This window comes from Paramaledivibacter caminithermalis DSM 15212 (assembly GCF_900142245.1).
Classification (GTDB): domain Bacteria; phylum Bacillota; class Clostridia; order Peptostreptococcales; family Caminicellaceae; genus Paramaledivibacter; species Paramaledivibacter caminithermalis.
In genome coordinates this window covers 1-57,671 of the sequence record NZ_FRAG01000016.1, presented here as the reverse complement: position 1 = coordinate 57,671, position 57,671 = coordinate 1, and the positions used below count along the sequence as shown (strand labels likewise).

The following is a 57,671-nucleotide window of genomic DNA, read 5'->3' as shown; positions in this document are numbered from 1 at the left end:
GATCGTATGCAAGGTATCAAGGCTTCAGAAATTCGTGAATTATTAAAGCTTACAGTAAGACCAGAGGTTATATCCTTTGCAGGAGGATTACCTGCACCAGAAGTATTTCCAGTAGAAGAAATGAAGAAGGTATCATTGAAGGTTTTAGAAGAAAAAGGGCAGCAAGCACTTCAGTATAGTCCTACTGAAGGATTTCCACCTCTAAGGGAAAAAATTGCTCAAAGAATGAGCCGTGTAGGTATTGAGGTAACTGCAAATAATATTTTAATTACAAATGGTTCACAACAAGGACTCGACTTTAGTGGTAAAATATTTTTAAACCCAGATGATGCTGTTATTGTTGAAAGTCCAAGTTACCTAGGAGCAATAAATGCTTTTAAAGCATATCAATGCAAATTTATTGAAGTACCTACCGATGATAATGGTATGCTAATGGATGAGCTAGAGGAAGCTCTTAAAAACAATAAAAATGCAAAAATGATATATGTGATTCCTGACTTTCAAAATCCGTCAGGTAGAACATGGTCATTGGAAAGACGCAAGAAATTAGTTGAATTAGCAAATAAATATGACTTGCCTATTATAGAAGATAACCCATATGGAGAATTAAGATTTGAAGGAGAAAGAATTCCTGCAATAAAGTCTATGGATACTGAGGGTAGAGTGGTTTTTCTTGGAACATTTTCCAAAACTTTTTCTCCTGGTCTAAGAATAGGATGGGTATGTGCAAGCGATGAAATATTAAATAAGTATATTTTAGTTAAGCAGGGTGCAGATCTTCAGAGTAACTCTATGTCACAAAGAGAACTTGATGCTTTCTTAGAAATTTATGATTTAGATGAGCATATAGAAAAAATAAAAAAATTATATAGGGGTCGACGTAATCTTATGTTCAATACAATGAAGGAGTTTTTCCCACCAGAAGTAAAACATACTTATCCAGAGGGAGGTTTATTTACTTGGGTAGTATTGCCAAAGCATATTAATGCAAGAGAGCTTTTGAAAAAAGCCCTTGAAAGAAACGTTGCTTTCGTGCCAGGAGGTGCATTCTTCCCTAATGGAGGTAATGAAAATACAATGAGAATAAACTATTCAAATATGCCAGAAGAGAGAATAGTTGAGGGGATTAAAATATTAGGAGAGGTTATTAAAGAAGCATTAAATGAAAAATAGATAATGCAATAAGATTATAGATTATAAATGAATAGCTGTACCCAAGGGTACAGCTATTTATTTATACTTTTTTATCCTGAAAAATAAATTATCTCATATTAATTGTTGAATAAATATCTATTAAATGATATAATCTAAAGTTGTGAATATAAATATATTCTCTCTGCTCTGCTTGAGTAGGGCCATAAAGACCATAGGGAGGTGTAAAAAATGAGAAAGTACGAGACATTGTTTATATTAAGACCAGACCTTGAAGAAGAAAAGAGAAATGAGTTAATAGAAAAATTCAAGTCAATTATTGCAACTGATGGTGAGGTTGAAGAAGTTAATGAATGGGGATTAAAAAAGTTAGCTTATGAGATTAAGAAATTCAAGGAAGGTTATTATGTTCTAGTTAATTTCAAAGCAAATCAAGATTTGCCTAAGGAATTAGAAAGAAACTTTAGAATTTCTGACGATGTTATCAGATATATGGTTATTAGTTTAGAAGAAAAATAAGAATTCTAAATAAATTAAGGTGGGATAATATGAATAGTGTAGTTTTAATTGGAAGGCTTACTAGGGACCCTGAGCTTCGTTTTACAGCAGGGAGCGGTAGGGCAGTTGCCACCTTTACTATAGCAGTAGATAGACCATATTCTAAGAATAATGAAACAGATTTTTTTAGAGTAGTTGTTTGGGGAAAACCAGGTGAAAACTGTGCTAATTATTTAGCTAAAGGTAGACTTGTCGGAGTACAAGGTAGAATTCAAAATAATAATTATCAGACCAGTACAGGTGAAAAAAGATATACTACTGAAATAGTTGCAGATAGAGTACAATTCCTTGAATGGGGAAATAAAAGACAAGACAATAACTTCAATCCTGAGATTCCAGATTTTAACGACGGTGCAGACGGATTTCAAGCTATAGAGGACGATGATGATATTCCATTCTAGAGCAAGGAGGGAAAATTAGTGAGAAGAGGAAGAAAGAGAAAAAAGATTTGTAGTTTTTGTGCAAACAAAGTTAAGCATATAGATTATAAAAATACTAAATTTTTACAGAAATATATCACTGATAGAGGTAAAATTCTTCCAAGAAGAATAACTGGAAATTGTGCTCATCACCAAAGACAGTTAACTACAGCTATCAAAAGAGCAAGAGTAATGGCATTATTACCATTTACAGTTAGTGAATAGAATATAATGTAGAAAAAGAGAAGCTAAATTGCTTCTCTTTTTTAGTAGATAGTATCAAAATATATTTTATTCTAGATGACTAAATTAAGGATAATATTTCTATATGCAATTTTGGAACTAGATTGGAAGGTTAATATATTAAAATCTATGTATATATAGAAACTTTTTATTTAGTTTCTATTTTATGAAATCAACCATTATAACAAATATTACCATTTAAGTGTGGTATAATAATAAAAACTAGTATATGTAATGAAATTGATATAAAATATACATATCCTATTTATATTTGTTATAATGTATTAGGGAGGGAATAGAATGACCTTTGGTGATAATGGTATAGATATTACAAAAAATGTAAGAATAATAGAATGGCTTAAGAGTGAACTTTTATCTTCTTTGGCATCTTTGTTCGAACTTTTAGTTAAAGGCATTAAGGGACAGCAGGATACTATAGCTGATATCCTTGCTAATATTATTTTAGTAGCCTATGTATTGGGAAGAAGATTAGGTGTAAACTATTCTAATTTGGATATGCGTATTTATGATAAGATTAAGTTGGGAGTTTTAGAAGAGCATAAGGTTGAAAGCTGGTTTGGAGACTTATCAGCCTTAAAAAAGCACATGGATAGAAATAGTAAACAATAAACAACTCTAACCTATGATAGGGAGTGGATATATTTGAACACAAGAAACAAAATTAGTGCATTGATTGAATCAGCTCTTATAACAGCAATAGCAGTTGTTTTTACTTTAATTGGTTTATATATACCTTTTTTAACTATATTATTGATGTTTATGCCTTTGCCTTTTATTATAATTGGAGCTAAGAATGGATTCAAATATTGTATACTGTCTTTGGTAGCAGCTACTATTATAATAGGTAGCTTAACCGATCCATTAACGGCCATGTTTTTTCTTATTATTGGAGGCTTAACTTCTATTTTAATAGTATATATGATACAAAAAAAATATTCATTTACTTTAATAATATTTTTTGGAAGTATAGCTTTAACAGTATCTGTAATAATTTCTTTTGCTTTATTCACTAAGGTTATAGGACTTAATCCACTGGAAATATTAGAAAACAACTTTGCTCGAATTAGGGATATATATAAAGGATTTTCAGGGATTCCTAGTGTAGATTCTGCTCAATTAGATCAAATGCTAAAGCTTTTAGATCAAATGACAGACCTTATTTTATTGATATTTCCATCTATTATAATTATTACTTGTGTATTTACTACATATATAAATTATATTGTTTCAGGAGCTATTTTGAGAAAAATAGGGTTTGCTATAGGGAAGCCAAATAAATTATCATATTTTAAATTGCCAAGTAATTTTATAATGGGTACATTAGTAATAGTAATTTTAACTCTTGTGGCAAATAAATTTAATATTATTAAATCCGATGCACTAAATATTAATATAGGAATTCTATTTCAAGAAATTTTTACACTGCAAGGACTTGCAGTTGTCAGTTTCTTTTTGCAAAAAAATAAATTGAGAGATGTATCTAGAAGAATTATTTTAGTGCTTATTTATTTTATTCCAATTGCAAAAGGAATTTCATTTTTCCTTGGCTTTTTTGATGTAATATTCAATGTTAGAAAATTAGAAATCTAGATTTGGAGTGTAATTATGAATAATAAGAGATTTCTTAAAATCCTAATTCCTGATACCAAGATATATCTTTGGATTATTGTAGTTATGGTTATGATTATCTTTATGTATAATCTATACTTGGGAGTTTTTGGGGTAGCTTTATTAGCATATCTTATTTATCACAGTTGGAAATCTAATCATGTACGTAAAGAAAAATGGAAGAAGTATATTGAGAATTTATCTGCAGAAATAGATTCGGTTGCAAGATATTCATTACTTAACCTACCAATGCCCTTAACTATAGTTGAATTTGATGGAAGTATATCATGGTACAATTCCAAATTTATTGAAATGATGGAAGAAAAAGATATATTGGATAAAAATATAGAAGAAATCGTACCAGCAATTGATATCAATAAGCTTTTAGAAGAAAATGAAAGGATAAAAGATATAAAGATAAAGGATAAGATATATCGAGTTCGGCATAGTATAGTTAAGCTTGACAATGAGCATGAAGAGAGATATATAATAATGCTATATTGGTTAGAGAATACTAATTTTTATAATTTAAAAACTAAATATAATAATGAAAAACCTAATGTAGCATTTATACAGATAGATAATTATGATGATGTTCTCAAAGAGACTGATGAAGAATATAGACCATTAGTTATTGCAGAAATTGATCGAAGCATAAACATATGGGTATCAAGAATGAATGGATTAGTAAAAAAATATCAAAAAGATAAATATTTAGTTGTATTTGAAAATAGGTATCTTGATAATCTAGAAGCAAAAAGATTTACAATATTGGACGATATAAGAGAAATAGATTTAGGAAATAAAATTCCACCAACCTTAAGCATCGGTGTTGGAGTCAATGGTAAAAATTTAAGTCGTTTAGAAGAATTTGCTTCTTCAGCTTTAGAGCTGGCTTTAGGAAGAGGTGGAGATCAAGCTGTAGTTAGAAAAATAGATTCCTTTGAATTCTATGGAGGAAAAACTAAAGCAGTGGAAAAACGAAACAAGGTAAAGGCTAGAATTATAGCCCATGCTTTAAGGCAATTAATAGATCAGAGCGATAAAATAATAATAATGGGTCATCAGTCTCCTGATATGGATAGTTTTGGGGCTGCTATAGGAGTATATAGGGCAGCCATAAATAGAGATAAGAAAGCCTATATAGTTTTAAATAAAATAAATGCTGCTATTGAAAACGTATATAGTAAATTTAAAGATAAAGAAGAATATAACTTTATAACATGTGATGAAGCTGTGGATATATTTGGTGAAAAGGATCTGATAGTGGTGGTAGATACCCATAGACCTGGATTTACAGAATGTCCTCAACTCATTAATAAGAGCAATAGAACAGTTCTTATAGATCATCATAGAAGAGGAACAGAATTCATTGAAAATACTGTGCTTACTTATTTACAGCCATATGCATCATCTACATGTGAACTTGTTACTGAGATTCTTCAGTACATGGATACCAAGATAAACCTAGAGAAAATAGAGGCAGAGGCAATGCTAGGTGGTATAACTGTTGATACTAAGAATTTTGCTCTTAAAACAGGAGTAAGAACCTTTGAAGCAGCTTCATTACTTAGAAGGGCTGGAGCTGATACTACAGAGGTAAGGCAGCTATTCCAAGATGACATTACAACATTTATAGCAAAGGCAAATGTTGTTAGAAATGCAGAGATAGTTAAGGATGGAATTGCTATATCAGTATGTGATGAAAATATTAAGAATCCTCAATTAGTAGTTGCTCAAGGGGCAGATGAACTTTTAAATATAAGAGGAATAAATACATCCTTTGTAATTGGGACTAAGGAAGACAATATAGTTTTTATTAGTGGGAGGTCCCTTGGAGACATAAATGTTCAAAGGATTTTAGAAAAATTAGGTGGTGGAGGACATCTTACAGTAGCAGGAGCTCAGCTAAAGGATGTCACTACCCATGAAGTAAAAAACATGCTAATAAATTCAATTGAAGAATACTTGGAGGAAGGTGATAAATAATGAAGGTAATTTTATTAAAGGATATCAAAGGAACAGGAAAAAAGGGAGATGTTATAAACGTAAGTGATGGGCATGCAAGAAATTATTTAATCCCAAGAGGTCTAGCAAAGGAAGCTACCGAAGGTAATATAAAAAGTCTTAAGGCTCAAAGAGCATCTGAAAAGAAAAGAAAGGAAAAGGAATTAAAAGAGGCTAAGGAATTAGCCGAAAGAATTTCCAATATAAAACTTAAATTTAAGAGTAAGGCAGGAGAAGGAGGAAAACTGTTTGGTTCTATAACTTCTAAGGATATAGCGGCTAAATTGAAAAGTGAGTATAAAATAAATATTGATAAGAGAAAAATAGTTTTAGATGGTTCTATAAAAGAACTAGGAGCAGTATATGTTGAAGTAAAAGTATATCCAGAAGTTAGTGCAAAGATGAAGGTGGAAGTTACAGCTGAATAAAAGCTAACTAAAAAGCATCTTTAGATACCATAAAGATTTATAGACGTTTTTTTCCTAGGTAAAAATTACATTTAAAAGAAAGATTGTTGTAAAATTTACATAAAACTAGCCCTGATATGTATATCAGGGCTAGTTTTATGTACTATTTCATTGTCTAGGAACTCAAATTTTTTTGGAAGAAATTGTATAGCTAAAACACAGTAAAATAGAAAATTAAAACTATTATCAGTAAAATATTAGTGTGAATTAACTTCTTTTAAAACTTATTAGAAAAACCCTAATACTTGGAACTTGGAGCTTACAACCAAAATGCGCCGAAGACGCTTTGTTTTTTAAGATTAAAAACATTTTTTATAAGAAATTATCAATATATTATATAATTATAATAAGTGAAACTTGTCGAAAAACATAATTTATTGTAGAATTGAAGTATTATCTTCAGAGGTTTTACATACTTATTAAAGAAAGTCCTTTACAAAGGGAATCTTGAAGTTAAAGTTTTTGAACCATTAGGCGGAAATAATCCACTATTTTATGATTTTAGACTTATATGTGCTACCAATAAAGATATACAAAAAGAAGTCAAAAGATGAAGGTTTCAAAATGATTTATCCTATAGGATTAATGAATTCAATATAAAATTCCCCCCTTTAAAGGAAATAAGGATGATGCTATAAAAATTTTAGGGATCAGTAAGAAAACATTATATAATAAGATTGAAAAATACTGTATAGAGATATAGAAGCCATTCATAATTTTAAATTTATAAAAGCTATTTTGAGTAGCTTAATTGACATAAAAAAAACTACAGAGGTGAAATTTAATGCTCCATTCATTTTTTGATAATGTGTTTTTAGTTGTTGGAGCTCTTTTTATAGGTCTTAAATTGAGAGATTATACTTCTAAAAAGACAAGTATTCATAGATTTAATATTTGGATATTTTCTATTTATGCCAGCTTAACATCAATTTTAAGCATGTTCAATTCCTATATGAATGAAGAATTATTTTTTGATATAAGAAGTATACCACTTTTTTTTATTTCCTATGTATACGGTTGGAAAGCTGGTCTGATATCTTGTATTTTGCCTTCATTATTTCGTTATTACATAGGAGGAGCAATGGTTTGGCAAGGAATAATTTTGAGTATAGTTATTCCAATTATAGTAGGGGCTCTTTTTTATAAGTCTAAAGTTTTCGATAATCAATATAGATTTTTCAGCATAAAAAGTACATTGTTAGTTTATTCGGTCTATTGTATTATTAGGGCTGTGATAATATGGTTTGTTGTACCTGTTTCTAATTCTTCATGGTTAAAGAATAATATGAGTACGACAATTATATCCTTAATGATATTATGTTTTATTGTATTTGTTATAAATGATTCTAATAAAAATATGCTATTAAAGATAGAAATGGATAATAAACAAAGGAAAATTGAGGATTTAAATAGTAAGCTTCTTAATTCTAACGATACATTGATATCTCTTTTAGATGCAATGCCAGTTGGTATCGTTGTTTTTGACACAAAAGGAAATATTATTTTAAATAATGCTACTTCTGCTAATATATTAGGTACTATTGCCAATAAAATAGGTGGTAGATTTACTGATTCAAATAAAAGAGCCTATTATCTTCATAGGTTAGATGGGTCAGAAATTCCTCTAAAAGAATTACCTTATTGGCAGACCATTGAAAAAGGAAGAGTTATAAAGGATGCAGAGATACTTTTACGAAGAAAAGATAAAAAAGAGAAAATTATCTTAGTATCTAGCACCCCTATATATGATGATAAGGATAATATAGCCAATGGAGTAGTGGTATTTCAGGATATAACCCATCTTAAGATTATTGAAAATACTTTACGGCAAAGTAGAAAAATAGGAGAAGCATTTATAAATGGTATAACAGAGGTTTTAATATTAATAGATAGGGAAGGAACTATCTTTTCATTAAATGAAACGGGTTCTAGAGAGTTAGGATTAAAGGTTTCTGAAGCTATAGGCTTAAACATTTTTGATTTTATTTCACCAGAATTAAAAGAAAAGATAAAAAAGAAACTCAATGAATTTATTAAGAGTAAAAGTTATATAGCCTTTGAACAGGAACTTGGGGAAAGGTATTTTAATATTACTCTTTATCCTATTTTTAACAATTATGGTATCGCAGAAAAGTTTGTTATATTTTCTAAAGATATTACAAAGCTTAAAGAAGCAGAAGAAATTAAAAATTAATGTAACCATAGACGGCGTATGTAAAATTTACATAAAAAACTGATTAGGTATAAGCTGTAACAATAGGTGAATTTAGGTCTCTTTAATAATTATTATAAATAAAATAATAGGAGTGATGGCAAAAGATGAAAAGGAGATTTAAAGATTTTAAAATTAGAACAAAATTAGGATTAGGATTTTATTTAATAATGATTTCTTGTATATTAGTAGGAATAGTATCCTATTTAGGAATAAAGAGTATTGCAGAACATGATATTTATTTGTTACTAAATAATAATAATTTAAATAAACTTATGCTGGAAATGAGGAGAAACGAAAAAGACTTTCTTATACATGAAGTAAGGAATCCAGACTTTTTTAAGACAGGAAAAAGCAAGTATATAGATAAGTTCCAATCAAATTATGAAAAATTTATGAAAAAAATAAATTTAATAAAAAAGAATAAAGATATAATAGACAACCCCGAAAGCATAAAGAAATTTGATGAGATGGAAGTTTTGATAAAGGAATATCATAAGAGATTTTTAGAGGTTGCGGATAAGAAAAAATTAAGAGGCTTTGAAGACTATGGATTTATTGGTGAACTAAGGAGTAAGGTTCATAGATTTGAAAATATGATAGAAAATTTACCACACAATAAAGATTTAAAAATTTTAATACTGCAAGCTAGGAGAGCTGAAAAAGATTACTTCTTAAGGAAGGATACAAAATATGCTGATAAGTTAACAAAGATAATTTTGCAGCTTAGAACTGTCTTGAATAATTCTAATTATGATGATTCTGTCAAGGCGGATATAAATATTCTAATAAATACATATGTGGATAAATTTAATAAAGTGGTTTCTATTGATAAAGAAATAGGGCTTAAAAGTACTGACGGGCTTATTGGAGATTATAGAAGTACAGTACATAAAATTGAACCATTAGTTGAAGAAATAAATAAGGATATTATTCAATTAATTAATAAGGATGTAAAGAACAAGATAAGAATTATTATAACAATAATTATTATTGCTTTTTTAGTATCAATTTTTCTTATATTGCTTATTTCCAAGCTTATAACAAAACCAATCAACGAGACTAAAGATATGTTTAAGGATATTGCTAAGGGAGAAGGAGATTTAACAGGAAGATTAGAGATTAAATCAAAGGATGAGATAGGTATCCTTTCTAAATGGTTTAATGTTTTTATTGAAAAAATACACCAGCTAATAAGTCAAGTAAAGGATAGTGTGTATACTGTAACTAATTCTGCTGAAGAACTTTCGGAGTCAGTTGAAGCAATTACAGATCAAGCCCAAAACATTAATGATAGTATTCAACAGATTACTAAAGGTATGGAAGAAAGCAGTGCTTCTACAGAAAAAATAAATGTATCGATTGCTGAAGTAACTGGTGCAACAAGACAGCTTGCTGAAAAAGCTGAGGAAGGGAGTATACTTTCCAAAGAAATAGGGAATAGGGCTAAAGTAATGAAAAATAATGCTGAAAAGTCTACAGAAATGGCTGAAAGTTTAATTAAAGAAAAACAAGCAGATATTTCTAAGGCCTTTGAAAAAAGTAAAATAATTAATGAAATAGAGATAATGTCCAATACTATTTCCCAGATTGCAGAGCAAACAAATCTTTTAGCACTAAATGCAGCTATTGAAGCCGCAAGAGCAGGAGAACAAGGAAGAGGTTTTACAGTTGTAGCAGATGAGGTCAGAAAGCTAGCTGATCAGTCTACAGAAACCGTATTAAATATTAAAACAACCATTAAAGAAGTCCAAGATGCATTTAGAGATCTTACTGTTAATGCTGGAGATATATTGAAATTTATTGAAGGGAAAGTGAAAAATGATTATAAAATTTTAGTTGAAACGGGTACACAATATATGAAGGATTCCGACTTGATTAGTGTTTTGGTTGAAGATTTTGCAGCCAGTACAGAAGAGATATTGGCTTCAATGGAAGAAGTGTCCCAAGCTATTGAAATTGTATTTGAGTCAATAGAACAAGCAGCATCTAGTTCCAATGATATTGCTGTTAATATAACTGAAACAACTAAGGCTATAGATGCAGCAGCAAGGGTTGCTGAAAGACAGATGGAGTTAGCAAAGGGATTAAATAATATGGTAGGAAAATTTAAAGTTTAAAGAATATGATTGAATTAAGAATTGGTTCATTTTGAACTGATTCTTTATTAATTTAATCTATTGTATTACTCTGAAAATATATATTTTCAGAGTAGTCTATTGATAAAAAATTGGTACAGACAGATACAAGTAATGATATAATAGATATTGTAAATGGAGCTTTTTACAGCAATAGAAATATTAATGAACAAGATATTTATTTTATAAATATATATTAGGAGATTTAATCCCCTATAGAAAAGGTGATGTTTATGGAACACTTTGGAAGAATACCTCCCCATAATGTTGAAGCGGAACAATCTGTTTTAGGAGCAATGATTTTAGATAAGGAAGCAATAATCGTTGCTAGTGAAATGCTGAAGAATGAGGATTTTTATAAAGATTCCCATAAAGAAATATATGAAGCCATAATTGATTTATATAATAGAGATGAACCTGTAGACTTAGTTACACTTTCTGAAGAATTATCTAGGCGAGGAACCCTTGAAGCATTGGGAGGAGTAACTTATTTATCGGATTTATCTACATCGGGGATAATAACATCAAATGCAAAGTATTATGCTAAGATTGTAGCAGAAAAGGCTTTGCTTAGACGTTTAATAAAAGCATCTACAGAGATAGTAGAAAAGGGATATGAAGCTGAAGAAGCAGAGATGCTTCTAGACCTTGCTGAGAGAAAGATATTTGATATTTCTCAAAATGCAAATAAGGAGGGCTTTTCTCCTATAAAGGAAATTCTTCTAGAAACCTTTGATAGGATAGAAGAGCTTTATAGTAGCGAGGGAGGAATAACTGGTTTATCAACTGGATTTGTCGATCTTGATAGGAAGACCTCTGGGCTTCAAAAATCAGATCTTATTCTAATAGCAGGACGACCTGCAATGGGAAAGACAGCTTTTTCAATAAATGTATGTCAAAATGCGGCTATAAGATCAGGAGCATCGGTTGCTATATTTAGCTTAGAGATGTCAAAGGAACAGTTGGTACAGCGTATGCTAAGTGCTGAGTCACATATAGAGATTCAAAAGTTAAGAACAGGTCAACTTAGTGAAGATCAATGGCCCAAGCTTGCTAATGCCATGGGACCGTTGGCTCAAGCCAAGATATTTATAGATGATACTCCAGGTATTAATGTTATGGAGATGAGATCAAAGTGCAGAAGACTTAAGATGGAGCAAGGTTTAGATTTAATAATGATAGATTACCTTCAGCTTATGGAGTCTCATACCAAGTCCGATAGTAGACAGCAGGAGATTTCGGCTATTTCTAGAGCATTAAAGATACTTGCTAGGGAGATGGATTGCCCAGTTATTGCCTTATCGCAGCTATCACGTGCTCCAGAACTTAGGGCAGATCATAGGCCTATTCTTTCTGACCTTAGGGAATCAGGGGCCATAGAACAGGATGCCGATATAGTTATGTTTTTATATCGAGATGAATACTATCATCCCGATAGTGAAAAGAAGAGCATAGGAGAGGTTATAATAGCCAAGCAACGTAATGGTTCAACTGGAACTGTAGAGCTGGCATGGCTTGGACAATATACTAAGTTTGCAAATCTTGAAAAATTTAGAGAGTAATTTTTATGGGGTTAAGGCTTTTTAAGGTTAATATTAAGAATTGATGTTGACCTTTTTGGAAAAAATACAATATATAAGAAGGATTATTAATCAAAGTAGTCTCGATAAATTTCGTGACTGCTTTTGTTTATTCTTGAAGAAAAGCGGGTATTTATTAGTAGAAATAATCAAAAATATAGATTTCCAATAGTAAAATTTAATTTATAAATATCAAAATATCTAGAGTTTTTAAGGATTTTTGATGTGTATAAATTAATTGTTTTACTAGAATATCTATATATTGTTGGTTATGTATAAACTTATTGATGGAGGTAGATAGTATGAATTATGTAATAGTTGGTAATGGAATAGCAGGGTTATCTGCAGCAGAAGAAATAAGAAAAAATGATATGGAAGGAAAAATAATATTAATTGGGAGAGAAGAATATTTAACATATAATAGAGTAAAGCTTTCTCATTTTATCAGTAAAGAAGATTATTCTATGGATGAATTACTTGTATACGATGAAAACTGGTATAAAGAAAGAAAAATTGAAGTATTATTAAATACAAAGGTAATTAGTATTAATTCAAAAGATAAAGAAGTAATAACTGATAATAAAGGGAAAATAACATATGATAAGCTTTTAATAGCAAATGGAAGCAGTCCATTTGTTCCACCCATTACTGGAGTTGATAAGAAGGGTGTATTTGTACTAAGAACTATAAATGATTTGACTCAAATACAAAGATATGTTAAAAAATGCAGTACAATTTCTGTTATTGGAGGAGGGCTTTTAGGGCTAGAGGCAGCATGGTCATTGCATAAACTGGGAAAAAAAGTAAATATAATAGAGTTTTCACCTTATTTACTGCCTAGACAGCTTGATAAAGAACTAGGGATATATCTACAAGAACAGTTGGAAAAAGAAGGACTAAATTTTTATTTTGATGCTGTAGCACAAGAAATTCTAGGTGATAAGATTGTAAGTGGTATTAAACTAAAGGATAAAAGAATAGTTGATAGCGATTTAGTTTTAATCTCTACTGGTGTTAGGTCAAATTTAAAGATTACAGAAGGAACTAATATTAATGTGGAAAGAGGAATAGTGGTTGATAATCATATGGAAACTAATATAGAGTCCATATATGCTGCTGGAGATATAGCTCAGTATAATGATTTAGTTCTTGCATTGTGGTCAGTAGCCATGGATCAAGGTAAAGTTGCAGGAGCCAATATGTGCGGTAATAAAAAAGAATACAATATGCCAAAACCTGCTGCAACATTACTTATTGGAAACATAAAAATGTTTTCAGTTGGAAATGTAAACAATACAGAAAAAGATATTAAAATTCAAGGTGAAAATTATTTTCATAAGCTGTTTTTAGATAGTGGTAAATTAATTGGTGGAATACTTATAGGAGACATAAAGAAAATGATAGCTTTAAAAAAGGCAGTAAATGAAAATAGGGACATTAGTAATATGCTCAATAAAGATATTACACCACAAGAAATATTAAATAGTCTTTAAGGATAAACAATATTAAAACCTAATATAAATTTCATAGAAAATAACAAACGCTTTTACATTTTTTCTATGAAATGTATAATACTTTAGAGTTGGTTATTTATATAAAATTTATATAGTAAAACTTAATTTATACATGTACAAATACGCAATGCTTCTAGGCGTTTTGGACATGTATAAATTAAAGTCTTTACTTAAATTCTTATGAAATCTTTAAGTTTAGTTTTATTTTTCAAGATTGAAAATATGATCTTAAATCTTGGAGCTTAGAACTGACAAAGGCTTAAAAGCTCTTTGTCTCTTAGGGAGATGGATAATGATGATAGTGGGGGATAGTATTAAAATAAGAAAGCTTAAAAGAGAAGATGTGGATAAAATGGTATTGTGGGGAAAACATGAGGATCCTGTTTTCTTACACTATAACTTTCCAAATCTATCAAAACAAGAGAGGGATTTATGGTATAGGATTAAAGCGAAAAGTTTTAGAAGAAAATGCTTTACAATTGAAGATTTTAAAAATAATATTATAGGATATATTTCCCTTAGAGATATTAAATTTATAAAAAGAGAGAGTGAATTAGGAATAGTTTTTGATCCTAATAAATTAAACAAGGGTTATGGAACAGATGCACTCAGTAATTTTTTGGACTTTTATTTTAATGTTTTAAAGATGAGGAAATTAAATCTCAAGGTAGCAAAATTTAACAAAAGAGCCCTTCGATGTTATCAAAAATGTGGGTTTGAAATATGGAAGGAGATACTAGATGAATTTGAGGAACAGAATATTGGTTTAAAAATAATGAAAAAAATTGTAGAGAGCAATAAAGAATTCAAAATTAATAATGGGAAATTAGTTACGAATTACTATTATATGAATATAACCAAGGAAAAATACCTTTTCCACAAAGAAAGAGAAAAACTGTTGATAACTCTGTGAATAATGTGGATAACTTGAGTTTGAACTGTGAATAAATATTTCCACAAGGGTGAATATAATATGGATAACTATATACCTCCTGTTAAACTTGAAAATAAATAATAGAGATAAACAACTTCAAGGTTTAATAAATTTCAAAGAAAAATGTAGAAGCGTTTATTATTTTCTCTGAAATTTATTTTAAGTTTTACTATGTAAACCCTATATAGTTCAGATAAATGGTATAATGTATAGTAGATGTTGAAAAATGAGGAGGTAAATTAATGGCAAAAATAACTAAGGATACGGTTATTGCTGAAGTTTTAATGATGAATAGAGGAACTGCTCCTATATTCATAAAGCATGGATTACATTGTTTAGGGTGCGCAGGTGCTAACATGGAAAGTATAAATGATGCTGCTAAAGTTCACGAAGTAGATGTAGATACACTGGTTAATGATTTAAATGAATACCTTGAAAATCAAGGAGAATAATATAGTGTTTAATATAAAATAAAACCTATAGGATAGATTGTAGAGAAAAGAGTCTATTTTATAGGTTCTTTTTTATGTATTAAAATATTAATAGAAAATATTAATATTTTGATATTGTCGAAAATTAAAAAATATATAATATTCTGTAAATATTCAATAGTAACATAATATATAATTTATTAAAAGTAGAGAAAGGGAGAGATCGACTTGAAAAGTGATAAGATATTTAAAGGAGCTAAAGGTGCTCCAGCTAGATCATTACTTTACGGAATGGGATACACTAAAGAGGAAATAGACAAGCCTTTAATAGGTATTGTAAATGCACATAACGAAATTATTGCAGGGCACATACATTTGGACCAGATTGCCGAGGCAGCAAAAAAGGGAGTAGCAATGGCAGGCGGAACACCTATAGAGTTTCCAGCTATAGGGATATGTGATGGAATAGCAATGGGTCATGAGGGAATGAAGTATCCTTTAGCAAGTAGAGAATTAATTGCTGATTCAGTAGAAGCAATGGCATTAGCCCATGGATTTGACGGACTAGTTTTAATACCAAATTGTGATAAGATTATTCCTGGCATGCTGATGGCAGCTGCCAGATTAAATATTCCTTGTGTAGTTGTAAGTGGTGGACCAATGAGGGCTGGCAAATATAATGGAGAAAATATTGATTTTAGTACAATAATTGAAAAGGTAGGAACATATCAAAAAGGACAGATTTCTGATGATGAATTAGAGAATATTTCAAGAAAAGCATGTCCAGGATGCGGTTCTTGTTCAGGATTATTTACTGCAAATAGTATGAATTGTTTAACCGAAGTTTTAGGTATGGGGCTACCATACAATGGTACAGCTATGGCTCATTCTGGTGAAAGGATAAGACTGGCAAAATATGCTGGAATGAAGGTAATGGAATGTATAGAGAAGGATATAAAACCTCTTGATGTATTAACCCTAGATGCCTTTAAAAATGCTATAACTGTAGATATGGCCATGGCAGGTTCTACAAATACTGTACTACATTTACCAGCCATAGCCCATGAAGCAGGTATAGAGCTCAAGCTTGATTTATTCGATGAGATAAGTCAAAAAACACCTTATCTTACAAAACTGAGTCCAAGTGGGAAACATCATATGGAAGATCTTCATTTAGCAGGAGGAATACCAGCTTTGATGAAGGAGCTTGCTAAAAAAGGACTTATAAAAGAGGATTTAATTACTATCACAGGTCTTACTGTTGGAGAAAACATAGAAAATGCAAAGATACGCAATAGAGATGTAATAAAATCTGTGGAAGAACCTTATAGATCAACAGGAGGATTAGCAATACTTACAGGAAACCTTGCTACCGATGGATGCGTCGTTAAGGAATCCGCCGTTGCAGACGAGATGCTTAATCATAAAGGTTCAGCCAAGGTTTTTAATTCAGAGGAAGATGCTGTTAATGCCATATTCCAAGGAAAAATTGAAAAAGGTGATGTAGTTGTAATAAGATATGAAGGACCAAAGGGTGGCCCTGGGATGAGAGAAATGCTTTCTCCTACATCCGCCATAGCTGGTATGGGACTTGATAAGGATGTAGCATTGCTTACGGATGGAAGATTTTCTGGAGCAACTAGAGGAGCAGCTATAGGACATATATCTCCAGAAGCTATGGAGGGAGGTTTAATAGGTCTTATAGAAGATGGAGATATTATAGAGATAGATATTCCTAATAAGAAGCTAGAAGTAAAGTTAAGTCAAGATGAGATAGATAGGCGAAAAGAAAAACATATAAAGCCTGAACCAAAGGTTAAGAAGGGATATCTAGCTAGATATGCAAAATTAGTTACATCAGCCAATACTGGTGCAGTATTAAAATAACATACGATATATTATTTAAAGTAGATTATTGATAGCTTTTATTTTAACAGCAAAGTAAATTTTTTAATAAACTTGATATTCTTTGATAAAGGTTCAATTTCGTGGAGCATTAAAGCCAAGAACCACATATTTCAATGACTACACGAAATTGGACTTTTTTTAATAGCAAAAAATATGATATAATTGGATAATTAAATTAGATTTATATCAAAGGATGATCAAAAAATGAAAAATACTTTAATTTTTCCAGATCACAGTGAAGATATACAGAAATTTGAGTGGGGTGAGGTTATATGGATTCACGAACCAAAGCAGCCCAATCTAGAAAGAATGAGTGTTGGTTTGGTAAAATTATTTCCAAAATCTAAACACGTTAGACATTTTCATTTTGGTGAAGAACAGATATTATATACATTGCAGGGTAAAGGGATACATCGAATAAATGACGAAGAAAAAATAATTAGTCAAGGAATGATACTTCATTGTCCACCTTATACTGAACATGAAGTTACTAATATGGAAGATGTAGACCTTATCATAATGATTATATATGCTCCTGCAAAAACAATGGATTTTCAGTCAGGCATACCTGCTATAAGTAATAAGCATATATTAGATTATGTTGATATTGAACTTCTTGAAAATATACAGAAGGATTTATCTAATCTTTTACAGCTTTCTGTAAAAATTACCGATGCTAATAAATGTGACATAACAAAATTTGTGGGACTAAATTCATTTTGTGGGTTATGTCCCCATGTAGGAAATTGTGAGGAAGAACTTACTTCGGTAACTAAGAGTCCTTTTTCCAAGATAGAGGATGTTTGTATATGTAACAATAATATTATAACTCTTTGGATTCCTATATTAGTAAAAAATAGTATCATAGGGTATATAAAGTGCGGACATTTGCTTATTAATAGACCAGATAATATTCAAGAAAAGCTTTATTTAATATCCCAAAAGCATGATATAAGCTTTAAAAAGCTACAAAGTGCCTATGATAATATGCCACTGGTTCCGAAAAGCAGATTATATGCTTTAGAGGAATCTCTAATAGCAACATCTAGATATATAACTGGAATTATTGAGAACAGCATAATCCAGAGTGAATTAAAGGAGAAAAATAAGGAGATTTTAGAGAAAATACAGCACAATATTGATTTAGAAGATGCTTTAAATGAATCTAATAAGAAACTATTAAAGTATGAGATGAGTTCCAAACTTAACGTTGTTAATTACCAGCAAGATAATATAAATTATATAGATGATATTGAATATCCTTTTGAAAAAGAAGCCGATTTAGAAAACTGTGTGAGGATACTAGATGAAAATAAGAGCATAATAATTATCAAGGATATTATTAAAGATTATGAAGATAAAAATATACCTCTTACAGCAATAAAATGTGTATTTATTGAATTATTTACAGTTATATCAAGAATACTATATAAAGAAACCCATGACGCTCAAAGCATATCTAAAATAAGAAGAAAATATAAAAAAGTAATAGATAATGCTTATGATTATACTCAATTACAAATAATAGCAGTAGAGTTTATTAATGACTGCATAAAAGATTTAAAGCAAGGACTTCATAAAAATGATAAAGGTATAATTAATCGTGTTAATTTATACATTAAAGAAAATTATTATCAAGATCTTAATCTAAAATCTATTGCTGAAAAGTTTTATATAAGCCCTAATTACTTAAGTAAGATTTTTAACGAAGAGAATCAAATGTCACTCTCTGACTATATTAATAGAATTCGCATAGAAAAGGCAAAGGAGTATTTAATAAAAACAAATATGAAGATATCAATGATTGGCAAGAAGGTAGGCTGTAGTAATATAAGCTACTTTAGTTATATCTTTAAAAAGATTGAAAAATGTACACCTAAAGAATATAGATTAAAGCACAGAGATTAGGTTTAGAATATTTCTTTTATGATCACACATCCATAACAAAGAAGAGCTTAATTTGCCTGAGGTAGCGAATGTTTTATATGATATACAAAATAATATTCGCAAATTAATTGACTATTACTAGTGATTTTGATAATATTAGATATGTGCGTTCGGAGTTAACGTTTTGAAGGAAGGTGTGTGAAATGTCAACGGTAGTTATTGTTGGAGCACAATGGGGAGATGAAGGAAAAGGAAAGGTTATAGATTATTTAGCTGCTGAGGCAGATGTAGTTGTTAGAGGCCAAGGTGGAAATAATGCAGGACATACTGTAGTAGTTGGAGATAAAAAGTATGCTCTTCATTTGATCCCATCAGGAATACTTTATCCTGAAACAATAAATGTTATTGGAAATGGAGTAGTATTTGATCCAGAAGGATTCCTAAAAGAAGTGGAAAAGCTTGAAGCACAAGGAATTAGTACAAAAAATATAAAAATAAGCGATAGAGCCCATGTAATATTCCCATATCACAAGGTTATAGATGCCCTTGCTGAAGAGGCTAGAGGAGACCAGATGATTGGGACTACTAAAAAGGGTATAGGTCCATGCTATATGGATAAAGTAGAAAGATCTGGAATAAGAATATGTGATTTGATGGATAAAGAAGTGCTTATTCAGAAGGTCACTGCTCAAGTAGAGAAAAAGAATAAGATAATAGAAAAAATTTATGATCAAAAACCCTTAGATAAAGATGAAATTATTGAAAAATACTTAGCATATGCTGAAAAAATAAGATCTTATGTAGATGATACTACAGTTATAGTATATGATGAAGTAAAAAACAATAAAAAAGTTCTATTTGAAGGAGCTCAAGGAACATTACTTGATATAGATTTAGGAACTTATCCCTATGTAACAAGTTCACATCCTATTTCAGGAGGCTTTACAATAGGCAGTGGTATAGGGCCAAATATGATAGAAGAAGTTCTTGGTATAGCTAAAGCCTATACTACAAGGGTAGGTAAGGGCCCATTTGTTACTGAGGAGGATAATGAAACAGGAGATAAAATCAGAATAGCAGGAAACGAATTTGGTACGACAACAGGTAGACCAAGAAGGTGTGGATGGTTTGATTCTGTAATGGTTAAGTATTCTGCTAGAATAAATGGTATGACATGCTTAGCATTAATGCTTTTAGATGTGCTTACTGGATTTGAGAAAATTAAAATTTGTACAGCATATAAAATAGAAGATAAAATAATCAATAACTTCCCTGCATCCTTAAAGGTTCTTGAGCAATGTGAGCCTGTTTATGAGGAACTTGAAGGATGGAATGAAGATATATCAGGGGCTAAAAGCTTTGAAGAACTGCCAAAGAATGCAAAAAAATATATAGAGAGAATCGAAGAATTAGTAGGAATACCTGTAAAAATTGTTTCAATTGGACCAAAAAGAAGTCAAACAATAGTTAGGGATAATATATTCAGATAAAAGAACTACGGTCAGCAATGACCGTAGTTCTTTTATCTGATTTTTAGAGCAAAAAATAGAAAAAAGAGACATATGCAACTTATCATACATCCCTTTTTATATAATGGAGCTGGCGATGGGACTCGAACCCGCAACCTGCTGATTACAAGTCAGCTGCTCTACCAATTGAGCTACGCCAGCATATTTAAGATTGAGATTAAGTTTAAGATAATCTTTAGTCAATCCTTTAGAGTCTTTTAAAGACCACAAAGACTGACTTTAAATTCTTAATCTTAGTCTTAATCTTAAGAATTGGTGACCCCTAGGGGACTCGAACCCCTGTTACCGCCGTGAAAGGGCGGTGTCTTAACCGCTTGACCAAGGGGCCAGACTATTAAAAAGATACGTTATTAGTACCTTATATAAACAAAGCTGGTGACCCATCCGCGACTCGAACGCGGGACACCCTGATTAAAAGTCAGGTGCTCTACCGACTGAGCTAATGGGTCTTGCTCACAGTTATATATATTACAACAGAATATCTAGTATGTCAACAAAAATCTACAAAATATTTTAAGGTATAATTTGGGTAAAGAAATATTCGCCAAGGGGCGAATATTTCTTTACACTGATTTAATTTGTTTCCCATCTTAAATCTGGTCCATAGAGTTTTAGGATGGTAAATTGACCAAATATCCTTGAATAAATTCTATCGCTATACTTTTCAGCAATCTTCAAGGGAGCATTATTTGTTGAAACAATAGTTTTTTTATTATTAATAAGTCTAGTATTTATAATATTAAATAATTCTACGTTAGTAAAGGTGTTTGTAAGTTCAGTACCCAAATCATCAATAATTAAAAGATCACAATCAAATAGTAAATTATAGCTTTCTTTTATTTCAGGTGTTCTATCTTTACTAAACTTATATTCTTCTAAAATTTCTAGGATTTTAAAAGCAGTCTGATATACTACTATTTTTCCTTTATCAAGTAATGCCTTAGCTATACAATTACATAAAAATGTTTTGCCAAGACCTGTAGTACCATAGAAAAGCAGATTTTCTCCATTATCTTTATCAAAGTTATTAACAAATCCTTCAGATATGCTTAATATATTTAGCATATTTTCCCTAGGAGTTAAATCCTCATCATCAAATTTCTCATTAGGGAAAATATCAATATTAAAATTTTGAAAGTTTTCTTTATCCAAAATATAGGATATATTAGACATATTATAGGCTTCATTTATTAGTCTTTGTTTTAAACAATTGCATTTTAAGCCATTATCTAAAAAGCCAGTGTCATTACATAGACTGCAATTATAATGAATTTCTAAAAAGTTTAAAGGAACGTTATTTTCAGTTAAAAGAATTGCTTTTTCCTGTTTCAATTTATCGGTATAGGTTTTAATTTTTTCAACTTCCTTTTCATAATTTTTGGGATTATTAAGTATTGCTCTAGATAACTTTATCCCAATTTTAGCTATTTCATCGTCTATTTCTTTTACTCTGGGGATTAATTCATATACTTGAGATTTCCTATATTCTAATTCTTTTTGAGCATTATCCCTTTTTTTTTCATATTCTAATAAAATGTTTCTAATAAAGCGCTTATTCATAAAGCCACCTACTTTACTTTTTTATTCCAAGTATTTTTTCAAGTTCAGCGTTTGAATATTTTACAGCTCTTTGCTCAAAATCATTGAATTTATTCTTCTTATCAAAAATTTTACTAGAGATCTTTTTTGCTTTGGAGTTCTTTCTTTCTTGGTTTTTGATTTCTACTTCTTCAGGGGTATTAATACCGTCATTTTTCCAAGCCAATAAAATGCTGTTTATATAATTTATACTTGGATTAGAAGTTTTTTTAGAATTTTCACAGGCCTTAAGTATCATATCTAATGAAAAATTCCATTCATCAAGCCAAATATCCATAGTATCTTTTTCAGCCTTTGAGGGCTGTCTAAAGTTAAAGCCAAGGGTTTTAAATATCTTGTCATAATATATATATTTCTTATCAACACTATTTAAATGTCCTTCTAGCTTTTCTAAGTTGATTATGCCGCTATCATACCAGCTTCTTATTATACCCCCAACATATCGAATGCTCTTAACTTTTCTTTTTTCAATACTGTATTCAAATGCTTTTACTATGATATCAGTATCCATATTAAAATTATATATCCATTCAAGGACTACTAATCTCTCGTTTATTGTGAGTTGTCTTCTCATTAGTTGGTCAATTTGATAAAACATGTTTTTTATTTCAGGTGATTTATTTGCTTTTATCAAATCATCGGGTGAACAGCTGTATTCCTTTGAATTTGAAGAACTTTTAAAGTTCGAGACATTTTTAAGTTCATAATTATTATCTATATATAGTTGCCTTAAAGATAAAAATTCAACTGTAAAATCATTATTATCATTGGTATCCTTTGGGTGTTTTTTTATTATACCTGCTTTTTCCCAAAAATCCCATGCCCTTAAGACGTCAACAAGGGGTATATTTAAGTGTTTAGAAATAGTATTATTATCAACAATTATATTATCATCCCTGTCAGTTGCATACTTATATCCTAATAGATATACCTTGACATAGGTACCATCAGCCATGGGCATAAAGTCATTAATAAAAATGTTTTCAATGGGGGTTTGGCCGAAATCGATGTCGGTCGTTTTTTTTACAAAGCTCATAAAAACACCTTCCATAAATAAATAGTATTTGTAAGTAATTATACCATAATTGCTGGGTACAAAGTAATATAGGGAATAAATAACAGACCTTTTATTTATCAATATTTATACATAATGTTCATAGTTAAACATATAGTTTTTTATATAAATATATTTTATATGATACATGGGAAAGTATATTATGCCTTAAATTTTATATTTTTCTTTTATACACTGATGAGAATAATTTTAAAAATTGCATAGATAAAACAGAGTAAAATAGAGTACTAGAAGAAAAATTAAAACTATTGCTAGTGAAATTTTAGAAGCAGGAATTAAAGTTTTTTAGACCTAAAAGAATGACCTTAAAACTTGAAACATGGAATTTGGAACTTGCAACTCAAAAAACGTCCTACGGGTGCCTTTGTTCATACTTATTCTTGGATGGTGATAATCGATGGAAAAGTGCTTATTTAAAGTTTTGGCTAAATTTAGAGATGTAAAATACAGGAGGAATATAATAATTTCAATAATAATTTTAATGACTGTACTTATACCTATAAATATATTAAAAATACATAAAAATAGAATCAGAGTCTTTAATGAAGTAATACCTCAAATAGATAGTGTTAACGAATATGAAATCAATGCTGTTTTTTATGAAGAAGAAAAGATCATGGAGGGAACAGAAAAGATTACATACATTAATAAATCACCAAATAATTTAAAATCCATATATTTCCACATATATCCCAATGTCTTTAAATATAAAGAAACAGTCCCCTTTGATGAGAATGAAATTGTTGAAGCTTATAAAGACGGTTTTGAACCAGGATATATTAACATTAACTCAGTAAAATCCTCAAAGGGTAGCCTTAGCTTCTTAATCATGGGCAAGGATAATTCTATTTTAAAGGTTAATCTCCACGATGAATTAGAACCCCAAGAAAAGACTAAAATATATATAGATTTTATGATAAAGATTCCACCAGCATATGGAAGGTTTGGCTTTGGGAAAAACACAATTAATTTTGGGAATTGGTATCCTATAGCTTCAGTTGTTGATGAATCAGGCTGGAATCTTGAGCCATATCATTCAATAGGAGATCCTTTCTTCAGTGATATTTCTAATTATAGAGTTATAATGACTATGTCTTCAAATTATGTATTGGCATCTACTGGAGATTTAGTTAAGAAGGAAACCACTGGGAAAAACTACAGGTGGACCTTTGAAGCTCAAAATGTAAGAGATTTTGCTATGATAGCAAGTAAAAAATATAAAATTATTGAAGATGAGATACAAGGTATTTCTATTAGAAGCTATTATTTTGAGGATGAAGCAGCAGAGATTTCCTTAAAAGTGGCTAAGGATTCAATAGATATATTTAATAAAATCTTTGGAAGATATCCATATAAACAGTTTTCAGTAGCAGCTTCTGATTTTTATATAGGAGGAATGGAGTATCCTAAGCTTGTTTTTATAGATGAAGAAATATATAGAAGCAATAGAGAGATGCTAGAATACATCATTGTTCATGAGACGGGACATCAGTGGTGGTATGGGGTTGTAGGAAATAATGAAATTAAAGAAGCGTGGCTTGATGAAGCTTTAACCGAATATTCTACCTTACTGTACTATGAAAAAAAATATGGAGAAGAATCAAAAAATAAAATGTATAAAAATATGATATTAGCAGGATATAATTTATATAGGAACTTTGATGAAAGAAAAAATGAAATTATATTAAAAGATTTGGATCACTTCAATAGTTCCAGAGAGTACCAAGCTTTGGTATATTATAAAGGGGCTATGTTTTTACAGCATCTTAGAGAAGAATTGGGAGATGAAGCATTTTTTGATATTTTAAAAGTCTATTTTGATAAGTATAAATATGAAAATGCTACTACAGAAGATTTTAAAAAAGTGTGTGAAATGATTTGTGATAAAAATCTTAATAATATATTTGAAAAATGGCTTATGGGTGTAAATGAATAAATCATCTGAATAAACATATTCTAATATATAGATTTCCAATAGTAAAACTTAATTTATACATATCAAAATATCCAGAGCTTTTAAGGATTTTTGATGTATATAAATTAATTGTTTTACTGGAATATCTATAATAATTGTTGACGGTAAGGTTTTACTTTAGAAGATATTGTAAGTATAAAAAGAATGTGATATACTAAAATAGCAATGTTACAATAATATTACAAAATTCTGAAAAATTCCTTAAAAGGGATAAGAAGCTTAAGAGGAGAAAGATCATGATAAATCAAGAAGATTTTAATAAAGTGAAAAAAAATATTAAAAAATACCTTGATAAAATTAAAAATATAAAAGGATCTAAAATACTAATTGCTTCAGCTATTATAATTTCCATGCTATTTATAACAGTATTTTTAACTTATGATAATAAATCTAAGGACAATGGATTAACCAGTGGGATAAAGGTTGAAAGTTTTAATGTGAAAAATAATTCATCTAATAAAAAGGACTTGATGGAGCCTAAAAAGATACCAAAGGATATAGCAGGTGTAAAAAATGATGTTGATGAGATATTGAAGGTAAAGATACCAGTGTATACTTTGAATGTTAATGGAGAAGAGTTAGCTGTTTTAAAAACAAAGAGTGAAGCCCAAAAACTTCTTGATGATATTGTAAAGCCATTTATAGAGGGTGAAGAAGTAAGAATAGAAGAAGTTAGATTTAAAGAGGATGTCAAAATTACAGGAAGGCTGGGAAGCCTAGATGAATTTGAGGAAAATCGTGAATATGAGGAAGTATTACATTATATAACTAAAGGAACAAGTGAGACTAAAATACATAAGGTAGAAAAAGGTGAGAATTATTGGGCTATTGCCCAAAAATATAATATTAAGCCCGAGGATCTTATAAAGGCCAATCCAGGGGTTAAGCCGGAAACTCTTCAAATTGGACAAGAGATTAGTTTAGTGGTACCTAAGCCTTTAATAACTGTTGTTACAACAGAGATAAAAGAATATGAAGAAAATATTGCATTTGAAACTGAATATGAAGATACAAATGTTTTATATAAGGGAGAATATAGAGTAAAAAAAGCAGGAGAAAAGGGAGAAAGACAAGTCAAAGCTAGAATAGTTAAAGAGAATGGAATAGAAACGAACAGAGATATTTTAGAGGAAAATATAATTAAGAATCCTATAACCAAAGTAGTACTTAAAGGAACAAAAAATCCTCCACCCAAAATAGGCACTGGAAAATTGGCTAAACCAACAAGCAGAGGAGTATTAACTTCTCCCTTTGGAATGAGATGGGGGAGAAGACATAGTGGGATAGACATAGGAATTCCAATAGGGACTGATGTAAAGGCAGCAGATGGAGGCAAAGTTATTTTCTCAGGAACTAAGGGTGGCTATGGTAAATGTATAATAATAGATCATGGCGCTAATGTACAGACATTGTATGCCCATAATAGCAAACTATTGGTAAAAAAGGGAACCAAGGTTTTTAAGGGACAAACTATTGCTAAAAGTGGTAATACAGGAAGAAGCACAGGGCCACACCTTCATTTTGAAGTTAGAAAAAATGGTACACCTGTAAACCCAGCTAAATATGTAAAATACTAGAATACAAATGAAATTTGATTGAGTAATTCTATTGGACTGGAGTCTGTATCGTACAGAATTGAGTCCTTTTAATTTGTTATATTTATAATTAAAATATTAAGATAAATTAAGGGAATTACCTCAAATTACCAAGTTAGTTTACATAATATCATGGTATAATAGTTATGTATTCCCTCATATACATATTGATATAAGGGGGAGGGATATACATGAAAAATAGACATTATGTCTTTATATCAATTTTAATTATATTTATATTGATATCTTTAAATGTTTTTGGAATAAAAGGGAATTTATATATTTTTTTAAGAAACATACCTAAAGGTAAAGTAATGAAAATTACACAAGATTATAAAGAAGCTGAAACAAAGCATTTTATTATTAAGTATAAAACCTATGATTTACAAGTTTTAAGGCTTGTTAAAGAAGTGGCTGAAGAATATTATGATGAAATATGTCAGCAGTTTGGTTATTATCCAAAGAACAAAACTAGAGTTGTATTATATGATAATTCAGAAGAACTTTTAAAAAATGCCAATCTTGGAAAATCTAAACCTCCTATGGGAGTTTATTATGCATCTATTATTCATATTTTGTCTCCAAGATTGTGGGTTTCTTCTGATGAGGAGATGGAGTATTTATTTTCAAATGAAGGACCCATGGTTCATGAATTTACTCATCTAATTATTGATGATATTACTAAGGGAAATTATCCTTTATGGTTTACGGAGGGGTTAGCCTTATACTCTGAGTATGCTCATACTGGATATGAATGGGGAAAGGAAATCGAAGAGAAAAAAATATATTCTATTAAAGAGCTAAGTCAGGAGTTTAATAAATTAGATCAGTATTTGGCTTATACCCAGTCATTTAGAGTAGTAAAATATATGGCAGAAACCTATGGATTTGAAGATATTAAGAAAATTTTGAAGAAGTTACAAGAAGGATATACATTTAATAATGCCTTTGAAAGTGTAACAAAGGATAAAATTTCTAAATTAAATATTTAAAGGTATAGACAAGAATAACCATAAAGGATATCATAATAAGTAAGGTGCATATTGCTCAGGTTTTGCCTGGGCTATTTTTGAAAATTGATATAAAATTATAGGTGAGGAAATTGCATATGCGAATACTGTTCTTAATTTAGTTGTTTAGAATAAAATATATTTTGATGGGATAGCTTTAAGGAATTTAAAACTACATGTGGTAGATAGTTTTTATATAAGGTAATTATGCAATTTGCTCAGGTATATGGATAAAGATTTATGTTATTGACTCATTAGAATAAATATTTAATAATAAACATTAGAATGTAAGTAATTATTTTTTAGAGGTGATAAAGGGTGGACAAAAAGATACTTGTAGTGGATGATGAAAAACCGATTTCAGACATTTTAAAATTCAACCTTATTAAGGAAGGCTTTGAAGTTGATGTGGCATTCGATGGAGAAGAGGCCTTGAAGAAGGTTTATCAATTCGGGCCTGATTTGATCTTACTAGATCTAATGCTTCCAAAGCTTGATGGTTTCCAGGTTTGCAGAAAAGTAAGAGAAACTTTCAATATGCCAATATTAATGCTTACAGCTAAGGAAGAAGAAGTTGATAAAGTTTTAGGACTAGAACTTGGAGCAGATGATTATATAACTAAGCCCTTCGGTATGAGGGAGCTTATTGCAAGAGTTAAGGCTAATTTGAGGAGAATAGATGTAGATAAAAAACATAGTCAAAGCAGCAGGATAATGTCGGGAAATCTTTCTATTGATCTTGAAAAATATGAAGTGAAAAAGAGAGAAGAGATTATTGATTTAACTCTTAGAGAGTTTGAACTTTTAAAATTCCTTGCAACCCAAGAAAACCAAGTTTTTACTAGAGAACAGCTTCTTAAGGATGTATGGGGCTATGAATATTATGGAGATATAAGAACTGTTGATGTTACGGTGAGAAGATTAAGGGAAAAAATTGAAGATGATTCCAGTAATCCAAGGTATATTCTTACGAAACGAGGAGTAGGGTATTACTTCAGGAGGATTTAAGATGTTCAAAAGTATTAGATGGAAATTTATAACAGTATATTTTGCCTTGGTATTTATTGCTATGGCAATTATAGGGGTATTTATTATACAAAGTTTTCAAGCCCATCATTTGAATGTTGTGAGAAATAGATTAAACTATATGGCTGATAGTATTTTATCCAACATAGAAAAAATTCCACCTGACTCTAGTTTGAAAGAAGAGAAAGAGGCTCTACAGAGCATTGTGGAAAGATGGTCTAAGGGATCCTTTGAAGAATTATTTGTAATAGATGGTTATTTAGATATAATTGCAACTGATAATCCTTCCTTTGAAGGTATAAATGCAGTAAGTGAATTAGATGAAGATTTAATTGTAGAGGTGCTTAGCGGAAAAAAAGCAAGTTCAGAAAAAGATGATATATCACAGGAAAAAAAAACAAAGAATATAGTGTTTCCAATAAAAAGAGAAGGATCAACAGAAATAGAAGGAGTTTTATATCTTAGATCAGATTTAAAGGATATTTACGATAGTTTAGATAAATCTAAAAAGATTATGACTCAGGCAGTAATTTTAGCCTTGGGTATTACTATCATACTTGGATATCTTATAGCTAAGAGCATAACAGAACCTATTAATGATGTAACAGAAAAAGCATCCCTCATGGCTAAAGGAGATTTTAACCAGCGAGTAGAGGTAAAATCAGATGACGAGATAGGTAAGCTTGCGGAAATGTTTAATTTTTTAACTGATAAGTTAGAGATAACCCTAGGAGAGATTTCAAGTGAGAAAAGCAAGATGGAAACCATTCTAAATTATATGGCTGATGGGCTTATAGCTGTTTATAAAAATGGCAGAATAATACATGCTAATCCTAAGGCCATGGAAATGCTGGGACTCTCAAAGGAAACAATACTACAAAAGAAATATGATAAATTATTTGAGGGTTTAAATGATAAGCTTACACTTAAATATATAATGGAGAATAATGAAACTTTAATTGGTAGTGAGACTATAATAATTGATGAATCTATCTATACTGTAGATTATGCTCCTTTTAAAGATGAAAATAACCATATAGGCGGACTGGTATTAGTATTAAAGGATGTAACGAAGCAGCAAAAACTAGAAAAAATGAGAAGAGAATTTGTTGCTAATGTTTCCCATGAACTTAAAACACCTCTTACAAGTATAAAAAGTTATACGGAAACATTGTTAGACGGAATGCTTGATGATAGAACTATATCTGAACAATTTTTAAAGGTAGTGAATAGTGAAGCTGATAGAATGACAAGGCTTGTAAGGGATTTATTACAACTATCTAATTTTGATAATAATAAAACTAAATTTAATATTGTTAATAATGATTTAGTACAGCTAATAAATCAAACAGTTATAAAACTGGGTATTACTGCAAAGAATAAAAATCAAAGACTGGAGTTTGTTACGGATTGTGAAGAGTTAATAACATGCTTTGATTTTGATAGAATAGAGCAGGTTTTACTCAATATTGTCAGCAACGCTATAAAGTATACAGAAGATAATGGCAAAATTAGTATTTATCTTGAAAAGAAGGACTATGAAGCATTGATAACAGTAAAGGATACGGGGATAGGTATTCCTAAGGAAGATTTGCCGCGGATATTTGAGAGATTTTATAGGGTAGATAAGGCTCGCTCTAGAGAATTGGGAGGCACAGGACTTGGACTATCAATAGCTAAGGAAATCATAGAGGCTCATAATGGAAGCATAGAAATTAACAGTGAATTTAACAAAGGAACAGAGGTGAAGATTAGAATTCCTTTACAGAAAAGCCTGTGTAATACTATTTTAAATACAGTGTAACACCACTGTAATATAAATTGCTATATAATTAATAGTATAATGAGGAGGTATTATGCTGGGAGGCCTAGGTATGTTTAAGAAAATAATAATAGGGACGCTAGTTTTAATGGTGCTTGGGACATCTAGTATTGTGGTTTATGCTGGACCAGGCGACGATTTAGATATAGATATAACAGAAACAAATACTAAATCAATAGAGACTGACACACAACTAGAGGAAGAAGAGAAAGTGGAATCAATTCAGATTATTAGACCTACCTTCGATCCTGATGGTACAGTGGCCCTTGATGGGAAAAATAATCTTTTGATTTCTGTTAAAGTTATTGGAGAATCAAATGTTATATTAAATGTATATAAAGTATTAAATGAAACTGAGGAGCAAGAAGAATTGGTACTTGGACCAGAGGTTATTGAGCCTAATGATGAATTTGAACGTGATATTTTTAAGTCAATAAAGATTAAAGATTCTGAAAAAGGAAAATTATATCAAGGTAGATATAAAATGGTATTTGCTAAAGAAGGAGAAGAAGATCCTGTAAAAATAGTGGAATTTGATGTAAAAAAGACTGAGGGGATAGTTAATAAGAATAATCCTTTAGAATTAAAAACAAATATAGCTGATCACAAAAAAGAAGAATAGCTGGAGGGAGATTATAATGAGGATTGAAAAATTAAAATCTCTGCTGCTAGCTTCTCTTTTTATAGTGAGTTTGTTACTTACACAAAGGTTATGGTTTTATCTACCCTTTGGTGAAGTAATTTCTACAGCAAATGATATAGATACAGAAAATATAGATATAGATGTTACAGATTTATTGAGCCCCCAAAACTTTACAATAAGCTTTGGGGGTGGAACTTATACTGTGTTTTTCTCTGAGCCCTATGAAGTATGGAATATTGCTAGTACTCTTCCCAAAGATTCTGAGAATACTTATAATAAAAAGGATATATGGATTTGGGAAACGGCTAAAAATGTATTAAAGGAGCATTTAGGGGAGGGATATGAGGTACAGGAAATCGGCTATGACCAATGGATAAAAATTATGAAGTTTAAGTCACTGATTATGAATTTTGCTTGTGAAATTCCTGGAGATATTTTAATAGATGCCCTTATTGGACAAAAAAGTGACTCTAAAATCAGTGAAAGAATAGATACGATACTAATTTTAGCTGCTGAAGAAGAAAAAAATGATATATATTTTGGTAATAATGAAAAGAATGTATACTTTAAGCTTAAAAGTGGTGTGCTAGACAATAGAATTAGAATTCTTATAGAGAATATTGAAAAAGTAGGGCAGGAAAAAGGATATATAGAATATGTTACTTTGCAAAGTCGTTACAATACTCCTTCTAAAGTAAAAAGTGATGTATTGATTCCAATATTTGCTGAAGGTAGTGAGCCTATTCCATCCTATAGCGCTAAAAACCAAATAGATGTTTCAGATAAATTGGCTGTAAAAAACCAGGCCTATCAGTTTTTTGGACGAACCTTTGATTTTGTTAAGGAAATTAATGAAATAGATGGAACGGTTATATATATGTATGGCTATGGAGAAAAAAGCTTAAAATTGAATAAAAATGGAACCTTAGAATATGTTGAAAAGGTTAATAAACATAAAACAGGAAGTCATTTAGATTTTATAGATAGTTTGAAGCTTGCTGCAAAATTTGTTGAAGAAAAGGGTAAATGGCCTGTTAATATAAAAAATACTTATTTGTCTGACTATGAACTTGTTGAGAAGAATAATAAAAAGGGTTACAGGTTTAGCTTTAATTACAGATTAAAGGGATTCCCCATATTTATTCCAGATATAGGGGAAGATAAGGGGATAGAAGTGGAGATAATAGGAAATCAAATTACCTATTATAAGAGGATAGTCAAGAGTCCCCCTCAGAAGCTTAATGATGAGGAAAAGGGTATTTTTTCTATTTTTAATAATGAGGAAGATAAAGATATTCTTAATGTTTTAGAGGTCTTAATAAAAAACAAAGAAGATATTAAGGATAATTATATAAATCTTTCTCAAAAGGATAAAGATCAAGGTATTACAATAGAAGAGTTAATAAAAGATATTGGAATAGTTTACTTTTCATATAAAGATAAGCTTATACCTGTTTGGGAAATTACTATTGATAATATAGTTTATTATTTTGATTTATATACTGGCACTAGATATACCTTTACAAAAAAGAATTAGGCTTTCCTCGGCTCATGGAGTCGGGGATTTTTAAAAGAATGAGGTGTACTTATGGATTGGGTCAAGGCTAAAAATATACTTATAATTGCTCTTATAATTACAAATCTGTTTTTAGGCTATTATGTAATAAAAGACTATAAAGCCAATAATTATACTTATACTATAAGTCAAGAAAAGATAGATGATGTTAAGGAACTTCTTGAGAAGAAGAATATCATCATAAAGGCTGATATTCCAAAGGAAATATATGAGCTTCCTGAACTAACAGTTGAATATGAGACATATGATAAAGAAGAAATAGAGAGTAAAATTTATGAAGCTGATAAAAGAAACTACAGGGAGAAAGTAAAAATTTCATCAAATGATAAGCTGATTAATTATACAAAAAAGATTATTACAAATACTGATAAAGAAATTACGAAGGAAGATGCAGAGGAAATCGTTTATGAGTTTATTAAAAAGCTTGGATTTGAAAATGATGAAGCAGTATTTTGGGGAATTAAAGAAAAGGATAGAGAATATGGAATAGAATATAAACAAAAATATGAAAATGTAATTTTAAATGATGGGTATATGAAGTTTAAATTAAAAAATAATGAAGTCATTTCCTTTGAGAGAAGGTGGTTAAAGACAATAGGTACCAAGGGGATGAATAAAAGAGTTATACCAGCCACAAAGGCTTTACTATTAGCTATGGATGAGTTAAAGGAAAAGAAAGAGAATGAAGATAGTGAGGTTATAGTTACTGGTATTGACCTAGTATATTCTTTAAATATTATTGAACTGAATACATTTTTGGATGAAGAATGGTATGAAGGTAATGAAAAAACTGGATTTTTATATTGGAGAATACGTTTAGAAAATGATGATCACATAGATATAGAAGCCTATGAATAAATTTACAAAATTTTAGGTGTATTTATTGATTCTATATAGAAAGGTTGAATATTAAATGGGTTTTGAATTTTGTTCTTTAGCAAGTGGTAGTAGTGGAAATTGTCAATACGTAGGAAGTAAGGATACAAAACTATTGGTAGATGCGGGGCTTACTGGTAAATATATAATTGAAGCTTTAAACAATATAGATATAAAAGCAGGTACAATCGACGGATTGCTTATTACCCATGAACACACCGACCATATAAAGGGAGTAGGAGTTTTGATGAGGAAGTTTGATATTCCTCTATATGTTAATAAAAAAACATGGGATGCTATGAAGGGTAAAATTGGTTCTATAGAAGGAAAGGATATTAGGCTTTTTAATGACTGTGATCCCTTTTTTGTTGGAGATATCAAAGTAAATCCCTATAATATATCCCATGATGCATCCAATCCCGTGGGCTATTCATTTGTCTATGACGATTCTAAAATCAGCATTGCTACTGATTTAGGCTGTGTTACCAATGAAATAATTGATGAAATAAAGGATAGTGATTTACTTGTAATAGAGTCAAACCATGATGTGGAAATGGTGAAGTTCGGTAGATATCCTTGGTTTCTTAAAAAGAGAATACTTGGCGATAATGGACATTTATCCAATGAGACAGCAGGTAATATCATAACAGAAGTAGTAAAAAAGGGAAAGGTGAAACATGTGCTACTAGCCCATCTTAGTAAAGAAAATAATTTTCCAGAATTAGCCTATGAAACAGTTAAAAATATTGTTGAGGAAAATAAAATAAAGGTTGGACTAGATATAAATATAGATTTGACTTACAGAAATAGAGTTGGAAGACTATATAAGATACAAAAAAATATTTAAGGAAGGTATGTTCATTCTATGGGGAAGAAAATGATTTCTTTAATAATATAGAAAAAATCCATCTTATTTGTACATAACATCAGCTTATTATATAAAAAATTAGAAATAAAAATGCGCCACAAGGTGCATTTTTATTTCTAGTGGTAAGTTCTAAACTCTCACCCATGTTTTTATGTAGTCTTAGATCCTGAAAAAATCACATAAAAACTTAAAACTCGTAACTTCTAAAGGCATCTTTAGCTAGAATACTCGTCTAGCTGTTACATATCTTTTATTGTAGCTGCCAGTAGTTATATCTGAAATAATTACACTATATTTGCTTCCTGATGAAGCATGAATAAATTGTCCATTTCCAATATATATACCTACATGGGTTATATAAGTACCTTTACCGTTTCGATTAAAAAACACTAAATCTCCAGCTTGTAGATCGCTTTTACTAACCTTTTTTCCAACCTTTGCTTGCTCTCTAGATGTTCTTGGCAATTTAATACCGCATTTTTTAAATACATAAGAGGTAAATCCAGAGCAGTCAAATTTATTGGGACCATCTGCACCATATTTATATGGTACTCCTAAATATTTTTTTCCTTCTTGAACAATTTTTAAGGAAAGTCTATTAGCGGACCTTGATACGGTATTTCTTGAATCACCGCCAAAAATAACATTTACATAATCTTTATGAACCCAGCCCTCTACACCTTTAAAAGTTAGTATATTATACCATCCATCTGAAAAATTCCTTATATATACGTAGGCTTCTAAATTTAGTGTATCTAGAATTTCTGAATCAATGGATTTTTCTTTTCTTAGATTTACGTTATCGCCTATAATTATTCCTTTAGAATAATTAGGTCTTATATCTACATAATCCCTATGTATCCATCCCTTTTTTTCTTTATTTATAGCTATTTGATACCAATCATCTTGTATATGTACTATTGTTACTTCAGATTTTTGAGGTAGATTTCCTATAATATCGGAATCTGTACTAGGTTCTTTTCTAACATTTAGAGTATCAGCATTTACTATACCTTTTTTAATAAAATCCTTTTCTTCATCTACAGCGATAAGATCATTTAAAATCCATCCTTTGGTGTCGGAATCAGTTTCTATTAAATACCAGTTGCTGTCATTTGATAAAACATCAACTTCTTCGCCTATATCAAGATTAGTTAATACTTTTGAGTCAATCTTTGGTTCTTGTCTAATATTTACATTGTCTCCCAAAATAACACCTTGTGCTTGTCCTTCACCAAAGGCTGCAAATGGTGTAAAAACTATGCATCCAAGGCTTAAAGATAGGGTTATAAACGTTTTTTTATATTTCATCTTTAATATCCTCCATATTTATGACACATTGTGTAATAATTTCCTTCTATATTAATTATAGCATCTAAGAAATCCTCATTCAATTCATTATAGAAGAAATAATTTTGAATTTATTACACAGCAAGGTAATTATTGATAACTAATTATGGTATATATATAGATAGTTTATGAATACAAAATATATTTATGTATATCAGACCTTGGTTTAACTATATGTAAGTTAACTGATATAATATAGAGTATAATAATTATAAATCTATCAAGAGGTAAACCTATGGAACATAAAAAAAATAATAAGAGATACATATATACTAGGCATAATGGTATATGCTATTTTTGTGGTAAAAAATTATTATTTAGACAAGTAAGCTTAGATCATTATTTCCCTAAAAGTAAAGGAGGACCTGATGATATTTTTAATTTAGTTTGTAGCTGTAAGCGATGTAATAAATATAAAAAGAGCTTTATACCAAATGACTATAAAGAAGTAATGATGGATTTATTTAAAAAAGCAGTTAAGGATGGAAAAGTAACTACGGCAGCAATAAAAATCAATAAAAAGGATTTAAATTATCTAATAAATGAAATCTTTAAGATAGAAGAAATAGGCAAGTATACAGTTTTTCAAAGTAATACCCATAGATTTTATGTAAAGGACAATAGGATATATAAGATAGTCAAGGTAGACACAGCTAAAATAGAAGATGAGGGATGGTAATAAAATGAACATAACTATAATATCAGTAGGTAAAGTAAAAGAGAAATACTTAAAAAATGCAATAAATGAATATAGCAAAAGATTAAGTAGATATTGTAAGCTTCGATTTATAGAAGTCCCAGATGAAAAAGCCCCTGAAAACCTAAGCGATACAGAAATTGGAAATATAAAGTATAAGGAAGGGGAGGGAATACTTAGAAATATCAAAGAAGGAACTTATGTAATAGCCTTGGATATAAAGGGAAAAATGATGACTTCAAAAGAATTTGCAAAGAAGTTAAATAACCTTGGGATACAAGGGAAAAGTAATATAGCTTTCATAATAGGAGGATCCTTGGGACTATCCCAAAATGTCTTAAATAGATCAGACTTTAAACTATCCTTTTCTCCAATGACTTTTCCCCACCAGCTTATGAAGGTGATTTTACTTGAGCAGGTTTATAGGGGGTTTAGGATAAATAGGGGTGAACCGTACCATAAGTAACGGCGGTTTTTTTGTAGGATATGGTTCAAATTTTCTCATTTCCATTAATAGAGTCCATAAAAACCGCATTGAAAAAATTCAATGTGGTTTTATATTTTTTGTGTATATAAGGATTGCTAGTGATGAGATGTATCACAAGTAGATACGAATATTTTAAGGTCTTTTTTAGTTGATGAACTGAGATGTTCCAATATGTAAGCTTCTAAAAATGGCACGATGACTTTATCAACAGTTTTATACTTTAAGTGCATTTTGAATACGGCTTTGAATTTCATCTTTGTATTCTTGGCTAATTTTAGACCAATTAATATCCCAGCTCCTATAATGCTCAGCAACGTCTGGAGATACATTAAATAAAATCTCATACATAATTAAAGTTGCTGGTAAATTCTCATAAGAATCGTAATCTTCGTCATAATCTATCGCATATAATCCCCAGCATTCATAAATGAAAGGGTCAATTACCTCATAGATAAACTTAAGTGTTTCTTCTGAAACATTGATATTACTAGGTGGAGAAGAAAGTGTTGAATGCCATTACGTAATCTACCGAAATTATCAAACATTTTCTTGTTTGGCAGCTTTATACCTGTAGTTAAAAACAACCTTTCAGGTAAGTCGGACCATTGAATAGTCCTACCATTCTTAAATAGGTCTTCAATTTCAACTTGGTCTCCATTTATACTTTTAGAATGAGGAAAGCTTTCAAATATTAGCAATGGATGTTCTTCTGCAATACGAGCTTTTATCAATATTTCAGCAGCATAAGCTGCTTGAAGTACCGATAATTCATACCATGTTGAATTATCTATATTTAATATGCAGAGTGCCTTGTAGAATGAGCTAACGCACCTAAGCCTAACTTTAACATATGCTTCCATACCCCTTTTAAAGAGTTGTTCATTTATATCACCTCATTTGTTTATGCTGGCTTCTCAATACTTGATTCTTTACATGTTTTTCCATAGAATTATATCCAATCATAGGACAAACAAAGTCATATATTGAAGATTATTACAAAATAATGGTATAATAAAATTGGTTACATTTGGTATAAACCAAGAGATAAGAGTAAAGAATTACTTGTTCTATAAGAAAAAAGGAGGACTAGCAATGAGTATTAAATTATGTAGAGTATGCAATAAACCGCTACATGAATCTCAAAGATTGACTCACAATGGGATTAAGATAAAGTCTTGTCCAAAATGTTCTACTTTAAACGGTAAAGAGCATGTGTATTATGAAGAACATGTTTTTGGATTTACTGATGAACGTATAACGCACAATAATACCGATGGAATACAAAGCTATTGTGCGCCTTGCAGGTCAGATAAGTTAAATACTATCCATGGAATAATGTGCAATCAAATATAATAATATGAAAATAATCTTTTATGGAGCCAAAGTTTCTTTACTCTTAGAAAAGTATTAAAAAAATTCATCGAACGTATATTCTAATATTGACAAATAGGTTATAATATATTATAGAAACTTAGTTGTGAAAGGAAGAACAGTATGAAATATAATAAGCTTGTAGCACCAGTACTCAAATGGGTAGGTGGAAAGAGACAACTACTTCCTGAGATTAGAAAATATGTTCCTAAAAAGATTACAACATATTGTGAACCTTTCGTAGGTGGTGGAGCAGTTCTCTTTGATATTCAACCGGAGAAAGCGATTATAAATGATATAAACTCGGAACTAATTAACTTGTATGAAGTAATTAGAGATGATGTAGATTTATTAATTAATGATTTGAAGAAACACAAGAATGAGCAAGATTACTTTTACAAGGTTAGAGAGATGGATAGAGATTCTGATGTATATAATAATATGACAAAAATTGAAAGAGCCTCAAGAATACACTATCTAAATAAAACTTGTTACAATGGTTTATTTAGAGTTAATCAAGCTGGACAGTTCAATTCACCGTTTGGAAGATATAAGAATCCCAATATTATAAATGAAATTACGCTAAAAGCAGTCAGCAAATATTTTAATGATGCAAATATAACATTTAAATGCGGAGACTTCGAGAAAAGTATTAAAGGTATTAGAAAAGGTTCTTTTGTTTATTTTGACCCACCTTATGACCCTGTTTCAGATAGTTCAAATTTCACTGGATATGCAAAAGGTGGATTTGGTAGAAGTGAGCAAGTAAGATTGAAAAAATTATGTGATAAATTAAATAATAGAGGTATTAAATTTCTATTATCAAACTCTGCGACAGATTTTATAATGGATTTATATAAAGACTATAATATTGAAATTATTAAAGCAAAACGTGCTATTAACTCTAATGGGAAAAAAAGAGGAGAAGTGGATGAGGTGTTGGTGAGAAATTATGAGTAATAAACCAAAAACCAAGAATGACAAAGCTTGGGAAAAATTATTCGACAAGTATAATATTATTGAAAATGTTACTAATAATGGATTCTTTGAAATAGCGTCGGAGCAGATAAACGAATATAGGGAAGCTAGATTAATGACAAAATTTGACCATAAAAGTAACCTTCCACAGTTATTTGAGAATAATAAGCTGTCGATATTACCAATTTCTCGAGGGAATTATATTATCGCGCAATTTGAAGCATATCATAAATTTGAAAAGTCAAACCACCTAATTGAAAGGGTAAGATTTCCTGATTACATACAGAGTATAGATTATGAAAATATTACAAGTGAAGCAACTGCAATCAACACTGCATATGTATCTGGTATTTTTGCTGATTTTACTGGAGATGAAGAATTGCTTCCAACTGTTAGCGGGAGAATGAGTTCCAATGCTTTCAACTTTCAAATAAAGAATACTATTAACGGACAATTGATACCCATATCAGTTGTGAACTCTCAGATAGAAATTGATGGGGGGTATGAGGGTTTAGATTCTCTTACAATCATTGAAGCTAAAAATTCAATATCAGAAGATTTTTTAATAAGGCAATTATATTATCCATATAGATTATGGAATAACAAATTAAACAAACCTGTTAAGCCTATATTTCTTACATATTCAAATGGTATTTTTAGTCTTTATGAATATGCTTTTGAAGAGCTTGAGAATTACAATTCGCTTTCACTGATTAAACAAAAAAACTATTCTATTGAACCAGATGAAATTACTTTAGATGATGTGTTACAGGTATTTAGAGGAGTAAAGAGAGTTTCAGAACCTGATGGTATACCATTTCCACAAGCTGATAGTTTTAAGAGAGTCATTAGTTTATGCGAAATTTTATATGAGAATGATACATTATCTCGAGATGATATAACATATAGGTACGACTTTGACTCAAGACAAACTAATTACTATACTGATGCAGGTAGATATTTAGGCTTAATAGATAAAAAAAGAGAAAATGGTTCTGTAAAATATTATTTAACAGACAAAGGTAAGGCTTTATTTTCTGTGAATATTAAGACAAGAAATTTGAAGTTTGTTGAATGGATTTTGGAGCATAAGCCCTTCTATCTTACTTTTCAACGTTATTTGGATTTATTAGAAATGCCATTAAAAGAAAATATTGTAGAAATAATGAAAAATTCAAACTTATATAATATTGGGGCGGATTCTACATATTTTAGAAGAGCATCCACAATATCAGGTTGGATTAACTGGATAATGGACTTATCAAGATAAAATCTTAAGTTATAGTTTTTGAGCTCATAAGAGAAATAAAGTTAACATTTTGTATGATAATAGAAAAATGTGGGGTAGTAAGTGGTATGGATAGAAAAATTAATTGTGTTTTCTGTGGGAAAAGTTTTTATACTGATGAATATATTGAACATCTTGAAATAGCACATGCATATCATAGTCATCAATTAAAGAATTATATGAATATGCACCTTAAAGAATACTTAGAAGAAGATACCAAGAAGATATTGGAACTAAGAGAGTCAAAAGGTTTATATACCTGCAAGAATTCAAAGATAGTAAAAGATTGGAGTCCAGATGATTTTAATCTAGAAACTACTACGATATGGGGATTTCCTGATAGGGGAAAATGGGCAACACATAATGGAAAGTACAGAGGTAATTGGTCCCCCTATATTCCTAGAAACCTCATTCTAAGGTATACCGAAAAAAATGATGTAGTTCTAGACCAATTTTTAGGTAGTGGCACTACATTGATTGAAACAAAGTTATTGGGGAGGCATGGCATAGGTGTTGATATAAATAGCAGTTCGATAGAAATTGCAAAAACTAATCTTGACTTTGGGAAAAAGAGTAAATACCAACCAATGATATATAATTCAGATGCAAGAAATCTTAGTTTTATTGAAAGTTGTAGTATTGATTTAGTATGCACACATCCACCATATTCCAACATAATAAAATACAGTGAAAATTTAACAGGGGACTTGTCACGGCTTGATGTTGAGCCTTTTATTAAAGAAATTGGAAAAGTCGCAAAAGAAAGTTTTAGAGTATTAAAGAATAATAAATACTGTGCAATATTAATGGGAGATATAAGAAGAAAAAAACATATCATACCTTTGGGATTTAGAGTAATGCAAGAATTTATTAATTCAGGCTTCGTTTTGAAGGAGATTGTAATTAAAGAACAGCATAATTGTAAAACCAATAATTTTTGGTATGGTAAGAGCGTAGAATATAACTTTCTATTGATTGCACATGAATATTTATTTATATTTAGAAAACCAATTCCTGTAAAATAGACATGTATTATTTTAGTGATTAAAAGCCTATGGGAAAAATGGATTTTAGCCTAGGAGATAATAGAATTGCTTTTTAGATTAATGTTATATTTAGAAGAAAAGTTTGCGTCTATGACTATAACTATAACTATCCGTAAACTGTCTGCTAGGAGTGTTGTTAAATGATAATTAGTGAGTTAAATAATAACGATTATGATAGAATTCTTAATGATTTTTATAGTTCATTTGAAAATGGATATGTTTTTGAACGATTTTTGAAGCACTTTTTTGAAGAACTTGGTCTAGATGAAATTGAAATTACTCAACGAAGTGGTGATAATGGTATTGACCTTAAAGCCAAAAGAAAAGGTTTTGATGAGGATAATGGTTTAGATACAATTAATTATTACATTCAAGCTAAAAGATATTCTCCAACATCAACACTTCCACCAAGATTTGCTAGAGAACTAAGAGGAACATTGCCAAGTGGTTATAAAGGAATACTTATTACTACAGGTAGATTCTCAAGACGAACATTAGAAATGGCAAATGAAGATGAAAGTAGACCTATAATCTTTATTAGCGGTAAAAAGCTAATACAAATGTGTATAGATAATGGCATCGGTTTTACTTATAAACCAGTATTTAATAACTCAATGATACAGCAGTTAATTAATGAAAGTGGAAATATAGAAAGTAATACTAATAACATTGAAGATGCTGTATTCAAGAGAATAACTGTTAATGATGCAAGGGCAAGGATATTATCTATTCCATCAACAATATATGAAATGATTGATGAAAATGCAAATACGTTTGAAGTAATAATAAATGGTGAGGCAAGGCAATTGCGTATCAATCGAAATAGAAAATACTTTGGAGGTATTACAGATATTTATAGAGATTTAGGCATTATACTTGATGGTTCTTTTAATGAATCTGAATCTTATTGGGTATATGATTCAGATTTGCATAGATTAATAGTTACTATTTATCAAGTTAATTAAATTGTAAAGGACACTAAAAGACTGGGTTACGATAAATGAAAATGTAGTGAGTAAAAACAAGCATATATATAATACAACCTTTGACGGATATAAGTCTGTTGAAGGTTGTATTTTTTGTCTGAAAAGAGTTAATTTCTTGTGCTAGCAACTCTGGAAAGTACCATAGTCAATCACGACTAAAATAATATTTTAATGAAAGTATGACTATTGATAAAATAATATATTTTAAATCTAGATGAATTAAATGAATAAAAAACACACATACTATATACTGAAAAAATGAAATAAATGAGGTGATAAGCTTGTTTGATGTAGATTATGACTTGTTAGAAGAGGCTAGAAAAAATTATAAACTATTAATTAGAACTAATAGAACTAGCCAAGAAAATATAAAAAATCATGTTACTGTTAAAATATTAGAATCTTTAGGTTATGATAGTATGGATTTTGATTATGAGTCTTCGTTTTCTGGTAAAAGTAATAAAAGAGTTGATATTTCCATTAGAGTTGGAGATGATAAAATATATATTGAATTAAAGAATGGAAATAAACACTTAGATGTAGGCGATATTGAACAATTACATGATTATCTTAATAAGGACGAATGCGAATGGGGAATTTTGACAAATGGAAGAAGAATAGTGTTGATAAATTATAAAATAAATACCTTTCCTAATAGCACATATACATCAAAAAAAGAGAATAAAACAGTGTTTGATATTGATATTTTTAAATCTGAACAATTAGAATACCTAGTATTTTTGACTAAGGAAGCTATTTTTGATACAGAAGTTACAAACTACTTCAAATTAATATCTCAGTTTAAAGCAATAAAATACCCTGATGGAGGTAACAGCTGGAAAGTTTATAAGGGAACGCTTTATAATTTTTTTAGATATTACAGCTTTAAAAAGAAAGAATTCATACCATTAGAGCAAATAAGGATAAATGAATTTAAAGACTTTCTATTATATGAGAAAGAAAAAAAATCAAAAATAAATAGAAAACCAGATAAATTAAATACTTTTGCAAATAAATATTCTCATATAAGAACAATGTTTACAGAATTAAAAAGAAATAATTTATTGGGACCCCATAACTTTGAAGAACCAAGAAGTAAATTGCTTGAATTATTTATGGATAAAAAATTGGATGAAGACGAGGATATACTATCTTTGGACAATATAAAAACTATTTTAGATTATCTAGAACTCAATTCAGAAAATTCTTTGAGAGATAAACTAATATTTCTATTGTGTGTATATATGGGGTTAGAACGTTTCACATTAATAAACTTAAATAAAGACAATTTTGATTTAAAGAGAAAAGTTATAATTATTGAAGAAAAAAGAATACCTTTACCAGAAATATTATGTAATTATGTAAAGGAATTATTTAATATTAATAAGAAGAATGGGATAAAAGGGTCATATTTGTTTTATTCATACTATGATAAAAGATATAGAAGAATTACTGAAAGTAATATGAATGATATCTTTAATAAAATCAAAAATATTGATTTACTGGATAAGAAATGGACAAAGTTTTCACCTAGAACAATAAGAAAGCACTTAATCAAACAAATGTTTTATAATAAATATAGCATTGAACAGATTTCATATATTACGGGTATGAATGTAAATAGTATATCAAAAATTATTTCTCAAGAAGATATAATTTCAAATGTAAAAATAAGTAAAAGAATTATATCTAGTCATCCATTTTGTAATATAATTAATTAGGCTTATTCTGGATATTTTAGTGTAAGAAATAGAGATTTATCTAGTATTAACAAGCGAAAGTGTTATTTAATTGAACAGATAAAAATGAAGGAACAAAAAGTATAAGTATATATAATAATATTGATAATAGAACCTCCACGGATATAAGTCTGTTGGAGGTATATTTTTACCCAAAAGGAGGTAATCATCTATGTCAACAATCCAAAAAAGCACCATAAAAAAAGAAGTCCATTTTTCAGAAGATGGAAAACACAGATACCTACTAAAGAAAGAATGGAGCAAAACCAAGAAAAAAGCTATGGTAATAATGAAAAACCCTAGTGATGCAGGAAAGCTGTTATTAGACCATACAACAATGTTTGTAATCAATAACCTAGTAAAACTAGACTACGGCTCTGTTGAAATATTAAACCTTTACTCAAAAATTAATGCAAAGACCTTCGCAGAGATGGAGGAAGATGAAGAAGCCATCAAAACCAACGATACCTACATCACAAATGCAGCAGCACGTGTCGACACCATTGTTTTGGCATGGGGCAGCGGTTGCAGCACCAGCAAGAAAGCCGCAGAAAGACAGCAAACCGTCTTGAAACTTCTTGAGAAGCACAAGGAGAAGATTGTGGTCATAGAAGACCAAAGAGGACGTTCTGGCTTTCATCCGCTGTCACCACAGGTCAGACGGAGCTGGAAACTGAAAAAAGTAAATCTAGAGGACATATTAAAATCAGAAGGAGGAAATTAGCATGATAAAGGTTATATATGGAAGAGAAGTAGAGAATCTAAAGGATTTGCCACTAGAAGTAATTAAAGTAATAAAATCAATAACAAATATTCTAGACCGAGAATATGGAGATAATAGGGCACCTAATGATGATGGAGGATATGTTGTTGTAATTGAATCCAAGGAAGACTTTAAAAAGCTAAAGGAAATATATATTGATATAGATGACCTAATACCAGAATATGTTGACAAGATTACATGTAGCAAGGGTGAAGTGTGGACTAACACCCTAGTATTAATGAATAATGACTTCGGCATTTCCATATTTTGCAACGTTGAAATAGCACCAAAGGTTATACTAGATGAAATCTGTGGGGAGGAATAAGTGTGAAGAAGAATGTTATTGAAATAAAAGCCATTGGTAAGGACTACATTATAGTTCAAAAAAATGGTAAAGGCTTAGCAAAAAGGATAGTAGGAAAGATAAAGGGAAGAAAAACTAAGAATCTCCTATCTATAAATGGATTAAGATAGGAGATTTTTCTATGTTCCATACCAAAAGCCCGTTAGCCCAAAATTTTCACTCGAATAATTATTTAGAATCCTTGGATTTTCTAACTAGATTCTTGGCTCTAAGATAGGCAAGGACTTCCTGTCTGTCTTCCTCAGACCAAGAATCAAAATCCTTAAGCTCATTAATAATCTCTTGCATATAAGGATTACTAAGAACCTTATAAATATTATCATCAAATACTATATTATCAGATTCACCAAGCAAATAGCTTACAGTAGTATCAAGACCCTTGGCAATATCCTTAAGCCTATCTAAAGATGGATTACTTCTTTCATTCTCTATATCACTTAAAAAGGATATGGATATGTCAATTCTTTTAGATAAATCCTTTAATGACAAACCCCGTTCCTTCCTTAACTCTTTAATACGTTTTCCGACCATAGGAATTCCTCCTCATATTCCGTAAATAACGGATTAATTAAAGTATAACATAAAAAAATTGGAAAAATATTTCGATTTATACGGAAAATTGTGTTATCCTATATATGGTGGTAATATTTGGTCTAAACGGGCTTTAACGGTACTAAATCATAAATAATGGGGTTTGTATACACTACGGAATTTACGTAAAATAATGATGAATGGAGGTGGAATTCTATGGAAATTGGAAAGAAGATAAGGGAGGAACGTAAAAAAAGAAATTTACAGCAGCAGGAGCTTGCCAAGATGGCTGACATATCAAACACATATCTCTCTGACATAGAAGTGGGAAGAACAACTCCATCAATAAAAACCCTTATGAAAATATCAAAGGCTTTAGGGGTGGATTGCAGCATATTTTTAGATGAAGATAAGGAAAAAGGATGAAGGGAGGTGCCAAAATGTCTGTAATAATTGTTGCAATGGTTATTGGACTTGTACTGGGAATATTCACAGGACTATTAAAAGTCCTCATGAAACCTCTAATAAACCTGCTATGGAGTATAATCAAACTTCCCTTTAGGTTGACAAAAAAGATTATAACTCTACCATTTAAGGCAAAACAAAGCCAACAAATAGAACCATAAGAAAAAATAGAAAAAGAATAGGGAGGAATTTATCATGAAAAAAATATCTAAAATACTAATTTGTTTACTCATATTTATCATATCAGCCACAAGCCTTGCATTAGCAGAAGAACCTATAAAGGTATCAGTAAATGGAGAAATAATAAACTTTGACAATCCACCAGTAATAAGGAATGAAAGAACATTAGTACCAGTAAGAAAGATATTTGAAGCACTGGATGTAATAGTTAGATGGGATGATACAACTAAAACAGTATTTGCATTTAAGGAAAATACAGTTATAAGTATTCCACTAAATTCAAAGACAGCTACAATACAAACCGATGAAAACACAGTAAATAGTGTAGAGCTAGATGCACCAGCTCAGATTATTGAATCAAGAACCTATGTACCAGTAAGATTTATAGGGGAATCCCTAGGAGCAAAGGTAGACTGGAATGGAGAAACTAAAACCGTAGTTATAACAATGGAAGTAAAGAAGAATATCCAAAGGTTTGAATATGACAATGGATATTATGAAGGGGAAGTAAAAGATGGGAACTTTAATGGCTATGGTAAATATGTATGGAAAACAGGAAAAATGTATGAGGGTAACTGGGTAAATGGAGAAATACAAGGTCAAGGTAAATTCACATGGGAAAATGGAGACAGTTATGAAGGAAACTGGCTAGATGGAAAGATGCATGGACAAGGTAAATATACATGGTCTAATGGTGATGTATTTGTAGGAGAATATGTGAAGGATAAAATGTCAGAGGGAGTAGTTACTAAGGCTGATGGTCAAACAATAAACATTGATAAAACAGGAAATCCAGCTAACAACAATGAAGAAGATAATAGTGGTTATACAGAGTTCCAACAACAAGCACTAGGGGGTCCATCATATGAAGAGCTTATGAAAAATTCTACTAAATTTATAGATAAACCTTGCTATTTTAGTGGAGAAGTGATTCAAGCCATAGAAGAAGAGAATGGAAAAAGTCTATTCCTAATTGATATTAGTTCATCAAGCAATGACTTTGTAGATATGTATAACACCTATAGTGATGACCCTAACATACTAGAAAATGTAGAAACAAGGATAGTTGCAGTATTCTCTGATAATAGTGTAGACATACTTCAAGACGATATTATCAGGGCATACGGTAAGGTTATGGAAAAGTTCACATATCAAGATACCTATGGAAATACACATACAGTACCAGCAATGAAGCTATCAGAATTTGAAAGAACAAGTCTAAGGTCAGATGAAGTAATTGACATGATGTTTGACTAATTTATATACAAAACTAACTATGGAATAATGGCACAGCAGAAGGGGGATTACATCAATGGATACATTATCACTGGATACAATCAAAAACAGAATAAAACAAGAAGTAAAGCATGAAAAGATAAAAGACGTAGAAATTAATAAAAGGGGTAACGTGGTATTCAAGACCAAGTGGTTCAGATATGAATGTATACTTAAAGAAAAAAATGGAAAAGTAACCTTTAAAATGGGAGAGTATGCACATCCAGCACTAATTATAGCTGCCATTTTAGGTTTAATTATTGTCATACCTACAGTAGTAGTTTTAATAATGGCTATCATGGACTTTTCTGTGAAGAAGGATATAAAAAGACAGATAAATAATATATTAGCACAATAGGCAGGATAGGATTCAAGTAATAAAAGACTTGAATCCTTTATTTTACTTTAAAATATCTACTGGAATTGAAATAGGAGGTAGGCAGATGGAAACTGAAATAGCAGATAAATAATGTATAATTGGATTATTGTCACTAACCGTACTAAATTGAGTTAAATTAATAGATATAGTAGAGGTAAAGGAGTGATAAACAAGTGATAAGCAGGTACGAAAAATCAAAAGGAGTCCTAAATCATATATTATATTAAAAAAACTTTTAAAATCACATTTTTTTACTGTTACGTACTTAATATACAAAAATGAATACCAAGCCACAAAGTCCCCTAACCTTCTGAAATCTAAGGAGGTTAGGGGATATTTTATTAATATCGGGAGGAAAATCTATGAGTAAAAATCAGCGTAAAAGAGTGGATGTAGTAACTGTAAGGCTAGAGAAGATGGAACTGGTAAAGGAAAGCAGCTTTCTCTATGAATCCGATGGAGAAAGAAGGATAGTAAGTACTCCAAGACAAGCCTTTGATTTAGTAAAGGATATGTTCAAAGGAGCAGACAGGGAAATAATGATAGCAGCATATCTAAATACAAAGAATGAACCATTGGCAATATCTAAGATATCCATAGGAAGTCTTAACAGTGCAGTAATTCATCCAAGGGAAATATTTAAAGCAGCAATACTTGCTAACTCAGCATCCTTTATTCTTTACCACAACCATCCAAGTGGCAATGTGAATCCCAGTAAGGAAGATATAGAAATTACAAAAAGAATTAAAAAGGCAGGAGAAATAATAGGAATAGACCTAGTTGACCACTTAGTAGTATATTCTGAAGATAATAACTACCTTAGTATGCGGGAAAATCAGTATATATAAAGGGAGGAAAACCTATGTTTGAAGGTAGAAAATATATGACTAGAGGAATTAAGGAAGAAATTCCATTGGATATACAGATTATAATATGGGGCATGATAGAAGACCTTAGAAAAAAGGAAGACTTTGAAATTGATTATTTACAGGTGTTTGAGTTAAAGCCTACTGAAATAGATGGACTAGAGTTTCAGAGAATCACCCATAAACAGGAGGTAGAGCCTTACTCTAATACAGGTACATTCATAGTAAGAAAACCTGTATCTGCAAAGATATTTGTAATAAGCAGTATAGATGAAAACGGAAAAGAATACTCTACAATGATGCTATGTTATGAATACTAAAAGATAAAAGACTTAGGGCTATACTAGCTCTAAGTCATATTTTCACTCAAATAGAAATTAGGATGTACCCTTCCAGTATCTATAATTTTCAATAAGTTCATCGAGGAAGGCTGATATATTCTTAATTTTTTTTGTAGCTTTAAGCTCCTTCAAATAGTCAAGATTTTCAGTTAGAAGCATAGCAGTAAACTTACTACGATTACTATCATACTTCTCAGAATCAATCTTTCTAGGTCGTCCCCTTTTTTCTTCATAGCCAAGACTAGAGAGCTTAGATTTTAACTTATCCCTCCTAAGCTCCTCTACCTTGATAGCACGTTCGAGCTTAAGCTTTTCCATATCAGTGAGATTATCAGTATCAATAGAAGTAAGCTCTTTAATCTTTTCATTACATGATTTTAAATCCTTCTTAACCATTGTAATCCTTACTTCCTTTGGTACCGATGATTCCTTTACAGTTCTTCTTCTAATTGCCATAAAAAATACCTCCAATCTGAAAATAGAGTCCTAAGATTATAAATAGAAACTTAGTAACCAAAATGAAAATTTCCCTGAAGGGTCATAGGGAAACGGGAAAATAATATAGCCCACTTTTTGGGGTATATTCTATAGAAATAAGACCCAAAAACTGGGCTATATTCTAAAGCTCAGTATTTCCAATGAGTTACTTAGCCTTATTGAACATATTAAGAAGGGTATTGTCAATTCTATTACCACGATAAAATATGTAAGGATTAAGATAATAGTTTACCGACCGTTTAACCTTTACCTTGGCAAGTATACCCTTGTCTACCAGTGAATTTATGTACTTATCAACTGCATTATGGGCTAGGTCTAATATTTTATAGAGGTCTCTTTTCTTTAGGGGAGTTCCATTTTCGTGATATAGTAGATTATCCTCATAGCCTATATGAAAGGACAGGGTAAATATAACACCCATCTCTGCAGTGCTTAACCCAAACTCATTTCTAATATCATTTAGCTTACTATGGAATGACTTAGTAAACTTCTTTTCTGGGTCAAACTTTTCTCTTGTGTCTACTCCTACATAAATACTGGCATGTGGAACTTCATGACCTTCCTTTTCCAATCTCTCTTTTTCCCTTGCTACAGCACCAGCTAACCTTCTTTGGACAAATAAATTATCTTGCTTTTCTTCCAGCCTTGAAGCAGAGCTAGATTTATTACTATTCATCACTTTTTTCCTCCTTTTTTCACTCGAATAGATATTATTAAATTGTTAATTAGTCGACTGAAAAAAAGATTGAATTTATCATATTGATGCTCACAGTCCTACTCCGACACTTCGGGAGGAAAGAAAGTAAAACCTTGGGGGAAGAAAAAAGCTGACACAGAGCAACAGAAAGCAAAAATTCCACACCCATCCACCGTCACGGAAGGCACAGGAAAAGAAAGTTCCATTCTTCGTCTTTTGGGTGAACAGAAAAAGATTTGCAGTTTGGAAAAGCATTAATAGAAATAGGAAAAGATAAAGTAATTGAGTTTTTTAGAAGTTGGGTAGATAAGTGCTTTGACAAGATGGATAAGGAAGATAAGTTCTCAAAGAGATTATCAAAGCCAATGGCACTAATAATGACATCGGCAGAAATAGCAAAGGAAAATCTAGGGATAGAGCTAAACATTGAGAAGATACTAGAGTTTCTGATAAATAGTCAAAGATGCAATATGAGGTCTAAGGATATTGGTCTAAGGGCATATGAATATTTTCTTGAACTCTATACAATCCACAATGAGAAGTTTGTAAGTGGTAGCCAAATAAGTAAGAATAAATCAATGCCAAAGGAAATCTGGGGAAAGTATATCTATAAAAAGAATGAGGATGACGAGGTGCTAATATTACCTAGTGTGTTTAAGAAAATAATGGATGAAGGTGGATTTGAAGATACAAATGTAGTTCTTAGTAAGTGGAGAGAAAAAGGATATTTAGACTGTGATAATAATAGGTTTACGAGAAAAAGAAGCATAATGGGAAGTTCTAAGAGAGTATATGTTGTAAGAATAATTAATGATTTCTTTTCTAAGGAAGAGAATGAAGAAGCTGAGAAAGCAGAGCAGTACAAAATCAAGAAAAAAATCGTAACTAGAAAGCAAAAAATCAAAGAGTTGTTTGACAAAGAGGGTGCCTAAGCTGAGACACAGGGGAAAGATGGAAGGAGATTGGAAACGAGTGGGGAAAGTCCAACGTGTTGGAAAAACAGGCACATAGCCATTTCTCCCCACACACCCAGCCGAGTTGAGCGAGAGAGTCTTAGAGATTGGATGAAAATGTCAAGGTCACTGAAAGAAGAAAAAATAAAATATGTTTGTGATGGAGAAGCGGGGATGGTTTTGTGGAAACCAGCATTTTGAACAGCTTGCATTATCCCAACAGCATCCCCACCCAACTTTTTGGAACGGAGCGTCGGGAACGGTTACATTATATACCTATGTCTTATCAAGGGTAGTATTTTTCAAAATCAACAATAATAGAAAGGGTGGAATTGATGGCAAATATTATAACAACTAATTTAAAGATATGTGGAACTAAAGAGGATATGATTGAGTTTATACAAAAATCTAAGATAAATTATGAAAGGTGTAATTATATTGATTTAGAATTTTATAATAGACTTACCAAGAAAAACTATACTAAAGAATTTTTATATATAGAAGAGCAATACGAGGATAGATGGAAGTTAGATTATGGTAGGTTTGTTAACATATCAAAGAAAAATCCTCAATTATATTTCAGTATTGAATCTATTTGTGAAAATTGGGGAGAACCAATCCATAACATAGATTTAAAAGAAGGTAAAGAGCTTTATTATGAAGCCACTTATTGGGTACCTAGTGAAAATATTCAGTTTAAAGGTAGAACCAAACCATTTATAGATGTTATTTGGGAACATGAGAAATATTTAAGAGTAGTATAGGAGAAAACATTGAATTCAATACTTTTGTGGTTGTGCACAGTGGCAAAAGTGGCGTTGGCAGCGGAAAACTCTCTCACGGCGGTCGGTGTGGAAAAAAAGAAGGGGTAGGCTGTGTGGGGGAAAGTTTCTCAAAAACTCCCCCCCCTCTGCCACTCCAAAGCACAAAACCGAGCAAAAACAACGGAAGCACACAGTGGAGCAAGACAATCCAAGTGCCACTTTCTCGACACTGGCACGCTACTTTGTCAAGTGTGGTTTGAACGAAAAAGAAACAAGTACAAGAGATACCTAACCAATTTATAGAAATAACTGTAAATAAAAACATATATTATTACTATGTTCCTAGGAGGAATGATAATCATGTCTAAAGACTACGATGTAATCATTGATATATTATCTAACATTATCAAAAAGCATATTAATGACAAAAAATAATATAGACTAAGGAGAGTGGTGTAAATGAATCCAATTAGAGTTGCCATTTACAGTCGTGTATCAACGGCAGAACAAGCAATGGATGGCTTCTCAATAGAAGCACAAATATCCTCTGTAAGAGCTGTTTGTGAAGCTAGGGGTAAGGTAATTGCTCAGACCTATATTGATAAGGGTATCAGCGGTAAGTCCATGAAAAATAGACCAGCCCTGCTTAAAATGCTTGAAGATGCCAAGGAAGGTAAATTTGATGAAGTAGCAGTTTGGAAGCTTAGTAGACTTGCAAGAAATAATTTAGACCTCCTTAAAATAGTAGATATTCTAAATAAACATGAAGTGAATTTTACGTCAATAACCGAATCCTTCGATACATCGACTCCAGCAGGAAAACTTCAAATGAATATTCTAGGAGTTATCAGTGAATTTGAAAGAGAAACTATAGTAGAAAATGTAAAGCTAGGTATGAAACAAAGGGCTAAAGAAGGTAAATGGAACGGCGGAAGACTCTTAGGATACAAGTCAGTAAAGTTAGAAGAAGGTAAATCTAATGAGACTGGGCTTGTAATTATTCCAGAGGAAGCTGAGATAGTAAGGAAGATATTTACTTTATACTCACAGGGTAAGGGTTTAAAATCAATAGCCAATCATCTTAATAAATGTGGCTATAAGACTATTAAAGGTAATAGTTTCAGTACAGCAGCAATAAGTGTAATAATTCGGAATCCTACTTATATAGGAAAGATAAGATTTAACAAGTATATAGACTGGTCGGGGAAGAGGCGTAAGGGAAAAAATGAAGATTATATATTGGCAGACGGTCAGCATGAACCTATAATAGATAAGGAATTGTGGGACAAGGTACAGGAGCTTATACAAATGAAAAGCTTCAAGCCAAAGAGAACCTATGATGGTGAGTATCCCCTTACAGGACTGCTCAAATGTCCAGTATGTGGGGCTTCAATGGTGGCAGCAAGAACTGTAAACAAGCGTAAGAGCGGTAAAAAGTATATAATTAGATATTATTACTGTGGCGAATTTAGGAGCAAGGGAGCAACAGTTTGTAAATCCAATAGTGTAAGGGCAGATGATGCAGAAAAATATGTATTTGAAAGAATCAAAGAAGTTCTTGGAAATGATAAAGTTCTAAGAGATATAGTAAAAAGAATAAACGAATCTAAAGATAAAAATATAAAGCCATTACAGCATGAAGCCAAGGTGATTATGGATAAGCTTGATATTCTAAATGATAAACATAACAAGGTATTTGAGCTATATGAAGATGGAATCATTGATAAAGGAAAGCTTGCTGAAAGGCTAAAGAATATACAGGAGGAAATAAAGGTATGTTCTGCTAGGAAGGAGGAAATTGATAAAGAGCTGAGCATACAGAATGTTGATAAAGTCCCCTTTGAGGTAGTAAAAAATGCAATGATGGAGTTTAATGATATATTGGAAAGCTCCAATAAAGAGGATAAAAAGATATTGCTTCAAATGATGATAGATAAGATAACTATTAGGGACAGGAAAGATGTAAGCACCATGAAGATACATTTTAATAGTAATTTATTAGAAGAGTTCTCATCTGATGATGGGAACTCTTCTTTTTATGTTAATTTTAGGATTGCTATATAATAATACAGCAAAGTTTGTTCATAGATAAATAATTTATTGCATAATAAAATCATAACAGCAAAACCATTAACAAAAATTATACCACAATGGTAAAAAACAAAAACACTATTACCAAGAAATTACCATTGACAAATTAATTTACCATATGATAAAATAGAACTAACAAAAATATGGTAAACATTTCAACGCCAAGGAAGGTGATAAAAAATGAATATGGAAAAAATTATTTTGGAGTTAATGGGAAGAATTCAATTATGTGAAGAAAGATTAAGTGAAGCAGATGAAGAGATATTAAAATTAAAGAAAAAAATATTGGAAAATGATGAAAAGACACAAATCAAGTTAGAAGAAACAAAAGAAAAAATAGAGGAGAAGTCAATTTCAAGAAGTGAAATAAGAAAGCGAGTTATTGATGAGATAAAGTCAAATTTAAAATGTCCTGAATTAAGTATTAGAGTAGGTAATCGTGAAGAGGGGTCTGGAATAGTTTTATCAAGAAATAATAAGAATATTTACTATAAATTCTACTATTCTCGAACATATGGGGATATTACAGATGAAAGAGTAATATCTTGGTCTGGAGTATTACAAAAGGACTTAAAACCATATTTTAGTGGATATATTTTTGCAATTGTAAGAGAGGAAAAAATATATACGCTTATATTTTCTTATAACGAAATAATACGGCTAATAGATGAAGCAAATAGAGAGGTTGACAGCAAGGGAAAATATCATTTTAGTTTTCAGATTAATAATAAATCTATTTTTGAAATTAGGGGAACTAAAGCTATTGATGTATCGTATAGTTTAGATAATTATAAAAGCATAGCTGATGCTTTAGCTTAATTTATAAAAGAGGAGTGATTGATAAATGGTAAATAAACCTATATCACAAAGGATACTTGATGTACTTCGATTGAATGAGCTAAAAAGTGGTACTGTGCTAACCCAAGGAAAGGTATATCAAATGATTAAAGAGTCAAAAATAAACTTTGATGATGTAAAAACTAATAAATCTAGACCTAATAAGGAAAGTACTATACTAAATCATATTAGAGCTGTTTTTCAAAACCCCATATTTAGCAAACAACTCATTGATAAGTCAAAAGAACTGACAGATTTAGATAAGAATATTAAATATCAGTATATATTGAATACTGATTTAAAATCTGAGGATATAAAATAAGCTTTAAATCATAATATTAATCGATTTATTATAGAGGTAAAGATTTTTCTTTGACCTCTTATTTGTTTATAAGAAGTAAAAACCGCCGATAATTCTATTACGCTGAACCGTATCATAAGTAACGGCGGTTTTGTAGTAAGTATTATAATTATACAATCACCAAGGTTTGATCTAGTAATAAGCAAAAAAGTTCTCAATGTTGATATTGAGAACTTTTTTTCATATGTGAAACTAATTGAAAAGAATATTCGTCAAAAATATGGAATTGATGCGCGATTTTTATCTTCTCATTCGTATTAATAGTGAAGGAGGAATTACAGTGGAACTATTATTTGCCGGCAAGACGATTCAAAATGTAGTTAATAGTTATTCAGACATTCTTATCAGAATAGCTTTCCAAAATACTAAATCCTTAACTGATGCAGAAGATATTGTTCAAGAAGTATATATTAAGTTATTTAAGTATAAGGGAGATTTTAAAACAGAAGAACATTTAAAAGCATGGTTAATTAAAACAACTTATCATAGATGCAAAGATTTTTTTCGTTCTTCGTGGTTTAGGAAAGTTGTTCCCATACATGAGGACATGGAATTTTTTGCACCTGAAGAACAAAAAGTTATGGAAGAGATTTTTCAACTTAAACTAGATGATAGAACAGTTATATATCTTTATTACTATGAGGGATATTCTATAAAAGAAATAGCATATATGTTAGGAAAAAATGAAAATACTATTAGTTCAAAATTACAGAGAGCTAGAAAAAAATTAAAACATATTATTGAAGAAGGGGTGAATGATGATGAATGAAAAATATAAAAATGCAATTAGCACAATTCAAGCATCTGATAAATTTAAGAAAGAAACCCTTCAGAAATTAAACAAAATAAAAGGTAAAAGGAGGTATAAAGTAGAAATGACAAAGAAAATATTAATAGGTTTTGCTGCAAGTTTAGTATTGGTAATAGGTATTATGAGTTTGAATATGTATCAATCATCAAATAATGCTGATTTAGCTAAAATAGACTTAACAGAGCGTATTGTAGTTGATCCAAATGCTCCAAGTGGAGATGCAGTGGTTAATATTGAGGGTATTATAGTTGAAGTAAGTGATGACGGTTTGAGTTTCAAATTAGACAATGGCAAATGGGTTAAAATTACCGATGAAACAATAATAGGTATTTCTGGACCTACTGCTGCACCTAAAGAAGAACAGTTTTTCGAACCAACATTTCGTGTGGGTAACTCTATAGCTGGATTTACATTAGATGAGAATGCAAATGAAATTATTGCATATGCTATATATACTAATTGGAACTGGGAAGACCCTATTAGAAAATAGTCTTTATAAAGAATTCTTAATGTCTATATTAAGAACTCTTTTGTATAGGTCGAATTTATTAAAACAATAATATGAACTAAATTTAGGAGAGTGAAAATTTAGATGTTAAAAGGCTTTAAAGTCAAGTTACTTATTACTGGTGTATTTTTTTTAATACTAATGCTTTTTATTTTACACATTCCAAGAGTGAAGCCTGTGGTTCAAAAGGAGATAAATCAAATAAGAATAATGTCTTATAACCTGCGTTATTCAGCTAGCGATTATGATATGTTTAAAAAGCGAAAATGGAAATTAATGTAAGCGTAAAATAGTCCCCACCTTGGATTAAGGATGAGGACTATGATATTATTTATTAGGGCCAACTCTACATATATCAGGAATGTTATCTGA

61 protein-coding genes and 3 tRNA genes (1 of these 64 running past the window's edge) are annotated in these 57,671 nt (G+C 30.5%); 53 read left to right on the top strand and 11 right to left on the bottom strand.

All coding sequences use genetic code 11. From position 1 onward, the window contains the following. The 19 genes from BUB36_RS08185 to BUB36_RS08100 form a co-directional block, all read left to right on the top strand. Positions 1-1,173, top strand: the 3' portion of a protein-coding gene (locus BUB36_RS08185; protein ID WP_073148865.1) for an aminotransferase-like domain-containing protein. Its footprint begins 18 nt before the window's first position; 1,173 of the gene's 1,191 nt are visible here — the last part of the coding sequence; its start codon lies off the left edge, out of view; the stop codon is at positions 1,171-1,173. Positions 1,174-1,383: 210 nt separating this feature from the next. Next, entirely contained in the window at positions 1,384-1,671 is a 288-nt protein-coding gene (gene rpsF, locus BUB36_RS08180; RefSeq protein ID WP_073148863.1) for a 30S ribosomal protein S6, read from the top strand. A 29-nt stretch (positions 1,672-1,700) separates the two neighbouring features. Next, positions 1,701-2,111 (top strand): single-stranded DNA-binding protein, encoded by a 411-nt coding sequence (locus BUB36_RS08175; RefSeq protein ID WP_073148861.1) that lies wholly within the window; start codon positions 1,701-1,703, stop codon positions 2,109-2,111. Between the two features lie 18 nt (positions 2,112-2,129). Continuing rightward, positions 2,130-2,354, top strand: coding sequence for a 30S ribosomal protein S18 (gene rpsR, locus BUB36_RS08170; RefSeq protein WP_073148859.1), 225 nt, complete (start codon positions 2,130-2,132; stop codon positions 2,352-2,354). Positions 2,355-2,672: 318 nt separating this feature from the next. After that, positions 2,673-3,002, top strand: coding sequence for a MazG-like family protein (locus BUB36_RS08165; RefSeq protein WP_073148857.1), 330 nt, complete (start codon positions 2,673-2,675; stop codon positions 3,000-3,002). A 33-nt stretch (positions 3,003-3,035) separates the two neighbouring features. Continuing rightward, positions 3,036-3,983 carry a YybS family protein gene (locus BUB36_RS08160; RefSeq protein WP_073148854.1) on the top strand — a complete coding sequence of 316 codons (948 nt, stop codon included), beginning with the start codon at positions 3,036-3,038 and terminating at the stop codon, positions 3,981-3,983. A 15-nt stretch (positions 3,984-3,998) separates the two neighbouring features. Continuing rightward, complete coding sequence (locus BUB36_RS08155) at positions 3,999-5,990, top strand: DHH family phosphoesterase (protein ID WP_073148852.1); 1,992 nt, start codon at positions 3,999-4,001, stop codon at positions 5,988-5,990. Further along, complete coding sequence (rplI, locus tag BUB36_RS08150; RefSeq protein WP_073148850.1) at positions 5,990-6,436, top strand: 50S ribosomal protein L9; 447 nt, start codon at positions 5,990-5,992, stop codon at positions 6,434-6,436. Before BUB36_RS08155 ends, rplI begins: the two co-directional genes overlap by 1 nt. 431 nt (positions 6,437-6,867) lie before the next feature. After that, the gene (locus tag BUB36_RS20640; RefSeq protein ID WP_131821227.1) at positions 6,868-7,029 is read left to right on the top strand and encodes a sigma 54-interacting transcriptional regulator; all 162 of its coding nucleotides are present in this window, start codon (positions 6,868-6,870) and stop codon (positions 7,027-7,029) included. Positions 7,030-7,064: 35 nt separating this feature from the next. Beyond that, positions 7,065-7,178, top strand: coding sequence for a helix-turn-helix domain-containing protein (locus BUB36_RS20635; RefSeq protein ID WP_073148905.1), 114 nt, complete (start codon positions 7,065-7,067; stop codon positions 7,176-7,178). A gap of 81 nt (positions 7,179-7,259) precedes the next feature. Beyond that, positions 7,260-8,669, top strand: coding sequence for a PAS domain-containing protein (locus tag BUB36_RS08140; protein WP_073148848.1), 1,410 nt, complete (start codon positions 7,260-7,262; stop codon positions 8,667-8,669). Between the two features lie 125 nt (positions 8,670-8,794). Next, positions 8,795-10,807, top strand: a complete 2,013-nt coding sequence (locus BUB36_RS08135) for a methyl-accepting chemotaxis protein (protein ID WP_073148846.1) — start codon at positions 8,795-8,797, stop codon at positions 10,805-10,807. 251 nt (positions 10,808-11,058) lie between these two features. Next, positions 11,059-12,387 carry a replicative DNA helicase gene (gene dnaB / locus BUB36_RS08130; RefSeq protein ID WP_330390453.1) on the top strand — a complete coding sequence of 443 codons (1,329 nt, stop codon included), beginning with the start codon at positions 11,059-11,061 and terminating at the stop codon, positions 12,385-12,387. A 320-nt stretch (positions 12,388-12,707) separates the two neighbouring features. Next, positions 12,708-13,898 carry an NAD(P)/FAD-dependent oxidoreductase gene (locus BUB36_RS08125; protein ID WP_073148842.1) on the top strand — a complete coding sequence of 397 codons (1,191 nt, stop codon included), beginning with the start codon at positions 12,708-12,710 and terminating at the stop codon, positions 13,896-13,898. A gap of 313 nt (positions 13,899-14,211) precedes the next feature. Beyond that, positions 14,212-14,832, top strand: a complete 621-nt coding sequence (locus tag BUB36_RS08120; protein ID WP_084111854.1) for a GNAT family N-acetyltransferase — start codon at positions 14,212-14,214, stop codon at positions 14,830-14,832. A 263-nt stretch (positions 14,833-15,095) separates the two neighbouring features. Beyond that, positions 15,096-15,305, top strand: coding sequence for a DUF1858 domain-containing protein (locus tag BUB36_RS08115; protein WP_073148840.1), 210 nt, complete (start codon positions 15,096-15,098; stop codon positions 15,303-15,305). Positions 15,306-15,512: 207 nt separating this feature from the next. After that, positions 15,513-17,171 (top strand): dihydroxy-acid dehydratase, encoded by a 1,659-nt coding sequence (gene ilvD, locus BUB36_RS08110; protein WP_073148838.1) that lies wholly within the window; start codon positions 15,513-15,515, stop codon positions 17,169-17,171. 225 nt (positions 17,172-17,396) lie between these two features. Beyond that, positions 17,397-19,100 (top strand): PocR ligand-binding domain-containing protein, encoded by a 1,704-nt coding sequence (locus BUB36_RS08105; protein ID WP_073148836.1) that lies wholly within the window; start codon positions 17,397-17,399, stop codon positions 19,098-19,100. Positions 19,101-19,282: 182 nt separating this feature from the next. Continuing rightward, positions 19,283-20,569: an adenylosuccinate synthase gene (locus tag BUB36_RS08100; protein ID WP_073148834.1), complete on the top strand. Its 1,287-nt coding sequence runs from the start codon at positions 19,283-19,285 to the stop codon at positions 20,567-20,569. A gap of 104 nt (positions 20,570-20,673) precedes the next feature. Here the strand turns inward: BUB36_RS08100 and BUB36_RS08095 are convergent. The 5 genes from BUB36_RS08095 to BUB36_RS08075 form a co-directional block, all read right to left on the bottom strand. Continuing rightward, positions 20,674-20,749, bottom strand: a tRNA-Thr gene (locus tag BUB36_RS08095). Between the two features lie 112 nt (positions 20,750-20,861). Next, a tRNA-Glu gene (locus BUB36_RS08090) sits at positions 20,862-20,936 on the bottom strand. A 45-nt stretch (positions 20,937-20,981) separates the two neighbouring features. Next, positions 20,982-21,057, bottom strand: a tRNA-Lys gene (locus BUB36_RS08085). A 124-nt stretch (positions 21,058-21,181) separates the two neighbouring features. Further along, positions 21,182-22,168, bottom strand: coding sequence for an ATP-binding protein (locus BUB36_RS08080; RefSeq protein WP_073148832.1), 987 nt, complete (start codon positions 22,166-22,168; stop codon positions 21,182-21,184). A 13-nt stretch (positions 22,169-22,181) separates the two neighbouring features. Beyond that, positions 22,182-23,243, bottom strand: coding sequence for a DnaD domain protein (locus BUB36_RS08075; RefSeq protein WP_073148830.1), 1,062 nt, complete (start codon positions 23,241-23,243; stop codon positions 22,182-22,184). Between the two features lie 436 nt (positions 23,244-23,679). Here BUB36_RS08075 and BUB36_RS08070 point away from each other — a divergent pair, with 436 nt between their 5' ends. The 9 genes from BUB36_RS08070 to BUB36_RS08030 all read left to right on the top strand — a co-directional run bounded on the left by BUB36_RS08070 (position 23,680) and on the right by BUB36_RS08030 (position 34,652). Then, positions 23,680-25,218: a M1 family metallopeptidase gene (locus BUB36_RS08070; RefSeq protein ID WP_084111852.1), complete on the top strand. Its 1,539-nt coding sequence runs from the start codon at positions 23,680-23,682 to the stop codon at positions 25,216-25,218. A 275-nt stretch (positions 25,219-25,493) separates the two neighbouring features. Beyond that, positions 25,494-26,834: a M23 family metallopeptidase gene (locus tag BUB36_RS08065; RefSeq protein WP_084111850.1), complete on the top strand. Its 1,341-nt coding sequence runs from the start codon at positions 25,494-25,496 to the stop codon at positions 26,832-26,834. A gap of 209 nt (positions 26,835-27,043) precedes the next feature. Beyond that, on the top strand, positions 27,044-27,844 hold the full coding sequence (locus tag BUB36_RS08060; RefSeq protein WP_073148828.1) for a peptidase MA family metallohydrolase: 801 nt from the start codon (positions 27,044-27,046) through the stop codon (positions 27,842-27,844). 336 nt (positions 27,845-28,180) lie between these two features. Beyond that, positions 28,181-28,870: a response regulator YycF gene (yycF, locus tag BUB36_RS08055; RefSeq protein ID WP_073148826.1), complete on the top strand. Its 690-nt coding sequence runs from the start codon at positions 28,181-28,183 to the stop codon at positions 28,868-28,870. Between the two features lies 1 nt (position 28,871). Beyond that, on the top strand, positions 28,872-30,692 hold the full coding sequence (locus BUB36_RS08050; protein ID WP_073148824.1) for an ATP-binding protein: 1,821 nt from the start codon (positions 28,872-28,874) through the stop codon (positions 30,690-30,692). Between the two features lie 70 nt (positions 30,693-30,762). After that, the gene (locus tag BUB36_RS08045; RefSeq protein ID WP_131821224.1) at positions 30,763-31,332 is read left to right on the top strand and encodes a hypothetical protein; all 570 of its coding nucleotides are present in this window, start codon (positions 30,763-30,765) and stop codon (positions 31,330-31,332) included. Between the two features lie 16 nt (positions 31,333-31,348). Then, a complete protein-coding gene (locus BUB36_RS08040) occupies positions 31,349-32,890 on the top strand; it encodes a hypothetical protein (protein ID WP_073148820.1) in 1,542 nt (513 codons plus the stop codon). A gap of 51 nt (positions 32,891-32,941) precedes the next feature. Beyond that, positions 32,942-33,787 (top strand): two-component system regulatory protein YycI, encoded by an 846-nt coding sequence (gene yycI, locus BUB36_RS08035; RefSeq protein WP_073148818.1) that lies wholly within the window; start codon positions 32,942-32,944, stop codon positions 33,785-33,787. A 55-nt stretch (positions 33,788-33,842) separates the two neighbouring features. Continuing rightward, a complete protein-coding gene (locus tag BUB36_RS08030; RefSeq protein WP_073148816.1) occupies positions 33,843-34,652 on the top strand; it encodes an MBL fold metallo-hydrolase in 810 nt (269 codons plus the stop codon). Between the two features lie 240 nt (positions 34,653-34,892). Here the strand turns inward: BUB36_RS08030 and BUB36_RS08025 are convergent, their stop codons facing one another. Then, positions 34,893-35,984, bottom strand: a complete 1,092-nt coding sequence (locus BUB36_RS08025) for a C40 family peptidase (RefSeq protein ID WP_073148814.1) — start codon at positions 35,982-35,984, stop codon at positions 34,893-34,895. 274 nt (positions 35,985-36,258) lie between these two features. On the opposite strand from BUB36_RS08025, the gene BUB36_RS08020 reads away from it, so the two are divergent. Beyond that, the gene (locus BUB36_RS08020) at positions 36,259-36,702 is read left to right on the top strand and encodes an HNH endonuclease (RefSeq protein WP_073148812.1); all 444 of its coding nucleotides are present in this window, start codon (positions 36,259-36,261) and stop codon (positions 36,700-36,702) included. Between the two features lie 4 nt (positions 36,703-36,706). Next, the gene (gene rlmH / locus BUB36_RS08015) at positions 36,707-37,186 is read left to right on the top strand and encodes a 23S rRNA (pseudouridine(1915)-N(3))-methyltransferase RlmH (RefSeq protein ID WP_073148810.1); all 480 of its coding nucleotides are present in this window, start codon (positions 36,707-36,709) and stop codon (positions 37,184-37,186) included. A 234-nt stretch (positions 37,187-37,420) separates the two neighbouring features. Here the strand turns inward: rlmH and BUB36_RS20360 are convergent, their stop codons facing one another. After that, positions 37,421-37,555, bottom strand: a complete 135-nt coding sequence (locus BUB36_RS20360; RefSeq protein WP_278247811.1) for a hypothetical protein — start codon at positions 37,553-37,555, stop codon at positions 37,421-37,423. Positions 37,556-37,647: 92 nt separating this feature from the next. Then, entirely contained in the window at positions 37,648-38,067 is a 420-nt protein-coding gene (locus BUB36_RS19980) for a hypothetical protein (protein ID WP_207550781.1), read from the bottom strand. A gap of 232 nt (positions 38,068-38,299) precedes the next feature. Between BUB36_RS19980 and BUB36_RS08005 the strand changes: the two genes are divergently transcribed. The 9 genes from BUB36_RS08005 (at position 38,300) to BUB36_RS19660 (ending at position 45,852) form a co-directional block, all read left to right on the top strand. After that, a complete protein-coding gene (locus tag BUB36_RS08005) occupies positions 38,300-38,560 on the top strand; it encodes a hypothetical protein (protein ID WP_073148808.1) in 261 nt (86 codons plus the stop codon). A 141-nt stretch (positions 38,561-38,701) separates the two neighbouring features. After that, entirely contained in the window at positions 38,702-39,538 is an 837-nt protein-coding gene (locus BUB36_RS08000; protein ID WP_073148806.1) for a DNA adenine methylase, read from the top strand. Further along, a complete protein-coding gene (locus BUB36_RS07995) occupies positions 39,531-40,826 on the top strand; it encodes a type II restriction enzyme (protein WP_073148804.1) in 1,296 nt (431 codons plus the stop codon). Before BUB36_RS08000 ends, BUB36_RS07995 begins: the two co-directional genes overlap by 8 nt. A gap of 53 nt (positions 40,827-40,879) precedes the next feature. Further along, on the top strand, positions 40,880-41,869 hold the full coding sequence (locus BUB36_RS07990; protein ID WP_330390451.1) for a TRM11 family SAM-dependent methyltransferase: 990 nt from the start codon (positions 40,880-40,882) through the stop codon (positions 41,867-41,869). A gap of 161 nt (positions 41,870-42,030) precedes the next feature. Continuing rightward, positions 42,031-42,855, top strand: a complete 825-nt coding sequence (locus BUB36_RS07985; RefSeq protein ID WP_073148802.1) for a restriction endonuclease — start codon at positions 42,031-42,033, stop codon at positions 42,853-42,855. Between the two features lie 302 nt (positions 42,856-43,157). Next, on the top strand, positions 43,158-44,597 hold the full coding sequence (locus tag BUB36_RS07980; RefSeq protein ID WP_073148800.1) for a tyrosine-type recombinase/integrase: 1,440 nt from the start codon (positions 43,158-43,160) through the stop codon (positions 44,595-44,597). Between the two features lie 190 nt (positions 44,598-44,787). Next, positions 44,788-45,339 (top strand): DUF1643 domain-containing protein, encoded by a 552-nt coding sequence (locus BUB36_RS07975; RefSeq protein WP_073148798.1) that lies wholly within the window; start codon positions 44,788-44,790, stop codon positions 45,337-45,339. Position 45,340: 1 nt separating this feature from the next. Beyond that, on the top strand, positions 45,341-45,703 hold the full coding sequence (locus BUB36_RS07970; protein ID WP_073148796.1) for a hypothetical protein: 363 nt from the start codon (positions 45,341-45,343) through the stop codon (positions 45,701-45,703). A 2-nt stretch (positions 45,704-45,705) separates the two neighbouring features. After that, a complete protein-coding gene (locus tag BUB36_RS19660) occupies positions 45,706-45,852 on the top strand; it encodes a hypothetical protein (protein ID WP_165613053.1) in 147 nt (48 codons plus the stop codon). A gap of 58 nt (positions 45,853-45,910) precedes the next feature. Here the strand turns inward: BUB36_RS19660 and BUB36_RS07965 are convergent, their stop codons facing one another. After that, positions 45,911-46,273, bottom strand: coding sequence for a helix-turn-helix domain-containing protein (locus tag BUB36_RS07965; RefSeq protein WP_073148794.1), 363 nt, complete (start codon positions 46,271-46,273; stop codon positions 45,911-45,913). A 216-nt stretch (positions 46,274-46,489) separates the two neighbouring features. Here BUB36_RS07965 and BUB36_RS07960 point away from each other — a divergent pair, with 216 nt between their 5' ends. From BUB36_RS07960 to BUB36_RS07935, 6 genes are all read left to right on the top strand, one after another. Then, positions 46,490-46,699 (top strand): helix-turn-helix domain-containing protein, encoded by a 210-nt coding sequence (locus tag BUB36_RS07960; protein WP_073148792.1) that lies wholly within the window; start codon positions 46,490-46,492, stop codon positions 46,697-46,699. 14 nt (positions 46,700-46,713) lie between these two features. Beyond that, on the top strand, positions 46,714-46,899 hold the full coding sequence (locus tag BUB36_RS07955) for a hypothetical protein (RefSeq protein WP_073148790.1): 186 nt from the start codon (positions 46,714-46,716) through the stop codon (positions 46,897-46,899). A 34-nt stretch (positions 46,900-46,933) separates the two neighbouring features. After that, on the top strand, positions 46,934-48,175 hold the full coding sequence (locus BUB36_RS07950; protein WP_073148789.1) for a copper amine oxidase N-terminal domain-containing protein: 1,242 nt from the start codon (positions 46,934-46,936) through the stop codon (positions 48,173-48,175). A 55-nt stretch (positions 48,176-48,230) separates the two neighbouring features. Further along, positions 48,231-48,551 (top strand): hypothetical protein, encoded by a 321-nt coding sequence (locus BUB36_RS07945; RefSeq protein WP_073148787.1) that lies wholly within the window; start codon positions 48,231-48,233, stop codon positions 48,549-48,551. Between the two features lie 383 nt (positions 48,552-48,934). Continuing rightward, on the top strand, positions 48,935-49,420 hold the full coding sequence (locus BUB36_RS07940; RefSeq protein ID WP_073148785.1) for a JAB domain-containing protein: 486 nt from the start codon (positions 48,935-48,937) through the stop codon (positions 49,418-49,420). Between the two features lie 14 nt (positions 49,421-49,434). Beyond that, the gene (locus BUB36_RS07935; RefSeq protein WP_073148783.1) at positions 49,435-49,758 is read left to right on the top strand and encodes a DUF960 family protein; all 324 of its coding nucleotides are present in this window, start codon (positions 49,435-49,437) and stop codon (positions 49,756-49,758) included. A 57-nt stretch (positions 49,759-49,815) separates the two neighbouring features. On the opposite strand, the gene BUB36_RS07930 is transcribed toward BUB36_RS07935, so the two are convergent. Together BUB36_RS07930 and BUB36_RS07925 are read right to left on the bottom strand one after the other, a co-directional pair. Continuing rightward, positions 49,816-50,235, bottom strand: a complete 420-nt coding sequence (locus BUB36_RS07930) for a hypothetical protein (protein WP_073148781.1) — start codon at positions 50,233-50,235, stop codon at positions 49,816-49,818. A gap of 187 nt (positions 50,236-50,422) precedes the next feature. After that, the gene (locus BUB36_RS07925; RefSeq protein WP_073148779.1) at positions 50,423-50,953 is read right to left on the bottom strand and encodes a hypothetical protein; all 531 of its coding nucleotides are present in this window, start codon (positions 50,951-50,953) and stop codon (positions 50,423-50,425) included. A 257-nt stretch (positions 50,954-51,210) separates the two neighbouring features. Here BUB36_RS07925 and BUB36_RS07920 point away from each other — a divergent pair, with 257 nt between their 5' ends. From BUB36_RS07920 to BUB36_RS07880, 8 genes are all read left to right on the top strand, one after another. Continuing rightward, the gene (locus BUB36_RS07920; protein ID WP_073148777.1) at positions 51,211-51,906 is read left to right on the top strand and encodes a hypothetical protein; all 696 of its coding nucleotides are present in this window, start codon (positions 51,211-51,213) and stop codon (positions 51,904-51,906) included. A 181-nt stretch (positions 51,907-52,087) separates the two neighbouring features. Further along, positions 52,088-52,285, top strand: a complete 198-nt coding sequence (locus BUB36_RS19430; RefSeq protein ID WP_165613052.1) for a hypothetical protein — start codon at positions 52,088-52,090, stop codon at positions 52,283-52,285. Then, complete coding sequence (locus tag BUB36_RS07910) at positions 52,263-52,691, top strand: hypothetical protein (RefSeq protein ID WP_073148773.1); 429 nt, start codon at positions 52,263-52,265, stop codon at positions 52,689-52,691. The genes BUB36_RS19430 and BUB36_RS07910 overlap by 23 nt, the downstream gene beginning before the upstream one ends. 459 nt (positions 52,692-53,150) lie before the next feature. Beyond that, positions 53,151-54,755 carry a recombinase family protein gene (locus tag BUB36_RS07900; protein WP_073148769.1) on the top strand — a complete coding sequence of 535 codons (1,605 nt, stop codon included), beginning with the start codon at positions 53,151-53,153 and terminating at the stop codon, positions 54,753-54,755. Positions 54,756-54,962: 207 nt separating this feature from the next. After that, positions 54,963-55,601 carry a hypothetical protein gene (locus BUB36_RS07895; protein WP_073148768.1) on the top strand — a complete coding sequence of 213 codons (639 nt, stop codon included), beginning with the start codon at positions 54,963-54,965 and terminating at the stop codon, positions 55,599-55,601. Between the two features lie 25 nt (positions 55,602-55,626). Next, on the top strand, positions 55,627-55,941 hold the full coding sequence (locus BUB36_RS07890) for a hypothetical protein (RefSeq protein ID WP_073148767.1): 315 nt from the start codon (positions 55,627-55,629) through the stop codon (positions 55,939-55,941). Between the two features lie 319 nt (positions 55,942-56,260). Then, a complete protein-coding gene (locus BUB36_RS07885) occupies positions 56,261-56,749 on the top strand; it encodes an RNA polymerase sigma factor (RefSeq protein ID WP_073148766.1) in 489 nt (162 codons plus the stop codon). Then, positions 56,736-57,281, top strand: a complete 546-nt coding sequence (locus BUB36_RS07880; protein ID WP_207550780.1) for a hypothetical protein — start codon at positions 56,736-56,738, stop codon at positions 57,279-57,281. The genes BUB36_RS07885 and BUB36_RS07880 overlap by 14 nt, the downstream gene beginning before the upstream one ends. Positions 57,282-57,671: the final 390 nt, after the last annotated feature.

What these genes read in the sequence shown, in the direction of transcription:
- rpsF (WP_073148863.1), top strand. Translation starts at nt 1,384, where the DNA reads ATGAGAAAGTACGAGACATTGTTTATATTAAGACCAGACCTTGAAGAA.
- BUB36_RS08175 (WP_073148861.1), top strand. Translation starts at nt 1,701, where the DNA reads ATGAATAGTGTAGTTTTAATTGGAAGGCTTACTAGGGACCCTGAGCTT.
- BUB36_RS08165 (WP_073148857.1), top strand. Translation starts at nt 2,673, where the DNA reads ATGACCTTTGGTGATAATGGTATAGATATTACAAAAAATGTAAGAATA.
- BUB36_RS08155 (WP_073148852.1), top strand. Translation starts at nt 3,999, where the DNA reads ATGAATAATAAGAGATTTCTTAAAATCCTAATTCCTGATACCAAGATA.
- rplI (WP_073148850.1), top strand. Translation starts at nt 5,990, where the DNA reads ATGAAGGTAATTTTATTAAAGGATATCAAAGGAACAGGAAAAAAGGGA.
- BUB36_RS08140 (WP_073148848.1), top strand. Translation starts at nt 7,260, where the DNA reads ATGCTCCATTCATTTTTTGATAATGTGTTTTTAGTTGTTGGAGCTCTT.
- BUB36_RS08135 (WP_073148846.1), top strand. Translation starts at nt 8,795, where the DNA reads ATGAAAAGGAGATTTAAAGATTTTAAAATTAGAACAAAATTAGGATTA.
- dnaB (WP_330390453.1), top strand. Translation starts at nt 11,059, where the DNA reads ATGGAACACTTTGGAAGAATACCTCCCCATAATGTTGAAGCGGAACAA.
- BUB36_RS08125 (WP_073148842.1), top strand. Translation starts at nt 12,708, where the DNA reads ATGAATTATGTAATAGTTGGTAATGGAATAGCAGGGTTATCTGCAGCA.
- BUB36_RS08120 (WP_084111854.1), top strand. Translation starts at nt 14,212, where the DNA reads ATGATGATAGTGGGGGATAGTATTAAAATAAGAAAGCTTAAAAGAGAA.
- BUB36_RS08115 (WP_073148840.1), top strand. Translation starts at nt 15,096, where the DNA reads ATGGCAAAAATAACTAAGGATACGGTTATTGCTGAAGTTTTAATGATG.
- BUB36_RS08105 (WP_073148836.1), top strand. Translation starts at nt 17,397, where the DNA reads ATGAAAAATACTTTAATTTTTCCAGATCACAGTGAAGATATACAGAAA.
- BUB36_RS08100 (WP_073148834.1), top strand. Translation starts at nt 19,283, where the DNA reads ATGTCAACGGTAGTTATTGTTGGAGCACAATGGGGAGATGAAGGAAAA.
- BUB36_RS08080 (WP_073148832.1), bottom strand. Translation starts at nt 22,168, where the DNA reads ATGAATAAGCGCTTTATTAGAAACATTTTATTAGAATATGAAAAAAAA.
- BUB36_RS08075 (WP_073148830.1), bottom strand. Translation starts at nt 23,243, where the DNA reads ATGAGCTTTGTAAAAAAAACGACCGACATCGATTTCGGCCAAACCCCC.
- BUB36_RS08070 (WP_084111852.1), top strand. Translation starts at nt 23,680, where the DNA reads ATGGAAAAGTGCTTATTTAAAGTTTTGGCTAAATTTAGAGATGTAAAA.
- BUB36_RS08065 (WP_084111850.1), top strand. Translation starts at nt 25,494, where the DNA reads ATGATAAATCAAGAAGATTTTAATAAAGTGAAAAAAAATATTAAAAAA.
- BUB36_RS08060 (WP_073148828.1), top strand. Translation starts at nt 27,044, where the DNA reads ATGAAAAATAGACATTATGTCTTTATATCAATTTTAATTATATTTATA.
- BUB36_RS08050 (WP_073148824.1), top strand. Translation starts at nt 28,872, where the DNA reads ATGTTCAAAAGTATTAGATGGAAATTTATAACAGTATATTTTGCCTTG.
- BUB36_RS08045 (WP_131821224.1), top strand. Translation starts at nt 30,763, where the DNA reads ATGTTTAAGAAAATAATAATAGGGACGCTAGTTTTAATGGTGCTTGGG.
- BUB36_RS08040 (WP_073148820.1), top strand. Translation starts at nt 31,349, where the DNA reads ATGAGGATTGAAAAATTAAAATCTCTGCTGCTAGCTTCTCTTTTTATA.
- yycI (WP_073148818.1), top strand. Translation starts at nt 32,942, where the DNA reads ATGGATTGGGTCAAGGCTAAAAATATACTTATAATTGCTCTTATAATT.
- BUB36_RS08030 (WP_073148816.1), top strand. Translation starts at nt 33,843, where the DNA reads ATGGGTTTTGAATTTTGTTCTTTAGCAAGTGGTAGTAGTGGAAATTGT.
- BUB36_RS08025 (WP_073148814.1), bottom strand. Translation starts at nt 35,984, where the DNA reads ATGAAATATAAAAAAACGTTTATAACCCTATCTTTAAGCCTTGGATGC.
- BUB36_RS08020 (WP_073148812.1), top strand. Translation starts at nt 36,259, where the DNA reads ATGGAACATAAAAAAAATAATAAGAGATACATATATACTAGGCATAAT.
- rlmH (WP_073148810.1), top strand. Translation starts at nt 36,707, where the DNA reads ATGAACATAACTATAATATCAGTAGGTAAAGTAAAAGAGAAATACTTA.
- BUB36_RS20360 (WP_278247811.1), bottom strand. Translation starts at nt 37,555, where the DNA reads ATGTATGAGATTTTATTTAATGTATCTCCAGACGTTGCTGAGCATTAT.
- BUB36_RS19980 (WP_207550781.1), bottom strand. Translation starts at nt 38,067, where the DNA reads ATGGAAGCATATGTTAAAGTTAGGCTTAGGTGCGTTAGCTCATTCTAC.
- BUB36_RS08005 (WP_073148808.1), top strand. Translation starts at nt 38,300, where the DNA reads ATGAGTATTAAATTATGTAGAGTATGCAATAAACCGCTACATGAATCT.
- BUB36_RS08000 (WP_073148806.1), top strand. Translation starts at nt 38,702, where the DNA reads ATGAAATATAATAAGCTTGTAGCACCAGTACTCAAATGGGTAGGTGGA.
- BUB36_RS07995 (WP_073148804.1), top strand. Translation starts at nt 39,531, where the DNA reads ATGAGTAATAAACCAAAAACCAAGAATGACAAAGCTTGGGAAAAATTA.
- BUB36_RS07990 (WP_330390451.1), top strand. Translation starts at nt 40,880, where the DNA reads ATGATAATAGAAAAATGTGGGGTAGTAAGTGGTATGGATAGAAAAATT.
- BUB36_RS07985 (WP_073148802.1), top strand. Translation starts at nt 42,031, where the DNA reads ATGATAATTAGTGAGTTAAATAATAACGATTATGATAGAATTCTTAAT.
- BUB36_RS07975 (WP_073148798.1), top strand. Translation starts at nt 44,788, where the DNA reads ATGTCAACAATCCAAAAAAGCACCATAAAAAAAGAAGTCCATTTTTCA.
- BUB36_RS07970 (WP_073148796.1), top strand. Translation starts at nt 45,341, where the DNA reads ATGATAAAGGTTATATATGGAAGAGAAGTAGAGAATCTAAAGGATTTG.
- BUB36_RS07965 (WP_073148794.1), bottom strand. Translation starts at nt 46,273, where the DNA reads ATGGTCGGAAAACGTATTAAAGAGTTAAGGAAGGAACGGGGTTTGTCA.
- BUB36_RS07960 (WP_073148792.1), top strand. Translation starts at nt 46,490, where the DNA reads ATGGAAATTGGAAAGAAGATAAGGGAGGAACGTAAAAAAAGAAATTTA.
- BUB36_RS07955 (WP_073148790.1), top strand. Translation starts at nt 46,714, where the DNA reads ATGTCTGTAATAATTGTTGCAATGGTTATTGGACTTGTACTGGGAATA.
- BUB36_RS07950 (WP_073148789.1), top strand. Translation starts at nt 46,934, where the DNA reads ATGAAAAAAATATCTAAAATACTAATTTGTTTACTCATATTTATCATA.
- BUB36_RS07945 (WP_073148787.1), top strand. Translation starts at nt 48,231, where the DNA reads ATGGATACATTATCACTGGATACAATCAAAAACAGAATAAAACAAGAA.
- BUB36_RS07940 (WP_073148785.1), top strand. Translation starts at nt 48,935, where the DNA reads ATGAGTAAAAATCAGCGTAAAAGAGTGGATGTAGTAACTGTAAGGCTA.
- BUB36_RS07935 (WP_073148783.1), top strand. Translation starts at nt 49,435, where the DNA reads ATGTTTGAAGGTAGAAAATATATGACTAGAGGAATTAAGGAAGAAATT.
- BUB36_RS07930 (WP_073148781.1), bottom strand. Translation starts at nt 50,235, where the DNA reads ATGGCAATTAGAAGAAGAACTGTAAAGGAATCATCGGTACCAAAGGAA.
- BUB36_RS07925 (WP_073148779.1), bottom strand. Translation starts at nt 50,953, where the DNA reads ATGAATAGTAATAAATCTAGCTCTGCTTCAAGGCTGGAAGAAAAGCAA.
- BUB36_RS19430 (WP_165613052.1), top strand. Translation starts at nt 52,088, where the DNA reads ATGGAGAAGCGGGGATGGTTTTGTGGAAACCAGCATTTTGAACAGCTT.
- BUB36_RS07910 (WP_073148773.1), top strand. Translation starts at nt 52,263, where the DNA reads ATGGCAAATATTATAACAACTAATTTAAAGATATGTGGAACTAAAGAG.
- BUB36_RS07900 (WP_073148769.1), top strand. Translation starts at nt 53,151, where the DNA reads ATGAATCCAATTAGAGTTGCCATTTACAGTCGTGTATCAACGGCAGAA.
- BUB36_RS07895 (WP_073148768.1), top strand. Translation starts at nt 54,963, where the DNA reads ATGAATATGGAAAAAATTATTTTGGAGTTAATGGGAAGAATTCAATTA.
- BUB36_RS07890 (WP_073148767.1), top strand. Translation starts at nt 55,627, where the DNA reads ATGGTAAATAAACCTATATCACAAAGGATACTTGATGTACTTCGATTG.
- BUB36_RS07880 (WP_207550780.1), top strand. Translation starts at nt 56,736, where the DNA reads ATGATGATGAATGAAAAATATAAAAATGCAATTAGCACAATTCAAGCA.